General features: G+C 70.7%; 42 protein-coding genes (2 of these 42 running past the window's edge). 27 read left to right on the top strand and 15 right to left on the bottom strand.

What is annotated here, in order from left to right; translation table 11 throughout:
• Nucleotides 1-5: the final stretch of a GNAT family N-acetyltransferase gene (locus MCHUDSM44219_RS16315; protein WP_109777791.1), read on the top strand. 982 nt of this gene lie to the left of the window's left edge; the window shows 5 of its 987 coding nt (coding positions 983-987); the start codon falls outside the window, past its left edge; the stop codon is at nt 3-5.
• Nucleotides 5-1,240 (top strand): acyl-CoA dehydrogenase family protein, encoded by a 1,236-nt coding sequence (locus tag MCHUDSM44219_RS16310; RefSeq protein WP_048419278.1) that lies wholly within the window; start codon nt 5-7, stop codon nt 1,238-1,240. The genes MCHUDSM44219_RS16315 and MCHUDSM44219_RS16310 overlap by 1 nt, the downstream gene beginning before the upstream one ends.
• Here MCHUDSM44219_RS16310 and MCHUDSM44219_RS16305 read toward each other — a convergent pair.
• The 6 genes from MCHUDSM44219_RS16305 to MCHUDSM44219_RS16280 all read right to left on the bottom strand — a co-directional run bounded on the left by MCHUDSM44219_RS16305 (nt 1,228) and on the right by MCHUDSM44219_RS16280 (nt 7,822).
• On the bottom strand, nt 1,228-1,836 hold the full coding sequence (locus MCHUDSM44219_RS16305) for an HD domain-containing protein (RefSeq protein ID WP_048419277.1): 609 nt from the start codon (nt 1,834-1,836) through the stop codon (nt 1,228-1,230). The genes MCHUDSM44219_RS16310 and MCHUDSM44219_RS16305 overlap by 13 nt on opposite strands.
• A gap of 78 nt (nt 1,837-1,914) precedes the next feature.
• Complete coding sequence (locus MCHUDSM44219_RS16300; protein ID WP_048419276.1) at nt 1,915-3,372, bottom strand: APC family permease; 1,458 nt, start codon at nt 3,370-3,372, stop codon at nt 1,915-1,917.
• Between the two features lie 144 nt (nt 3,373-3,516).
• A complete protein-coding gene (locus MCHUDSM44219_RS16295) occupies nt 3,517-4,791 on the bottom strand; it encodes a cytochrome P450 (RefSeq protein ID WP_053081274.1) in 1,275 nt (424 codons plus the stop codon).
• Between the two features lie 34 nt (nt 4,792-4,825).
• Nucleotides 4,826-5,368, bottom strand: a complete 543-nt coding sequence (locus MCHUDSM44219_RS16290) for a TetR/AcrR family transcriptional regulator (RefSeq protein ID WP_048419275.1) — start codon at nt 5,366-5,368, stop codon at nt 4,826-4,828.
• 99 nt (nt 5,369-5,467) lie between these two features.
• On the bottom strand, nt 5,468-5,737 hold the full coding sequence (locus MCHUDSM44219_RS16285) for an ANTAR domain-containing protein (protein WP_048419274.1): 270 nt from the start codon (nt 5,735-5,737) through the stop codon (nt 5,468-5,470).
• A 75-nt stretch (nt 5,738-5,812) separates the two neighbouring features.
• The gene (locus MCHUDSM44219_RS16280; protein ID WP_048419273.1) at nt 5,813-7,822 is read right to left on the bottom strand and encodes a glycoside hydrolase family 15 protein; all 2,010 of its coding nucleotides are present in this window, start codon (nt 7,820-7,822) and stop codon (nt 5,813-5,815) included.
• A gap of 79 nt (nt 7,823-7,901) precedes the next feature.
• On the opposite strand from MCHUDSM44219_RS16280, the gene MCHUDSM44219_RS16275 reads away from it, so the two are divergent.
• From MCHUDSM44219_RS16275 to MCHUDSM44219_RS16255, 5 genes are all read left to right on the top strand, one after another.
• The gene (locus MCHUDSM44219_RS16275) at nt 7,902-8,129 is read left to right on the top strand and encodes a hypothetical protein (protein WP_109777802.1); all 228 of its coding nucleotides are present in this window, start codon (nt 7,902-7,904) and stop codon (nt 8,127-8,129) included.
• A 349-nt stretch (nt 8,130-8,478) separates the two neighbouring features.
• Nucleotides 8,479-9,513 carry a sulfate ABC transporter substrate-binding protein gene (locus MCHUDSM44219_RS16270; RefSeq protein WP_048419271.1) on the top strand — a complete coding sequence of 345 codons (1,035 nt, stop codon included), beginning with the start codon at nt 8,479-8,481 and terminating at the stop codon, nt 9,511-9,513.
• A complete protein-coding gene (cysT, locus tag MCHUDSM44219_RS16265) occupies nt 9,510-10,355 on the top strand; it encodes a sulfate ABC transporter permease subunit CysT (protein WP_048419270.1) in 846 nt (281 codons plus the stop codon). The genes MCHUDSM44219_RS16270 and cysT overlap by 4 nt, the downstream gene beginning before the upstream one ends.
• Nucleotides 10,352-11,164 (top strand): sulfate ABC transporter permease subunit CysW, encoded by an 813-nt coding sequence (gene cysW / locus MCHUDSM44219_RS16260; RefSeq protein WP_048419269.1) that lies wholly within the window; start codon nt 10,352-10,354, stop codon nt 11,162-11,164. The genes cysT and cysW overlap by 4 nt, the downstream gene beginning before the upstream one ends.
• 31 nt (nt 11,165-11,195) lie before the next feature.
• On the top strand, nt 11,196-12,251 hold the full coding sequence (locus MCHUDSM44219_RS16255) for a sulfate/molybdate ABC transporter ATP-binding protein (protein WP_048419268.1): 1,056 nt from the start codon (nt 11,196-11,198) through the stop codon (nt 12,249-12,251).
• A gap of 1 nt (nt 12,252) precedes the next feature.
• Here MCHUDSM44219_RS16255 and MCHUDSM44219_RS16250 read toward each other — a convergent pair whose 3' ends face one another.
• The 6 genes from MCHUDSM44219_RS16250 to MCHUDSM44219_RS16225 all read right to left on the bottom strand — a co-directional run bounded on the left by MCHUDSM44219_RS16250 (nt 12,253) and on the right by MCHUDSM44219_RS16225 (nt 18,303).
• Nucleotides 12,253-12,525 carry a metal-sensitive transcriptional regulator gene (locus MCHUDSM44219_RS16250; protein ID WP_048419267.1) on the bottom strand — a complete coding sequence of 91 codons (273 nt, stop codon included), beginning with the start codon at nt 12,523-12,525 and terminating at the stop codon, nt 12,253-12,255.
• 216 nt (nt 12,526-12,741) lie between these two features.
• Nucleotides 12,742-13,746 (bottom strand): CNNM domain-containing protein, encoded by a 1,005-nt coding sequence (locus MCHUDSM44219_RS16245; protein WP_048419266.1) that lies wholly within the window; start codon nt 13,744-13,746, stop codon nt 12,742-12,744.
• Nucleotides 13,739-15,106 (bottom strand): hemolysin family protein, encoded by a 1,368-nt coding sequence (locus MCHUDSM44219_RS16240; RefSeq protein WP_048419265.1) that lies wholly within the window; start codon nt 15,104-15,106, stop codon nt 13,739-13,741. The genes MCHUDSM44219_RS16245 and MCHUDSM44219_RS16240 overlap by 8 nt, the downstream gene beginning before the upstream one ends.
• A gap of 96 nt (nt 15,107-15,202) precedes the next feature.
• Nucleotides 15,203-15,937, bottom strand: a complete 735-nt coding sequence (locus MCHUDSM44219_RS16235; RefSeq protein WP_048419264.1) for a sirohydrochlorin chelatase — start codon at nt 15,935-15,937, stop codon at nt 15,203-15,205.
• Nucleotides 15,916-16,611 (bottom strand): phosphoadenylyl-sulfate reductase, encoded by a 696-nt coding sequence (locus MCHUDSM44219_RS16230; protein WP_413783616.1) that lies wholly within the window; start codon nt 16,609-16,611, stop codon nt 15,916-15,918. Before MCHUDSM44219_RS16230 ends, MCHUDSM44219_RS16235 begins: the two co-directional genes overlap by 22 nt.
• An 18-nt stretch (nt 16,612-16,629) precedes the next feature.
• A complete protein-coding gene (locus MCHUDSM44219_RS16225) occupies nt 16,630-18,303 on the bottom strand; it encodes a nitrite/sulfite reductase (protein WP_048419262.1) in 1,674 nt (557 codons plus the stop codon).
• 330 nt (nt 18,304-18,633) lie between these two features.
• On the opposite strand from MCHUDSM44219_RS16225, the gene hdhA reads away from it, so the two are divergent.
• A complete protein-coding gene (gene hdhA, locus MCHUDSM44219_RS16220) occupies nt 18,634-19,404 on the top strand; it encodes a 7-alpha-hydroxysteroid dehydrogenase (RefSeq protein WP_048419261.1) in 771 nt (256 codons plus the stop codon).
• A gap of 34 nt (nt 19,405-19,438) precedes the next feature.
• Entirely contained in the window at nt 19,439-20,626 is a 1,188-nt protein-coding gene (gene hemW / locus MCHUDSM44219_RS16215; RefSeq protein WP_048419260.1) for a radical SAM family heme chaperone HemW, read from the top strand.
• Here the strand turns inward: hemW and MCHUDSM44219_RS16210 are convergent, their stop codons facing one another.
• Nucleotides 20,627-21,487, bottom strand: a complete 861-nt coding sequence (locus tag MCHUDSM44219_RS16210; RefSeq protein ID WP_048419323.1) for an LLM class F420-dependent oxidoreductase — start codon at nt 21,485-21,487, stop codon at nt 20,627-20,629. It abuts the gene before it with no gap.
• A 47-nt stretch (nt 21,488-21,534) separates the two neighbouring features.
• On the opposite strand from MCHUDSM44219_RS16210, the gene MCHUDSM44219_RS16205 reads away from it, so the two are divergent.
• The 7 genes from MCHUDSM44219_RS16205 (at nt 21,535) to MCHUDSM44219_RS16175 (ending at nt 32,950) form a co-directional block, all read left to right on the top strand.
• Nucleotides 21,535-21,921 carry a nuclear transport factor 2 family protein gene (locus MCHUDSM44219_RS16205; protein WP_048419259.1) on the top strand — a complete coding sequence of 129 codons (387 nt, stop codon included), beginning with the start codon at nt 21,535-21,537 and terminating at the stop codon, nt 21,919-21,921.
• Between the two features lie 85 nt (nt 21,922-22,006).
• Nucleotides 22,007-27,097 carry a type I polyketide synthase gene (locus MCHUDSM44219_RS16200; RefSeq protein WP_048419258.1) on the top strand — a complete coding sequence of 1,697 codons (5,091 nt, stop codon included), beginning with the start codon at nt 22,007-22,009 and terminating at the stop codon, nt 27,095-27,097.
• Nucleotides 27,098-27,124: 27 nt separating this feature from the next.
• A complete protein-coding gene (locus MCHUDSM44219_RS16195) occupies nt 27,125-28,003 on the top strand; it encodes a 1-acyl-sn-glycerol-3-phosphate acyltransferase (RefSeq protein ID WP_236695484.1) in 879 nt (292 codons plus the stop codon).
• A 102-nt stretch (nt 28,004-28,105) separates the two neighbouring features.
• On the top strand, nt 28,106-29,248 hold the full coding sequence (locus tag MCHUDSM44219_RS16190) for a VOC family protein (RefSeq protein WP_048419321.1): 1,143 nt from the start codon (nt 28,106-28,108) through the stop codon (nt 29,246-29,248).
• Nucleotides 29,245-30,186 (top strand): fumarylacetoacetate hydrolase family protein, encoded by a 942-nt coding sequence (locus MCHUDSM44219_RS16185; RefSeq protein ID WP_048419257.1) that lies wholly within the window; start codon nt 29,245-29,247, stop codon nt 30,184-30,186. The genes MCHUDSM44219_RS16190 and MCHUDSM44219_RS16185 overlap by 4 nt, the downstream gene beginning before the upstream one ends.
• Nucleotides 30,183-31,742: a bifunctional 3-(3-hydroxy-phenyl)propionate/3-hydroxycinnamic acid hydroxylase MhpA gene (gene mhpA, locus MCHUDSM44219_RS16180; RefSeq protein ID WP_048419256.1), complete on the top strand. Its 1,560-nt coding sequence runs from the start codon at nt 30,183-30,185 to the stop codon at nt 31,740-31,742. Before MCHUDSM44219_RS16185 ends, mhpA begins: the two co-directional genes overlap by 4 nt.
• Nucleotides 31,739-32,950: a cytochrome P450 gene (locus MCHUDSM44219_RS16175; RefSeq protein WP_048419255.1), complete on the top strand. Its 1,212-nt coding sequence runs from the start codon at nt 31,739-31,741 to the stop codon at nt 32,948-32,950. The genes mhpA and MCHUDSM44219_RS16175 overlap by 4 nt, the downstream gene beginning before the upstream one ends.
• On the opposite strand, the gene MCHUDSM44219_RS16170 is transcribed toward MCHUDSM44219_RS16175, so the two are convergent.
• Nucleotides 32,951-34,597, bottom strand: coding sequence for a (2,3-dihydroxybenzoyl)adenylate synthase (locus MCHUDSM44219_RS16170; RefSeq protein WP_048419254.1), 1,647 nt, complete (start codon nt 34,595-34,597; stop codon nt 32,951-32,953).
• A gap of 97 nt (nt 34,598-34,694) precedes the next feature.
• Here MCHUDSM44219_RS16170 and MCHUDSM44219_RS16165 point away from each other — a divergent pair, with 97 nt between their 5' ends.
• Genes MCHUDSM44219_RS16165 through mbtG form a run of 7 tightly spaced genes read left to right on the top strand, consistent with a single transcriptional unit; the run spans nt 34,695 to nt 53,882 of the window.
• Complete coding sequence (locus MCHUDSM44219_RS16165; RefSeq protein WP_048419253.1) at nt 34,695-38,144, top strand: non-ribosomal peptide synthetase; 3,450 nt, start codon at nt 34,695-34,697, stop codon at nt 38,142-38,144.
• The gene (locus tag MCHUDSM44219_RS16160) at nt 38,141-38,884 is read left to right on the top strand and encodes a thioesterase II family protein (protein WP_048419252.1); all 744 of its coding nucleotides are present in this window, start codon (nt 38,141-38,143) and stop codon (nt 38,882-38,884) included. Before MCHUDSM44219_RS16165 ends, MCHUDSM44219_RS16160 begins: the two co-directional genes overlap by 4 nt.
• Nucleotides 38,881-40,182, top strand: coding sequence for a beta-ketoacyl [acyl carrier protein] synthase domain-containing protein (locus tag MCHUDSM44219_RS16155; protein ID WP_082162238.1), 1,302 nt, complete (start codon nt 38,881-38,883; stop codon nt 40,180-40,182). The genes MCHUDSM44219_RS16160 and MCHUDSM44219_RS16155 overlap by 4 nt, the downstream gene beginning before the upstream one ends.
• Nucleotides 40,182-43,079, top strand: coding sequence for a mycobactin polyketide synthase MbtD (gene mbtD / locus MCHUDSM44219_RS16150; RefSeq protein WP_048419251.1), 2,898 nt, complete (start codon nt 40,182-40,184; stop codon nt 43,077-43,079). The genes MCHUDSM44219_RS16155 and mbtD overlap by 1 nt, the downstream gene beginning before the upstream one ends.
• Nucleotides 43,076-48,133: a non-ribosomal peptide synthetase gene (locus MCHUDSM44219_RS16145; RefSeq protein ID WP_048419250.1), complete on the top strand. Its 5,058-nt coding sequence runs from the start codon at nt 43,076-43,078 to the stop codon at nt 48,131-48,133. Before mbtD ends, MCHUDSM44219_RS16145 begins: the two co-directional genes overlap by 4 nt.
• The gene (locus MCHUDSM44219_RS16140; protein ID WP_048419249.1) at nt 48,130-52,590 is read left to right on the top strand and encodes a non-ribosomal peptide synthetase; all 4,461 of its coding nucleotides are present in this window, start codon (nt 48,130-48,132) and stop codon (nt 52,588-52,590) included. Before MCHUDSM44219_RS16145 ends, MCHUDSM44219_RS16140 begins: the two co-directional genes overlap by 4 nt.
• A complete protein-coding gene (gene mbtG / locus MCHUDSM44219_RS16135) occupies nt 52,587-53,882 on the top strand; it encodes an NADPH-dependent L-lysine N(6)-monooxygenase MbtG (protein ID WP_082162237.1) in 1,296 nt (431 codons plus the stop codon). The genes MCHUDSM44219_RS16140 and mbtG overlap by 4 nt, the downstream gene beginning before the upstream one ends.
• Nucleotides 53,883-54,088: 206 nt before the next feature.
• Here mbtG and MCHUDSM44219_RS16130 read toward each other — a convergent pair whose 3' ends face one another.
• Nucleotides 54,089-54,403, bottom strand: a complete 315-nt coding sequence (locus MCHUDSM44219_RS16130) for a type II toxin-antitoxin system VapB family antitoxin (protein ID WP_048419248.1) — start codon at nt 54,401-54,403, stop codon at nt 54,089-54,091.
• Between the two features lie 152 nt (nt 54,404-54,555).
• Here MCHUDSM44219_RS16130 and hrcA point away from each other — a divergent pair, with 152 nt between their 5' ends.
• The 4 genes from hrcA to MCHUDSM44219_RS16110 all read left to right on the top strand — a co-directional run.
• Nucleotides 54,556-55,587 (top strand): heat-inducible transcriptional repressor HrcA, encoded by a 1,032-nt coding sequence (hrcA, locus tag MCHUDSM44219_RS16125; RefSeq protein ID WP_048419247.1) that lies wholly within the window; start codon nt 54,556-54,558, stop codon nt 55,585-55,587.
• 57 nt (nt 55,588-55,644) lie between these two features.
• A complete protein-coding gene (dnaJ, locus tag MCHUDSM44219_RS16120) occupies nt 55,645-56,790 on the top strand; it encodes a molecular chaperone DnaJ (RefSeq protein ID WP_048419246.1) in 1,146 nt (381 codons plus the stop codon).
• A gap of 10 nt (nt 56,791-56,800) precedes the next feature.
• Entirely contained in the window at nt 56,801-57,541 is a 741-nt protein-coding gene (locus MCHUDSM44219_RS16115; RefSeq protein WP_048419245.1) for a 16S rRNA (uracil(1498)-N(3))-methyltransferase, read from the top strand.
• Nucleotides 57,542-57,645: 104 nt separating this feature from the next.
• Nucleotides 57,646-57,671, top strand: partial view of an MmpS family transport accessory protein gene (locus tag MCHUDSM44219_RS16110; protein ID WP_082162236.1) — the 5' portion only. 394 nt of this gene lie beyond the right edge of the window; the window shows 26 of its 420 coding nt (coding positions 1-26); it begins with the start codon at nt 57,646-57,648; its stop codon lies beyond the right edge, outside the window.

The raw sequence follows: 57,671 nt of genomic DNA, 5'->3' as shown, positions 1-57,671 counted from the left end.
CCTGATGCCGGCCGGCCCGTCCTACCTGGAGCCCGGTACCGCGGCCATCGCGGATCTGCGCGGCCGCTTCCAGCCGATCTTCGACCGCATCGCTGAGGGCAATGTCGCACGTGAGCGCGACCGCGAGTTTCCGCGGCAGCAGGTGCGATGGCTCAACGACGCGGGTTTCGGCACGATACGAATCCCGCAGTCGCGCGGCGGATTCGGTGCGACGCTGGAGCAGACGTTCGAGCTGCTGTCCGACCTCGCCGTCGCCGACGCGAACGTGTCCCACATCTGGCGCAATCACCTCGCGTTCGTGGAGGACCGGCTCAACGCCGAGGTCTCCGACACCAACGACCGGTGGATCAAACGTTTCCTGCACGGCGACTTCGTGGGCGGCGGTTGGACGGAGGCCAACAACGTCACGCTGGCCAACATGGTGACCACCGTGACCGCACGCGACGATCACTGGGTGGTGACAGGCTCGAAATACTATGCCACGGGCAGCTTGTACGCCGACTGGCTCGACGTCATCGGCCGCGACGAACGCGGCGAACTCCTGACGGCACTGGTCCGGGCGGACGATCCGGGCGTGACGCTGGTCGACGATTGGCGGGGCTTCGGGCAGCGCACCACCGCCAGCGGATCGGCACGCTACGACGGGGTGCGCGCCGAGCGTGGTGACGTGTTCCCGGCGGCCGAGCGCTTCGGCTACCAGCCGCACTTCTACCAGATCGCGATGCTGTCGGTGCTGACCGGAATCACGCGGGCGGCGCTGCGGGACGGATCCGCGGCACTGATCGACCGTGCCCGCAACTACCCACAGGGTCTGGCTGAGCGTCCGGCCGATGATCCACAGCTGCTGCAGGTGATCGGTGAGGTGTCGGCCGAGGCGTTCGCCGCCGAATCGGCCCTGGCGCGCGCCGCGCAGAGCCTCGACGCGGTGGTCGCGATACGGATCGCCGGGCATGGATCGCAAGTCCGACAGCCGTTGATCGATGCCGAGATCGCCGTGTCACAAGCTCAATTGGTGATCATCGCCAGTGCGCTGCGCGCGACGACCGCGATCTTCGATGCCCTCGGCGCCTCCGGCGTCTCGGAAGGTCTTGCGTTGGACCGGCACTGGCGCAATGCGCGGACCCTGGCCTCGCACAACCCCCGCGTGTACAAGGCGCGGATCATCGGGGACTGGCTGATCAACGGCAAGGACCCGGTGCCCGACCTCGTTGCCCGCCACCGCGGCGGTCAGGGCGTCTGACCCCTGTCTGCGCCCTGGTGACCTGATCTGACCAATGCGTTACCGGGCCGCACAAAGCCGGGCTGCTGAAGTGTGCGGATGGTCCGCAGTGCGGCCTGCGGGATCACCCGCCTGAAGAAGGGGCCGGCGTCGAAGGTGGCGCGAACTTCTTTCACGTAGGAGCGGGGGAGGCCGAAGCGGATCAGTCCCTGGCTGACGTCGACCAGATCAGCGCGGCGAACTGCCTCGACCAGCGGCGAGTACGGACGCGACGAGTCGTACCCGGAGAACCGGTGGTGTTCGGCGATGACGACCGCCAGTTCGTCGGACCAACTCTCGCGGCCGGTCTGCTGCAGCCAGGCGTCCTGCGCCTCGATCGACGGGACGAGATAGTCCAGCGTTTCGAATGCGGCGAGGTCGTGGAACGCCACCGCGATCGCCAGCTTGTCGTCGCGGTCCGGCGCGTCGGGTGTCAGCGCACGGGCGTAATTCACCACCCGGTAGACGTGCGCTTTGTACGCGTCGTAACCGGCGTCGTCGCCGTGCGCGCGGGGGCGATGGGACTCGAGGATCTCCTCCACTAGTGGCACGTTGGGAAAGATCTCAGGCGACGTCACGGCGCCATCCTAGGTGGGCGCGGTGGCCCGCCTGGCGCCATCACGGGCGATGCGGTGCACATTCCGGGCGCCGTGAGATCATTCCAGCGTCACCTGCGGACGTCTTGCCGCGATCGCGGCGCCGGCAGCGAACACCGCGACGAGCAGCACCACCACGCCGATCGCGATCGGCGTCGAGCCGCCGACCAGAACCGGCAGGTTCTGGAACACCAGCAACAGCACCGCGACGAGACCGACCAGACCGATCCCCGGTGCGACGAAGGCCCGCCACACCGAGACGTCCAGATCGCCGGATCGTCGTCGTCGCGCGAAGAACGCCAGGACCGCGACGCTCGTCGCGATGAGCAAGATGATGATGCCGACGGTGGAGATCCCGGCCAGCCAGGTGTAGAACTGCGTGACCGGATCCAGACCGAGCGCGATCCCGGCCACGAGAAAGACCAGTACCACGATTCCGTCCAGGCCGGACGCCAGGTGCGGAGAGGCGTGATGTACGTGCGCCTCCCCGAGCGAGGCCGGGAAGACCTTGCGGTTGGACAGCGTGAACACATAGCGGGCAACGACGTTGTGGAACGACAGGATGCACGCGAACAGGCTGGTCACGAACAGCACCTGCACGATGTGCAGTCCCACGGTCCCCAGATACTCCTGGGTGGCACCCGGCAGCAGACCCGATGGATCGGCAACCGCCTGCTCGACCACGCGACTGTCGCCCCAGGCCGTGATCAGCGCCCACGTCGACACCGTGTAGAACGCGCCGATCAGCAGCAGGGCCAGGAACGTCGCGCGGGGAATGGTGCGCAGCGGATCTCGCGCCTCGTCACGGAAGACCGCGGTGGCCTCGAAACCGATGAAGCTCAGGAACGCGAACAGCAGCGCGATACCGGGTGCGCCCGAGACGATCTCGGACGGCGAGAGAAAGCCGGCGGACAAACCCTCGTGGCCGCCGGTCACCGCGACCACGGCGTCGAGCACCAGGACGATGGCCACCTCGGCGATCAGCAGCACACCGAGAACGTTGCGGGACAGGTCGATGTTGCGGTGGCCGAGCACGGTCACGATCACCAGGGTGGCCAACGCCCAGATGCCCCAATGGATATCAGGAAGGCCGTAGGAGGAGAACAGCGCCTGGGCGCCTTGACCTATGAGGCCGTACACACCGATTTCGAGGGCGAGATACGAGATGAGGGCGACGAACGCGAACCCGAACCCGGTGATCCGGCCGAGGCCCTTGCCGATGTAGGAGTAGAACGCACCCGCGTTCGGAACATGCGGTGTCAGTGCGGTGAACCCTACGGCGAACAGCAACACGATGACCGTGCTGATGATGAAGATCGCCGGGAATCCCACCCCGTTGCCGCTGGCGATGCCGAGAGGCACAGGCCCGCCGATGACCCCGAGCGGGGAGGCGGCCGCCACGACGACGAAGACGATGCCCCAGACGCCGAGTGTGCCGCGCAATCTGCGGTGGGCGTGGGGGTCCGCCGCGTCGTCGGCGACGTTGGCGCCGCCGGTTTCGTCAATCCGATTCGCCATGGTTCGTCCTCGAGGCCGGGCAACAGGTCGACGGACACTAACGTCGGAGGCGCCCCACACAGGAGAGTTCCGATCAGCGCGATTGCTGGTCGGTTGCACCACCGTGGGTGGTCGATCAGACGGTGCGGAAGGTCTCCGCCGGCCTCACGACGAACTGACTGGGAGGCTGGCGAAGCCGCGAAGGGTGACTCCGTGTCGGCGTCGACCGCCATCCACGGTCCGCAGCCGCGGAAGGCGTTGACTGAGCGTTCGCAGAGCGATGCTGCCCTCGAGGCGAGCCAGTCCCGCCCCGAGGCAGTAGTGGACACCGCTACTGAACGCGAGATGATCGGCCGCGTTCGCACGGCTCACCCGAAACGCCGACGGGTCGTCGAACACCGCGGGATCGCGGTTCGCCGCGGCCAGATCGACCACGATCGTGCTGTCGGTCGGAATCAGGCTGCCACACAGGGTGATCGGCTCATGGGTGACCCTGCTGGTGAGCTGAACGGGCGGTTCGAGTCTCAGCGACTCCTCGACGGCGTTGTCGGCCAGAGCGGAATCGGCCACGAGCTGTTCCCACGGCTCGCGCGCCGCCAGCATCGCCGACACAGCGTTACCGATCAGGTTGACGGTGGTCTCGAAGCCGGCGATCAGGAGGAGCGCGCAGGTGGCGTGCAGATCGTCGGCGGTCATGTCTCCGGCATCTGTCGCGCCGACCAGCATGCTGATCACGTCATCGCCCGGGCGGACTCGCCGTTCGGCGGACAGCACGTCGAACAACCCGATCAGTTCCCGGTGGGCTTCTGCGAGCTCCCGCGCCTGGCGGTACGACGTCACGCCGTCGAGAGATTGCGCCACGACGTTGCCGATCTCGGCGAAACGCGTCCGGTTGACGTCGGGGATGCCGAAGAGGTCGCTGATGACCTCGATCGGCAGTGGCCCGGCGAAGTCGCCGATGAGGTCGAAGTGACCGGCGTCCTCGACGCGATCCAGCAGCCGATTCGCGACGGCTTCGATCCGCGCCGCGTAGGTCCGGATGACGGCTGGGCGGAATCCCGGTGCCGCCAGCCGCCGCAGGCGCGCATGGTCCGGGTCGTCCAGCGACAGGAAGGAGTCGAGGAGCAGGTTGTCAGCGTCGTAGCGACTCTCGTCGGGAAGCGATTCGCGTCCATCGCTGTGACGCACCCCGACCCGCGGGTCGCGCAAGATCTGTTGGCACAACTCATGGGAGCTGGCGACGTACATTCCGGTCCGGCTCCGGGTCAGTGGCCCCAGGCGGCGGATCCGATCGTGCACCGCACCGGCATCCGAGGTGTGGGCGGTCGATTCGATGAGGCCGACAGGATCGCCGATGGCCGCGAGGAACTTCAGTGACGCAGCATCGCGAACCGCGGTCAGGACGTCGAATGCCTTCTCCAACAGAGTGGTTGCCGCCATGGCGGGGTTCTCCTCGGGTCGGGGTGCCGGTGGGTCAGGGCCGTATGCCGTTCAACAGAATCGCGAGAATGAGCCGTGGGGCGTCTCGGACGGCGAGACGGCCGTCGGCGACGGCCTCCCATGCCGTGTGCACCGTTCCCAGCAATGCCCACGCAATCCACCACGCCGGAATCTCGCGGCCGAGTTCTCCCCGCGACTGAGCTCTTTCGAGATAGCCGATCAGAGGTGCGTCGAGTCGGTCGTAGCGCTCGGTCACCGACGTTTGGGTATCCAGTGACCGCTCTCGGAGGAGGAACTCGACGCGCGGGCCGAGTGGGAGGATTCCGTCGACCACCCGCCCCAGCACCGATTCGACGGGGGCATCGCTGTCGAGGCCGCTGCCGGCGTAGACGGTTTCGATGACGTCCATCGCGTCATGCGCCATCGCGGCCAAGAGCGCCTCGCGTGTGGGAAAGCGGGCGTGCAGGGTCGTCCTGCTGATGCCGGCCGCCTCGGCGATCTCACCCAGCGAGGCGCTCGGTTGGGCGAGAAGCGTCCGGGTGGCCACCTCGAGCAGCGTCGCCTCCTGAACAACCATGTTCAGAACTGTACATGGTTGTTCGGAATTTGACAGATACGTTCACCCTCGGGCGGGCGCACGCGCTGTGGTGCGCCCGCGCGAGAGGAGCGCGCGAGATCAGGCCGTGGCGGACAGCGCCGCCCGGCGCCGCGGGCCGAGAAGGTCACCCCACGCGGCGAACGCCTCGGCATGATCCGCCGACGACGAACCGGTGGCCACGGCGACCAGTCCCGCGGCGAGGCTGCCCAACCCGACACCGGTCTGGTGCACGACGCGCACGAGTTCGTCGAACGCCTCGCGGCGCGAGCAGCCCCGCAGGCCGATCAGGATGCCCACGGCGATGTCGATGACCTGACGAGACGTGTCGTCTGCGGCACGAAAACTCATGCGTTCGATGGTCGGCCGACAACCTGTGTGCTGCCAGCATTGCGCGCAGGCAGACGCAAAAACGGAACGTTCCTGTTACACAGGCGCGTTCGCCGGCTGGAAGCCGCCCGAGCTGTCGGCTTCCTCCTCGGCGCGGATCACGTGCACGACCGCATTGATCAGCGCCAGGTGGGTGAACGCCTGCGGGAAGTTGCCCAGGTGCCGGCCCGTGCGGGGCTCGATTTCCTCGGCGTACAGATGCAGCGGGCTGGCGAAGGACAGCAGGCGTTCGCACAGGTGCCGCGCCCGGTGGATCTCACCGATCTCCACCAGTGCCGACACCAGCCAGAACGAGCAGATCGTGAACGTGCCCTCCTCGCCGGACAATCCGTCGTCGGTCTCCTCGGTGCGGTAGCGCAGCACCAGGCCGTTCTCGGTCAACTCCTCGGCGATCGCCAGCACCGTCGCGCGGATCCGCGGATCGTCGGACGGCAGGAACCGGGTCAGCACCGCCAGCAGCAGCGACGCGTCGAGCGCGTCGTCGCCGTAGCGCTGGGTGAGCACGCCGCGGGAGTCGACGCCGTGGGCCAGGATGTCGTCCTTGATCTCCTCGGCGATGGCGCGCCACTGCTGGGCGTAGGACTTCTCACCCTCCAGGTCGGCCAGTTTGGCCCCGCGGTCCAGCGCCACCCAGCACATGATCTTGCTGGAGGTGAAGTGCTGCGGTTCGCCGCGCACCTCCCAGATGCCGCGGTCGGGTTCGCGCCAGTGCTTGATGGCCTCCTCGACCTGTTCCTTGAGCACCGGCCAGAGCGTCTCGGGGATCTGCTCGCGGGACTTGGTGTGCAGATACACCGAATCGAGCATCGTGCCCCAGATGTCGTGCTGCATCTGGTTGTAGGCGCCGTTGCCGATGCGCACCGGCCGGGCGTTGTCGTACCCCGACAGGTGGTGCAGTTCCTCCTCGACCAGGCTGCGTTCCCCGCCCACGCCGTACATCACCTGCAGCGGGTGGCGCTGGCCGTTGTTGGCGCCGGACACGTCGGCGATGAACGCGAAGAAGTCGTCGGCCTCGCGGTCCAGGCCCAGGGTGTAGAGGCCCCACAGTGCGAACGTCGAATCGCGCACCCACGCATAGCGGTAGTCCCAATTGCGTTCGCCCTGAGGCGTTTCGGGCAGCGATGTGGTGGGCGCGGCGAGCAGCGCGCCCGTGGGGGAGTAGGTCAGGCCCTTGAGGGTCAGCGCGCTGCGCTGCAGATACGACCGCCACGGATGGTCGGGGAAATCACCGACGTTGATCCACTGCCGCCAGCACTCGCTGGTCTTCCACATCTTGTCGGCGGCCTCGTCGAAGGTCTGCGGCGCCGGGTGCTTCGACCAGCTCAGCGCGACGAACACGTTGTCGCCCTCGGACAGCCGGGTCCGGGCGCGGGCTTCGCGGCCTTCCAGGCCGATGCGCAGGTTCGTGGTCAGCCGCAGCGTCGGATGGGAGTCCGGGTTCTTCGTCGCCCGGGCGATCGCCTCCCCGTAGGCCTGCGCGGAGTACTCCCAGCTGGCGCTGGTGCGGTGGTAGTCGAACGACGGCTCGCAGCTCATCACGAGTTCGACGGTGCCGGACACGCAGCGCACGGTGCGCAGCAGGATGTGTTCGGCGTCCCAGTCCATCGGGGTGCGCCGGTGGGTGCGTGACCGGGTCTCGAGGTCATGCCACGGACCCATCACCAGCGCGTCGCGCACGATCACCCAGCCGGTGTGGGTCTGCCACGTGGTCTCGAGGATCAGGCTGCCCGGCAGATACCGCCGGGCGGCCGGCACCGACACCCCGTACGGGCCGAGCCGGAAGTGGCCGGCGCCGCGGTCGAGGATCGCGCCGAAGACGCTCGGTGAGTCCGGCCGCGGCACGCACAGCCACTCCACCGACCCGGCCGAGGAGATCAGGCAGGTGTTCTCGCAGTCGGACAGGAACGCGTAGTCCGCGATCGGCGGGAACGGGTTGCGCAGCGGACCGGTGTTCGCATACGACGGAGTCGTTGCCAGCGCGAATGCCGACGATTCGCCGTTGGCGCTCACCGCGCTGGAGGCGGCCTGGGTGGGCTGCAGAACCATTTGCTCATCATCGACTGCCGGGTACCTCGGCGTCTACCCGAACACGCCTGCGCCTCGCAAGCCGGGGCGTGCGCCTAGTCTGGGCCGGGTGGGCGGATTCCTGAGCTGGTGGGACGGAGTGGAGCTCTGGCTCTCGGGGCTGCCGTTCGTCGCGCAGTCGGTGGTGGTGATCCCCGTGGTGCTTGCTCTGGCCTACGCCGTGGCGGTCGTGCTGGACGCGGTGCTCGACCGCGGCATCCAGCTGCAGCAGCGCCTGCGCCGTTCGCCCGACGAGGCGGCGGGCGACACCGAGGGGAGTGACCGATGAGTGGGATGCCTCGCTCCCGGGTGACGCTGGCGCTGATCGCGCTGGTCGTGCTGGTGATCCTGATGTGGCTTCTCACCCGCTGACCGAGTCACCCACCGACCGGGACTGGTGTTATTCTTCGCGCCATGCAAACGGCGTGCGGCAACAAGGGCGGCCACATCGTGGCGCTCATTGCTGTCGGTCTCTCGGCCGTTGCTGACGTGTGTTGTTGTTGCTGACTCCTCACCCCCGATCGGCGGTCAGGTGTTCGGCAGAGATGTTCCCGTGCCGACTTGCACGGCGACGACGCCACCACCTTCCGCGTGACCGGACTCCCCGACAGGTTCGTTCCCCCACGGAAAGGTCACCCATGAATCTCACCAAGCCCGGTGCGCGGTGGCGCGCGGTAGCAGCGCTGGCCCTCACCACGTCGCTGGTCGCCGCGTGCGGCGGCGGATCCAGCGACGTCGCCGGTGAGGGTGGCGGGTCGAACGCCGAGACCACGCTGACGCTGGTCGCCTACGCGGTGCCCGAGCCCGGGTGGAGCAAGATCATCCCGGCGTTCGCGGCCACGCCCGAAGGTAAGGGTGTCGCGGTGACGACCTCCTACGGCGCCTCGGGCGACCAGTCGCGCGCCGTCGTCGACGGCAAGCCGGCCGACATCGTCAACTTCTCGGTCGAGCCCGACATCACCCGCCTGGTCAAGGCCGACAAGGTGGCCGCGGACTGGAACGCCGGCGCCACCAAGGGCATCCCGTTCGGGTCCGTGGTGTCGCTCGTCGTGCGCCAGGGCAATCCCAAGAACATCCGGGACTGGGACGACCTGCTGCAGCCCGGCCTCGAGGTCGTCACGCCGAGCCCGCTGAGTTCGGGATCGGCGAAGTGGAACCTGCTCGCGCCGTACGCGGCCAAGAGCGACGGCGGCAAGAACCCCCAGGCCGGCCTGGACTTCGTCAACAAGCTGGTGACCGAGCACGTCAAGACCCGCCCGGGATCGGGCCGGGAGGCCACCGACGTGTTCCTGCAGGGCAGCGGTGACGTGCTGATCTCCTACGAGAACGAGGCGATCAACGTCGAACGCCAGGGCAAGCCCGTCGAGCACGTCAACCCGCCGCAGACCTTCAAGATCGAGAACCCGGTCGCCGTGGTGTCGTCGTCGCAGCATCAGGACCAGGCCAACGCGCTGAAGAACTTCCTCTACACCCCCGAGGGGCAGAAGCTGTGGGCCGAGGCGGGCTTCCGGCCGGTCGATCCGGCAGTCGCCGCCGACTTCGCCAAGGACTTCCCGGCGCCGCAGAAGCTGTGGACGATCGCCGACCTCGGCGGCTGGGGTGACGTCGACCCGGCGCTGTTCGACAAGGAGAACGGCTCGATCACCAAGATCTACAAGCAGGCCACGGGATGACCTCGACCGTCGCGGAGGTCGAGCCGGCGACGCGCCTCCGGGGGCGCAACCGCCACGGCAGCACCTCGCTGCGGGTCGGCGCCGCGACGCTGTGGCTGTCGGTGATCGTGCTGCTCCCGCTCGCCGCAATCGTGTGGCAGTCCGCGACCGGCGGATGGGACGCATTCTGGCGGGCGGTCACGTCCAACGCCGCACTGGAGTCGTTCCGGGTCACGCTGACGGTGTCCATCGGCGTGACGCTGATCAACGCGGTCTTCGGGGTGATCGTCGCGTGGGTGCTGACCCGCGACGATTTCCCCGGCAAGCGGCTGGTGGATTCGGTGATCGACCTGCCGTTCGCGCTGCCGACGATCGTGGCGAGCCTGGTGATGTTGGCGCTCTACGGCCCCAACAGTCCCGTCGGGCTGCACCTGCAGCAGACGAAGTGGGGTATCGGCGTCGCGCTGCTGTTCGTCACGCTGCCGTTCGTGGTCCGCTCGGTGCAGCCCGTGCTGCTCGAGCTCGACCGCGAGGTGGAGGAGGCGGCCGCGTCATTGGGCGCCAACAACTACCTGATCTTCACCAAGGTGATCCTGCCCGCGCTGCTGCCGTCGCTGCTCTCCGGTGCCGGCCTGGCGTTCTCGCGGGCGATCGGCGAGTTCGGCTCCGTCGTGCTGATCGGCGGCGCGATACCCGGCGAGACCGAAGTGTCTTCGCAATGGATCCGCACGCTGATCGAGAACGATGACAGAGTGGGGGCCGCGGCGATCTCCATCGTGCTGCTGGTGATCTCCTTCGTCGTGCTGTTCATCCTGCGCGCGGTCGGCGCGCGCGCGGCCAAGCGGGAGGAGTTGGCGGCGTGATCCTCTCCCCGGCCGTCCGGCTCCTGCTGCGGTGGGTGGCGATCGGCTACATCACGATCTTGGTCCTGGTCCCCGTCGGCCTGATCCTGTGGCGCACGTTCTCCCCGGGTGTCGGCGCCTTCTTCGCCTCCGTCGGTACCCCAGCGGCCGTCTCGGCGCTGCAGCTCTCGCTGCTGGTGGTCGCGATCGTCGTCCCGCTGAACGTGCTGTTCGGCGTGCCGACGGCACTCGTGCTGGCGCGCAACCGCTTTCGTGGCAAGAGTGTCCTGCAGGCGATCATCGACCTGCCGTTCGCGGTGTCCCCGGTGGTGGTCGGTGTCGCGCTGATCCTGCTGTGGGGCTCGGCGGGGCTGTTCGGGTTCGTGGAGAACGACTTCGGGCTGAAGATCATCTTCAGCTTTCCCGGCATCGTGCTGGCCAGCGTGTTCGTCACGGTGCCGTTCGTGATCCGCGAGGTGGAACCGGTGCTGCACGAGATCGGCACCGACCAGGAGGAGGCGTCGGCCACCCTGGGCGCGCAGTGGTGGCAGACGTTCTGGCGCATCACGCTGCCCTCCATCCGGTGGGGGCTGACGTACGGCATCGTGCTCACCGTCGCGCGCACACTGGGCGAGTTCGGCGCGGTCATCATGGTGTCGTCCAACCTGCCCGGCCAGTCGCAGACCCTGACGCTGCTGGTCGCCGACCGGTACAACCGTGGCGCCGAGTACGGCGCCTATGCGATCGCCACCCTGCTGATGAGTGTGGCGGTCCTCGTCCTCGTCGCCCAGGTGATCCTCGACGCCCGCCGGGCCAAGGCCGCAAAATGAAGACCGACTACGACTCGGGAGTCCGACGATCATGACCCACGCGATCACCGTGAGCGGCGCCAACAAGCGCTACGGCGACTTCGCCGCGCTCGACAACGTCGACTTCGTCGTGCCCGCCGGATCGTTGACCGCGCTCCTGGGCCCCAGCGGGTCGGGCAAGTCGACGCTGTTGCGGGCCATCGCCGGGCTCGACGAGCCGGACTCGGGCACGATCACGATCAACGGCCGGGACGTCACCGACGTGCCGCCGCAGAAGCGCGGCATCGGGTTCGTGTTCCAGCACTACGCCGCCTTCAAGCACCTCACGGTGCGTGAGAACGTCGCGTTCGGGCTCAAGATCCGGAAACGGCCGAAGGCCGAGATCACCGCCAAGGTCGACAACCTCCTCGAGGTGGTCGGGCTGGCGGGGTTCCAGACCCGGTACCCCAACCAGCTCTCCGGCGGGCAGCGCCAACGCATGGCGCTGGCCCGCGCGCTCGCCGTCGACCCGCAGGTGCTGCTGCTCGACGAGCCGTTCGGCGCGCTGGACGCCAAGGTGCGCGAGGACCTGAGGGCGTGGCTGCGCCGTCTGCACGACGAGGTGCATGTCACCACGGTCCTGGTGACCCACGACCAGCAGGAGGCACTCGACGTCGCCGACCGGATCGCGGTGCTCAACAAGGGCCGCATCGAGCAGGTCGGCTCGCCCACCGAGGTCTACGACAGCCCGGCCAACGCGTTCGTGATGTCGTTCCTGGGTGCGGTGTCGCCACTCAACGGCGCGCTGGTGCGCCCGCACGACATCCGCGTCGGCCGCAATCCCGACATGGCGATCGCCAACGGCGACAACTCGATTCAGACCACCGGCGTGACCAAGGCGGTGATCGACCGGATCGTGATGCTCGGCTTCGAGGTGCGCGTCGAGCTGACCAATGCGGCGACGCACACGCCGTTCACCGCGCAGATCACCCGCGGCGACGCCGAAGCGCTCGGCCTCAAGCAGGGCGACACCGTCTACGTGCGGGCCACCCGGGTGCCGAGTCTGCCCGATGAGGCGCCGGCGGACCCGGCTGCGGTCACCGACGGCGAACCCGCCCGGTTGTCGTAGGTCAGGCCAGCGCGAGGAACAGCTTCTCGAGTTCGTCGACGCTCATCTCGCGCTTGCCGTCCGTCGCGCTCCCGTCCGCGACGCACTCCCGCAGCCCGGTCGCGACGATCTTGAAGCCGGCGCGGTCCAGCGCACGGGACACCGCGGCCAGCTGGGTCACGACGTCCTTGCAGTCGCGGCCCTGCTCGATCATCGAGATCACGCCGGCCAACTGCCCCTGAGCCCGGCGGAGCCGGTTCAGGACCGCGCCGATGGCCTCTTCGTCACCAACCACGACGGCTCCCTTCCACCACTCTTCGGACGACGATCTGTATTTTACCCACGGGGGTATAACGCACGAAGCGGGCAGAAGTATCCCGCCCGACAGACAGTCGAGGTCGTACTGGACGAACTTCGCTGTTCCCACTCCTTCTGATACCCATGGGGGTATTGATCCGCTACGCACGTCGGTATACCCCAATGGGTATGGGTCAAGGAAGGGAAGTGCGAATCAGGTCGCGTCGAGCGCCAGCAGTCGATCCAGCAGGTCGGTCATCGTCAGCACGCGAGTCCCGGTGTCAGCGGGGACGACGGCCAGGTGGCTGCGGGCCTCCCGCATCATCTGGAGGGCCTCGTACACCGGTGTGTCGGCCGGCAGCGTCAGCGCCGGACGCATCAACTGGCGTGCTGACGCGGGTGACGTCAGGCTGTCGCGTACGTGGACCACGCCGAGAACGGTGTCGGACCCGTCCTCGCACACGAGGAGCCGAAGGTGCCCGGCGGCGCGCGCGGCGTCCCGGATCCGGGCGGCGCTGGCGTCCGGGTTCACCCGGCCCATGTGCGAGCCGACGCGCGTGACCTGGTCGACGCGCAGCGATTCCAGCTCCAACGCGCTGGCGAGATTGGCGTGGTAGCTCTCGGCGAGGGTGCCCACCGCAGCCGAGTGATCCACCAACTGGCGCAGAGCCTGGGGGTCCTGGCTGTCGGCGAGTTCATCGACGGGTATCACCCCCACGCGGCGAAGGCACCAGTTCGCCGCCTGGTTCAAGGCGCGGAGCAGCGGGCGGGTCAGGAACATGAAGCCGCGCATCGGCACGGCGAGCAACAGCGCGGAACGCTCCGGATGGGCGATGGCCCACGACTTGGGCGCCATCTCGCCGATCACCAGGTGGAGGAAGGTGACGATCACCAGCGCCAGCGCGAAGCCGCCGGCGTCGGCCAGCCACGCGGGTGCGCCCGCATCGCGCAGCCACGGCGAGATCGCATAGTGCACAGCAGGTTTGGTGATGGCGCCGAGAAGCAAGGTGCAGACGGTGATACCCAATTGGGCGCCGGCCAGCAGAACCGACAGTTCGGAGGCGCTGCGCAGCGCCGCCCGGGCGCGGCGACTGTGAGCAGCCGAATCCGCCAGCCGGCTGCGTCGCGCGGCGATCAGCGAGAATTCCACCGCGACGAAGAACGCGCTCAGCGCGATCAGCCCGGCGGTGATCAGTGCGATGACCCACGGGTCAGACATCGAGAACCTTCGCGTCGACGACGATCCGCACGAGAGCCCGTGCGGGAACTCGCTTCTGCACCGAGCGCACGTCGGCGACGAGCGCACGGACGGGAGTCGCTCCCGGATGCAGCAGGTCGGACGGATCGGGCGGCAGCGCGATCGTCACCGTGTCACCGACGGCAGGCAGTCCGCCGGCGTGAGCGATGAGCATGCCGGCGACCGTCTCGTAGTCGCCTGAGGGCAGGGTCACGCCGAGTAGCCGTTCGGCCTCGTCCACCGGCAGGTCCGCGGCCAGCAGCCAGCCGTCCTCGACGGCGACGGCGACCTCGTCGACCTCGGTGTCGTGTTCGTCGTCGATCTCACCGACGAGTTCCTCGGCCAGGTCCTCGATCGTGACGATCCCGGCGAAGCCTCCGTACTCGTCGATGACGACGGCCATCTCCTCCTTCGAATCACGCAGTGCGCGAAGAACATCGGGAAGCGGCAGTGTCTCGGGAACGACAACCGCGGGGCGGCAGTGCTGGGCGGCGGTGCGTGACGGCGGTGCCTCCGCCAACAGGTCGCGCAGATGGATCACGCCGACGACGTCGTCACGCTCCGAGGTGACGACCGGGTAGCGGGTGTGCCCGGACGCCATGCGAGCGAGCACGGCCTCCACCGTCTCGGCGGCGGGCACGACGTCGACGCGGGCGCGCGGGACCATCGCGTGCTGGGCCGTCGACGTCGGGAAGTCGAGGATCCGGTGCAGCAACCCCGAGAGCTCCGGCGCGATCTCACCGGCGTCGCGTGACGTGGCGACGATGTGCTCCAGGTCGCGGGGAGTGGCCGAGTGCTCGACATCGTGCACCGGTTCGATGCGCAGTGCCCGAAGCAGGAGATTCGACGACTGATCGAACAGCCAGATCAGCCACCCGAACACCATCAGGTACGCAGTGGTCGACCACGCCAGCCGGCGGGCGAGCAGTTCCGGCCGGGCCAGAGCGAGGTTCTTCGGGAAGAGCTCCCCGAAGAGCATCTGGATCACCGTCGACACCAGGATCGCGGCCACGCCACCGATTCCCACCGACACCGCGATCGGTACACCGGCACCGCTGAGCAGTGTGTCGAGACCTCGCCCGATCAGTGGTTCGGCCGCGTAGCCCACCAGCAGCCCGGTGACGGTGATGCCCAGCTGTGCCCCGGAGAGCATGAACGATGTCCGCCGTGTGACGGCGAGCGCGCGAGCCGCCGTCGAGTCGCCGGCGTCGGCGCGGGCCTTCAGGCGCGAGCGGTCCACGGCCATGTACGCGAACTCCTGCGCGACGAAATATCCGGTCAGCGCGGTGATCGCCGAAACGACGAGAAGGCCCAGCAAAAGTGCGAGAACGGCGGTCAGCATGTGACCGCCTCGGGTCTATGAGGGTGCATCGAGTCCTTGCTCGGTGGGCCGTGGTCGGGTGACGCCCACTGTACCGAGACTGCGCAAGAACGCTGGTCAGGCGGCTATCGATGCAGACAAAGCTGCGTCGTAGCGGTCGAGCACCGTCTCGGCCACCTGGCGATGCGCGCCCAGCGGCGCGGACATCGAAAGACCCTGTGCGCGCGCGAATTCTGCGACGCGATCGGTGATACGCCCAGGCGCCAGGAACCAGGGGGCGATGACGAGCCGGGAGGCGCCGCGCTCCCGGAGGACGGCGGCCGCGTCCGCCAACGAGGGCGCCGGGCCGGTGGCGAACGCGGTGGTCGCAGTCCACCGTGTGGTCAGTGTCAGTTCCCGGGCCACCGTGGCGGTGCGGACATTGGCCCGCGCGTGCGACGACCCGACCGCGGTGACCAGCACGCCGACATCCGGGTCGAGCCGTGACACCCCGGCGTGTTCGAGCCGTTGCCGCAACACGTGGATGAGCCGGTCGTCCTCACCGAGAACGGCCGCCCGGCGCGCGTCGGACCCGGACTCCGCGATCATCGCGGGGATGTCGACACGGGCGTGGTAGGCGTCGGCGAGCAGCAGCGGCACCACCACCGCGCCCCGCCCGACGGTGGTCAGCACGTCGGCCAGGTTCGGCTCGTTCTGCTCACAGAACGCGACGCGGGCGTCCAGCGTGGGCCGCAGGCGCCCGATGCACGCGACGATCGCCCGCGCGGTGGCCGCCGAGCGGGGATCGGCGCTGCCGTGCGCCGTCAGCACCAGCGTGTCCGTCCCCGCGTTCACGATGCGTGCAGCCCGCACTCCGTCTTGGACTGCCCGGCCCAGCGTCCGCTGCGCGGATCGGCGCCGACGATCGGCTTGGCGGTGCAGGGCGCGCACCCGATCGACGGATACCCCTCGTCGACAAGGGGATTGACCAGCACACCGTGGGTGTCGATGTAGTCCTGCATGTCGTCGTCGGACCAGGCCGCCAGCGGGTTGATCTTCACCAACCCGAACGCCTTGTCCCAGCTGATCAACGGAGCGTTGGCGCGGGTGGGGGCCTCGACCCGGCGGATTCCGGTCACCCACGCCGAATAGCCGCGCAGCGCCTTCGACAGCGGTTCCACCTTGCGCATCCGGCAGCACTCGTTGGCACTGCGCTCGAACAGGTTCTTGCCGAACAGCGCGTCCTGCTCGGGGACCGACTTCTCCGGCCGCACGTTCACCACGTTGACGTCGTAGACCGCTTCCACGGCGTCGCGGGTGCCGATGGTCTCGACGAAGTGGTAGCCGGTGTCGAGGAACAGCACGTCCACCCCGGGGCGAACCTTCGCGGCGAGGTCGACCAGGACCGCGTCCTGCATGTTCGACGCGACGATGTAGTCGCCGCCGAAGTTCTCGTCGGTCCAGCGCAGCAGGTCCTCGGCCGAGGCGTTCGGCCCGAGTTCCGCCGCACCGCGCTCGGCCAGCTGCTGCAGATCCGTCTCCGTCATCACGTCGGTCACGTCACATCACCTCAAGTCCGCGTCGTCTGCTCGTAGAGCCCACGTAGCGAAACGCTCTCCGTGCTCTCGTTGTTTCACGAAGTTGCGAACAACCCGCTCGATGTAGTCACCGAGCTCCGTGGCGACCACCTTGTGCTGGCGCAGCTTGCGGCCGAAACCGCTGTCCAGACCCAGACTTCCCCCGAGGTGGACCTGGAAACCCTCCTCGGGACCGTCTCCGTCGTCCACCATCTGGCCCTTGAATCCGATATCGGCGATCTGGATGCGGGCGCACGAGTTCGGGCAGCCGTTGATGTTGATCGTGATCGGCACGTCGAGTTGGCTGTCGATGTCCTCGAGCCGCTTCTCCAGCTCGGGCACCAGCACCTGCGAGCGGCTGCGGGTCTCGGCGAAGCTGAGCTTGCAGAACTCGATGCCGGTGCAGGCCATCAGGTTGCGCCGCCAGTGCGAGGGCGTCGACGGCAGACCCAGGGCATCCAGGCCGGAACGCAGCTCGTCGAGCTTCTCGTCCGGCACGTCGAGGATGATCAGCTTCTGGTACGGCGTGAACCGGATCCGGTCACTGCCCGCCGCTTCGGCGAGGTCGGCGACCTTGGTCAGGATCGTTCCCGACACGCGGCCGGCGATCGGGGCGACCCCGACGGCGTTGAGGCCGTTCTTGAGCTTCTGCACGCCGACGTGGTCGATCGGGCGGGTCACCGGCTCGGGGGCGGGGCCGTCGATCAGCGGGCGCTTCAGGTATTCGGTCTCGAGAACTTCCCGGAACTTTTGGACGCCCCAGTCCTTGATCAGGAACTTCAGGCGCGCCTTCGAGCGCAGGCGCCGGTAGCCGTAGTCACGGAAAACGCTGACCACGCCCTCCCACACGTCGGGCACCTCGTCGAGCGGAACCCAGGCGCCGACGCGCTGCCCCAGCATGGGGTTGGTCGACAGGCCGCCGCCGACCCACAGGTCGAAGCCGGGTCCGTGCTCGGGATGCTCGACGCCGATGAACGCGACGTCGTTGACCTCGTGGACGACGTCCTGCAGGCCCGAGATCGCGGTCTTGAACTTGCGCGGCAGGTTCGAGTACTCCGGCTTGCCGATGTAGCGCTTGACGATCTCGTCGACCGCAGGCGTGCCGTCGATGACCTCGTCGAGCGACTCACCGGCCAGCGGCGAACCGAGCACGACGCGAGGGCAGTCACCGCACGCCTCGGTGGTCTGCAGTCCGACCTCGTCGAGCCGGCGCCAGATCTCCGGCATGTCTTCGACGCGGATCCAGTGGTACTGGACGTTCTGCCGGTCGGAGATGTCGGCGGTGTCGCGCGCGAACTCGGTGGAGATACCACCGAGTGCCCGCAGCGCCGCCGCGGTCAACGCACCGCCGTCGCTGCGCACCCGCAGCATGAAGTACTCGTCCTCGAGCATGTCGGTGTTCTCGTCACCGGTCCACGTGCCGTCGTAACCGGGCTTGCGCTGGGTGTAGAGGCCCCACCACCGGAAACGGCCGCGCAGGTCGCCCTTGTCGATGGACTCGAAGCCACCCTTGGCGTAGATGTTCTCGATGCGCGCCCGCACGTTGAGCGGGTTGTCGTCCTTCTTGGCCTGCTCGTTGGCGTTGAGGGGCTCGCGATAGCCGAGCGCCCACTGTCCTTCGCCGCGGGGTCGCTTGGCGGGTTTGGGTGTCGCTGTCGTCATGGTGGGCTCCTGGATCGAAGCCAGCGTTCGTCACCGCGTTCTCACCGGGGGCTGTCCGGCGGCGCAGATCCGGCGGCCAGCTGAAAGTGCAGGTGGGCAGGGTCTACGGGGTCACAAAGGACAACAACAGCAGCTACACACGCGCTTGAAGTCGACGTGACGACGGATCACCAGCGATACGCGGGTGGGCACGATGCCGGCGTCGATCACGTGGGCCATTGTGCCACGGATAGGGGCACCACCTCCAACCGGCCCATATTTGTGCTCACGTTGAGCAAAAGGGGACAACGGCCCTAACACGGCGCAGCCTCAGTCCGTGACGCTGAGGCCATGACCTTCGATGTGAGCGCTTTCCGGGTGGACGGCCGGGTCGCCGTCGTCACCGGGGCCGCGGCCGGGACCGGCAACGCGATCGCCGCACTGCTGGCCGACGCCGGCGCCGAGGTCGTCCTCGGCGACCTCGGCGGGGACGGGGCCGTCGCTGCTGCCGCCGCCATCACCGCGGCCGGCGGCCGGGCGACCGGGGTGCGCTGCGACGTCACCAGCGACACGGACATCGAAGGCCTGATCGGAGTGGCCGTGTCGACCTACGGCGGGGTCGACATCCTGGTCAACAACGCCGGCGGCGGCGGTCCGAAGCCGTTCGACATGCCGATGGCCGACTTCGAACGGGCGTTCCGCCTGAACGTCTTCTCGGTGTTCCGGCTGACCCAGCTCGCCGCCCCGCACATGCGTGCCCGGGGCGGCGGCGCGGTGGTCACCATCAGCTCGATGGCGGGGGAGAACACCAACCGCGATATGGCCTCCTACTCCTCGTCGAAGGCCGCGGTGAACCACCTGACCCGCAACATCGCGTTCGACCTGGGGCCGTCCGGGATCCGGGTCAACGCGATCGCTCCGGGCGCCATCCGCACGCAGGCGCTGGCGAGCGTGCTCACACCGGAGATCGAGCAGGCGATGCTGGCCGGGACTCCGATCGGGCGGCTGGGCACCCCCCAGGACATCGCCTATGCCTGCCTGTTCCTGTGCGCGCCCTGCTCGTCGTGGGTGAGCGGCCAGGTGCTGACCGTCAGCGGCGGCGGGGTGCAGGAGCTCGACTGACGGCCGCGATGGATTCTGCTGGGACAATGGCGGGATGTCCGGTTCCGCGTCCGTCCGTCCGGCACCCGTGCCGCTGCCCGACCTGGCGGTCACGCCCGGGGCGCCGTTCGGCCTCTACATCCACGTCCCGTTCTGCGCCACCCGCTGCGGGTACTGCGATTTCAACACCTACACCCCGGCCGAGCTGGGCGGCGCGACCCCGGCCGGGTGGCTGACGGCGCTGCGGACCGAACTCGCCCTGGCCGCCGCCCGCCTCGACGTCGTCCCGGACGTGTCGACCGTCTTCGTCGGAGGTGGGACACCGTCGCTGCTCGGCGCTGACGGCCTGGCCGAGGTGCTCGACGCGGTGCGGGACCACTTCACGCTGGCGCCGGGGGCCGAGGTGACGACGGAATCCAACCCGGAGTCCACGTCGCCGGCGTTCTTCGCCGGGTTGCGGTCGGCGGGCTACACCCGGGTCTCGCTCGGCATGCAGTCCACGGCCGCTCATGTGCTGGTGGCCTTGGACCGGGTGCACTCGCCCGGCCGGGCGATCGACGCTGCCCGGGAGGCCAGGGCCGCCGGCTTCGACCACGTCAACATCGACCTGATCTACGGCACCCCGGGGGAGAGCGACGACGACCTGCTGCGGTCGGCCGACGCGGCGATCGGTGCGGGGGTCGACCACGTGTCCGCGTACGCGCTGATCGTCGAGGACGGCACCGCGCTGGCCCGCAAGGTGCGCCGCGGCGAGATGCCCGCCCCCGACGACGACGTGCTGGCACGGCGGTACGAACTGCTCGACCGGCGGCTCGCCGACGCGGGGCTGGACTGGTACGAGGTGTCGAACTGGAGCCGGCCCGGCGCCGAGTGCCGGCACAACATCGGCTACTGGGCCGGCGGTCAGTGGTGGGGCGCGGGCCCCGGCGCGCACGGCTTCGTCGGCGCCATCCGGTGGTGGAATGTCAAGCACCCCAACGCCTATGCCCTCGCGCTCGATGACCGGCGCCTTCCCGTCGCCGATTTCGAGAGCCTCGACGAGAACACCTCGCACGTCGAGGACGTCATGCTGCGGGTGCGGTTGCGCTCGGGGCTGCCGACCGCGCTGCTGACCGGCGCCGAGCGGGACGCGGCGGCGCAGGTGGTCGCCGACGGCCTGCTGCGCGCCGAGGCGGACCGGCTGGTGCTGACCGACCGCGGTCGACTGCTCGCCGACGCGGTGGTCCGCACGCTGCTGGCGTGACTACCCGAGCGCTGCCGCCAGCCGGCGCCACTGCTCGCGGGGGAACTCCCGCGGGTCGGCGGTGAGGACCTGCACGCACACGTGGTCGGCGCCCGCGTCGCGGTGTTCGGTGACGCGGCGCAGCACGGTCTCTTCGTCGCCCCAGGCGATCAGCGCGTCGAACAATCGGTCGCTGACCGTGCTGATGTCCTCCTCGGTGAAGCCCGTGCGCAGGATGTTGTTGGCGTAGTTCGGCAGCGACAGATAGGACTTCAGCCAGTCCGTGCCGATCTCGCGGGCCTGCTCCCTGCTGTCGGTGAGCAGCACGCTCTGTTCGGGCAGCAGCAGCGGACCCTCGCCGAGCACCTCACGCGCCTGATGGGTGTGCTCGGGCGAGGTCAGGTAGGGGTGCGCTCCGGCGGCACGGGTCGCCGACAGTTCGAGCATCTTCGGTCCGAGCGCGGCCAGCACCCGGTTGCCGGTCGGCACCGGTTGCGGCGAGGCGTCGACACCGTCGAGGAACGCCTTGGTGGCCGCGAGCGGCTTGCGGTAGCGACCCGGCTCCTGCGAGTCGATCAGCGGGGCGTGGCTGACGCCGATGCCGAGAAGGAAACGTTCCCCGTGGGTCTCGGTTAGGGTGGCGTAGCGGGTGGCCACCTCGGCCGGGTCGTGCATCCAGAGGTTCAGGATGCCCGTCGCGATCACCGTCTTGCTGGTGGCCGACAACAGGTTGTCGACCGCGTCGAGGACCGGTCCGCCGACGTCGGGAATCCACAGGGCGGGGAAACCGAGCTCGTCGAGTTCCGCGGCGGCATCGGCCGCCTCACCCGGATTCCCGTAGCGCAACTGCGAACTCCACAACCCGACACCTGTCAATTTCATGTGTCCACTCATACCGTGCCTGCGGGCGCGGGCGCTACCGTCGACACATGACATTCGATCCCGGCGCGGTCGGCCTCGCGTTCTCCGAGCACCGCTTCGACGACGCGCTGGACCACCTCGCCACAGACGTGAGGTGGACCATCGTCGGAGGCATGGTCCTCGAGGGCGCCGACGCGGTGCGCCGCACGTGCCGGGACACCCTCGAGAGCCTCGAGGGCACCCGACGGGAGTTCGACCGCTGCGTCACCGCCGTCGGCGCCGACGTGGTCGCCGTCGACACCGTGGTGCGCTACCTCCGCCCCGACGGGGTGACCGCGGTGGCCAGCTGCGCCATCTACGAGTTCGCCGACGAGAAGATCCGGACGATCACCTCGTACGCGGTCGAGATCGATCCGGGCGACCCGGGCGCGCAGCCGCCGCCGCAGCACAGGTAGCCCCCTGCGCCCGGGCCTGCTGTGCCAGGATGCACCGCATGCCGGATATCGCATTAGGGCAGGCTAACCATATTCACGGCCGCCCGTGGCGGTGACCCGCGCGCCGATCGCGATCGTCGGCGTCGGCTGCCGGCTCGCGGGCGACATCACCACGCCGGAGGACTTCTGGTCCTTCCTGCTGGCCGGCGGCAGCGCGGTGCGGGAGGTGCCCGCCGAACGCTGGGCGCCCTACCTGCACCGCGACCCCCGGCACGCGGCGGTGCTGCGGGAGACGACCCGCTTCGGCACCTTCCTCGACGACCTGCCCGGTTTCGACGCCGAGTTCTTCGGCGTCTCCCCCCGCGAAGCCGAACTGATGGATCCGCAGCAGCGGCTGGCGGTCGAGGTGTCCTGGGAAGCGTTGGAGCACGCCGGAATTCCACCGCGCGCACTGGCCGGTAGCGACACCGCGGTGCTGATGGGGGTCAACTCCGACGATTACGGCAAGCTGTTGATGGAGGACCTGGCCGGCATCGAGGCGTGGACCGGGATCGGCACGTCGCTGTGCGGGGTGGCCAACCGGGTGTCGCACCTGCTGGACCTGCGCGGTCCCAGCGTCGCGCTCGACGCGGCCTGCGCGGCATCGCTGGTCGCGGTGCACCAGGCCTGTCAGCTGCTCGCCGACGGTGAGACCTCGCTGGCGCTGGCCGGCGGTGTCAGCGCACTGATCGGTCCGGGGCTCACCCGGGTGCTCGACGTGGCGGGTGCGACGGCTCCGGACGGCCGGTGCAAGACGTTCGATGCGGCCGCGGACGGCTACGGCCGTGGCGAGGGCGCCGGGGTGGTGGTGCTCAAACGGCTCGCCGACGCCCGCCGCGACGGCGATCGGATCCTCGCGGTCGTGCGGGGCGGCGCGGTGGCGCAGGACGGCCGGACCGTCGGCATCATGTCGCCGAACGGCGACGCCCAGCGCGAGCTGTTCGAGACCGCGTGCCGGGCAGCGGATCTGCGACCTGCCGACGTCGGTTATATCGAGGCGCACGGAACCGGCACTCCGACAGGCGATCCCGTCGAGATCGCGGCGCTGTCTGCGGTGTACGGCGGCGGCCGCGGTGACGCCCCGTGCGCCGTCGGTTCGGTCAAGCCGAATGTCGGCCACCTCGAAGGCGGCGCCGGCGTCATCGGGCTGATCAAGGCGGCACTGGCGCTGCACCACGAGACACTGCCGCCCACCGCGGGCATCGAGACCCTGACCCCCGCCGTGGACTGGGCGGCCAGCGGGCTGCGGGTGCCGACAGTGGCCGAACCGTGGCCCCGCGGCGCCGTGCCGCGCCGCGCCGCGGTCTGCAGCTACGGGTACGGCGGCACCCTGGCGCACGTCCTGCTCGACGAGGCGCCGATCACGAATGTCTCTGAAAGAGATTCTCGGACAACATCGTTCGCCCCGTTCTCCGCGCGATCGGCCGACCGGCTGACCCGGCAGGCCGCGGCAATGGCCGAGCACCTCCGCCGCGTCGACGTCCGCACCGACGAGCTGGCGGCCACGCTGTGGACCCGGCGCTCCCACGAGCCGGTCCGCGCCGCCGTCGTCACCGACGCACTGCGTGACCCCGCCGGCGTCGTGGACGCTCTGTCCGCCGCCGCGCAGGGCGCACGGCACCCCCGCCTGGTGACAGGCGCCGTGGTCGACGGGGCCGAGGCCGGCGCCGTGTGGGTGTTCTCCGGACACGGTTCCCACTGGGCCGGGATGGGCCGGGAGCTCCTGGCCACCGAGCCACGCTTCGCCGCGACCATCGATGAGATCGATGACGTCTTCATCAGAGAGATGGGGTTTTCCGCGCGCGCCGCGCTGACAGCCGAGGAGCTGGGCGGCACCGACCGCGTCCAGGCCCTGACTTTCGCGATGCAGGTGGGTCTCGCTGCGGTGCTGCGCGCGCGGGGGGTGGCGCCGGCCGCGATCATCGGGCACTCGGTCGGCGAGGTGGCGGCGTGCGTCGAGGCGGGAGTGTTCGGCCTGACGCACGGCGCCGCGATCGCGTGCTACCGCGCCCGGGGTTTCCGGTCGGTGGCGGGCCGGGGTGCGATGGCCTTGGCCGGGTTGCCGTTCGACGATGCGGCGCACCGGTTGCGGGGACGCAGCGATGTGGTCGCGGCGATCAGCGCGTCCCCGGCCTCGACCGTCGTGTCGGGGACGACCGCGGCCGTCGAGGCGCTCGCCGCGGCGTGGGCCGCCGAGGGCATCACCGTGCGGCGGGTCAACACCGACGTGGCCTTCCACAGCCCCGCGATGGACGCGCTGACCGACGAGTTGGCCCGCGCGGTGGCGGCCCTGCCGGCACCCGCAGCACCGCGAATCCCGTTGTACAGCACGGCACTCGGCGACCCCCGATCCCGCGCCCCGCGCGACCGGGACTACTGGGTGGCCAATCTGCGCGGCCGCGTCCGGTTCGCCGAGGCGGTGCAGGCCGCCGCGCAGGACGGCTACCGGGTGTACGTCGAGGTGTCCGCGCACCCCGTCGTCGCGCATTCGATCGCGGAGACCCTGCTGCACGAGTCCGGGAACCGCGTCGGCGACCATGCCGTGGTCCCGGTGCTGCGCCGGGACCAACCGGAGCGCCGGTCGATCGGCGCGGCCGCCGCAGCGCTGTACTGCCACGGCGTGCCGATCGAGCACGGGCTGCGACCCACCGACCGGTGGGCGGCCGACCTGCCCGCCACGCAGTGGCGACACCGCCGATTCTGGCGCACCCCGACGCCGCCCCCGAGCATGCAGGCGCTGCACGACCCCGCCGCCCACACCCTGCTCGGCGGCGCGATGGAGGTGACGGGCCCGGTGCCCGCGCGCGTCTGGCAGACCCGGCTGGACATGGACACCCGGCCGTATCCGGGCGACCATCCGGTGCGCGACACCGAGATCGTCCCCGCCGCGGTGCTGGTGAACACGCTGATGGGTGCTGCGGGAGGCGGATTGACCGACGTGCGGCTCCGCACACCGGTACCGCCGGGTCGGGCCCGCGACATCCAGGTGGTGCACCAGGACCGGGCGTTGCGGCTGTCGTCGCGGCCGGTGGGAACCGACACCGAGGGCTGGGTGACGCACTGCGGCGCCACAGCGGCCGATTACGACGACGCAGACTTCGGCACCCTCGATGCGGACGTCCGGAGCCGGTGCCGACGGTCGCTGCCGGCGAGTCACGTCGTCGACGCGTTGGCCGAGGTTGGAGTCGCAGGGATGGGCTTCGGCTGGCGCATCCTCGAGATGCATTGCACGGAAGGGGAAGTGCTGGCCCGGGTGGCCGCGGAGGCCGACGGGTCGGCGCCGACGAGCTGGGCCGGTCTGCTCGACGCCGCGACGTCGACGGCGTCGACGGTGCTGCCCGGCCCGATGCGTCTGCGGATGCCCGCGCACATCGAGGCGGTGCACGTCCGGGGCGCGCCGCCCGCGGTGGCGCTTCTGCATGTGCGGCACCGCGGCGAGACCGTCACCGACGTGGCGATCGCCGACGACTCGGGGGCGGTCCGCGCCACGCTGAGAGGAATGCGGTTCGCCGATCTCGAGCCCGCCGGCGGTGACGTGTCACCGATGCTGCACCGGATGGCATGGCACCCGACCCCGTATCCGCAGGATGCTGCCCCGCGCGAGGTGGTGCTCGTCGGTGGTGACGACGCCGTCGCGGCCGTCGGGCCCGCCCTGACGGCGGCCGGCATCCCGCACCGCCGTTGCTCCGATCCGGCGCTGCTGCCGCGCGATCTGCAGCGTGGATCCGTGGTGCTGGCGGTGCCGCAGCCCGGCGATGCGCCCGAAGCCGTCACCGAAGCCGTGCTCCGTGCCCTGACGACGTTGCGCGACAACGGTTCCCAGGCTCGACTCTGGGTGCTGACCCGCCGGGTGCACGAGGGTGAACGTCTCGAGCAGGCCCCGCTGTGGGGGCTGGCCAGGATCGCCGCCGCCGAGCATCCGCAGCTGTGGGGCGGTGTCCTCGACGTCGCGGACGGAGAGCTTCCAGTGGCGGTGCCGGCGTCGCTGCACGGTCACGGTGTGGTCGTCGTGCGCGACGGCGTCGCCCTCACCGCGCGGCTGGCGCCGGCCCGCCCCGGGACGCACACCCCGATGACCTGTACGCCCGGCGGTGTCTACGTGATCACCGGCGGCACCGGCGCCTTGGGACTGCTGATGGCCCGGCGGCTTGCCGATCTCGGCGCCCGCCGACTGGTGCTGCTGTCGAGGACCGGTGTGCCGCCACGGGACCGGTGGACCGCCGGCGGCGAGGTCGTGCGCGTCATCACGGAGCTGGAGGAACGGGGCGTGTTCGTCCGCGTCGCGGCGCTCGACATCGGCGCAGACGGCGCCGGTGAACGGCTGCGCGCCGTGCTCGCCGACCTGCCGCCGGTGCGCGGGGTGGTGCACGCCGCCGGTGTGGAAGCCGGCGCGCTGCTGACCGAGACGACGCCGGCCGACCTGCGGGCCGTGATGCGGCCCAAAGTCACGGGCACGCTGACCCTGCACGACGTGTTCCCGCCCGGGGCGCTGGACTGGATGGTGCTGTTCTCCTCGTGCGGGTACCTGGCCGGCTTTCCCGGTCAGGGGGCCTACGCGTGCGCCAACGCGTTCCTCGACGCCGTGGCGCGGCACCGCAGTGCCCGGGGCGACCGCACGGTCAGTGTCGCGTGGACGGCCTGGCGGGGCCTCGGCATGGGGTCGTCGTCGGAGTTCGTGGCGGCCCAGCTCGACGCGCTGGGAATGGGCACCGTCGCCGCCGACGACGCGTTGCGCGCGCTGGACGCGGTGATGCGCGGCGACGACCCCAATCCGGTGGTGCTGCCGGTGCTTGCGCAGGCGACGGCGGTACCCGTGCTCGCCGACGTCGCGCCCCGCGGGACGGGTGACCCCGACCTCGCCGCCGCGACCGGGCCGGGAGATGAGGATGTCGCCCTGTGGGCGGCGCAGCAGGTCGTCGAGGCGGTGGCCGGCGAACTCGGACTGCCCGCCGGGGAGGTCGATCCGGCCGCGCCGCTGATCGAATCGGGCGTCGACTCGATCATGACGGTGGCGCTGCGCCGCTCGCTGGAGAAGCGAACCGGCCTGGCGCTGCCCCCGACGCTGCTGTGGGAGCACCCCACCGCCGCGGAGGTCACCGCGCGGATCGTCGAACTGCTGCAGGCGCCGCCGCAGCGTCGGAGCGCCGAGGTGTCCTGACGCCCGGGAGTTTGCCACACTGACGGCATGGGTGACGGTTCCGATGGCGGCGTACGGCAGGGGCTCGAGAAACTCACCGAGACGGCGCTGGCCGCGCTCGAGGACATCGCGGAGAACCTCGGCGCCGACGGGATCGTCGACGATGCGATCGCCCGCGCCATGTCGGGGATCGCCGCGGCCGGCGGGGAATTCGTGCGTCGGTATCACCGGCTCGAGATCGACGCCGACACGACCGCGCCGCAGGAGCCCGTGCTCTTCGTCGCCAACCACGGTTTCGGCGGCGTCATCGACCTGAACGTGTTCGCCGTGCGCGCGGCACTGGACGCGCTGGAGCTGGACCGTCCGGTCACGGTGTTGACCCACCAGCTGGCCTGGACGCTCGGAGTGGGGCGGCTGCTCGAGCCGTTGGGCGCGCGGCCGGCGGGCCGCGACAGCGCCGTCGAGGCGTTCGAGGCCGGGCATCACGTGTTGGTGTTCCCCGGCGGCGACAAGGACGCGGGGAAGACCTTCGCGGACCGCAACCGCGTGATCTTCGACGGCCGTTCGGGTTTCGCCGATCTGGCGATCGAGCAGAACGTGCCGATCGTCCCGGTGGTGACCGCCGGGGCGGGGGAGTCGCTGCTGGTGCTGTCGAGCGGGGAGGGGCTCGCCCGTGCTATGCGACTCGACAAGATCGCGCGCCTCAAGACGTTGCCGGTGAGCGTGTCACTGCCGTGGGGCTTCAACGTCGGTGCTGTGGGGCTGCTGCCGTATCTTCCGATGCCCACCAAGCTCGTCACGCGGGTGCTCCCGGCGATGACGCCGGAGCAGGACGAGACGGCGCAGCAGTTCGCGGCCCGGGTCGAGCGCGCGATGCAGGACTCCTTGACCGAACTCACCAGCGGACGTCGGCCCCTGCTGGGCTGACGCGGAGCACGAGCTGGCGATTCTGAGGCTTTCGTCAGAATGCCTTGACTGAGGTCAGCATCGCATGTGACGATTTCATCAGTAATGGTGAAAGGTGGCAAGATGGCGGACCCCTCCGCGTCCGTGCGCGACGGGCACAAAGATCTGCACAGCGAGCAGGGTGGCGTGCGCGGCGAGCATCCCGGCCGCGCGGCGAACCCGCTCATCCGCGTGGCCGACATCGCCTGGCTCGAGTTCGACAAGCCCGACCTGGGCAAGGCCGAGGCTTTCGCCCGCGCCTTCGGCTTCGGCGTCGCACAGCGCACTCCGCAGCAGCTGCACCTGCGCGGCACCGACACCGGGGGGCCGTGCGTGATCCTGCGCAGCGGCGCCCGCAGCCGGTTCGGCGGCGTCGCGTTCCGTGCCGCCGACGAGGTGGACGTGCTGCGGCTGGCCGACAAGACCGGCGCCGCGGTGCATGCCCTGCCCGAGGTGATCGGGGGAGTGGCGGTGCAGTTGACCGACCCGAGCGGCACGCCGGTGAAGGTCGTCGGCGGGCTGCAGCAGCTGCCCGCCCAGCCGGTGCAGGTGCCGCAGGTGGCGAACACCGCGCGCGCCGGTGCGCGGATCAACGCCACGGTGCGTCCGCCGCGCGTGCCGGCCCGCGTGCAACGGCTCGGCCACGTCGTCCTGCAGTCGACCACCTACCTGAAGACGCTCGACTGGTACCTGGACACCCTCGGCATGATCGTCAGCGACTTCCTCTACTTCCCCGGGCAGCGCGACCGCGGGCCGGCGATGAGTTTCATCCGCTGCGACCGCGGCGCCACCCCCGCCGACCACCACACCCTGGCGCTGGCGCTGGGTCCGGCCAACCGGTACGTGCACTCGGCCTATCAGGTCAGCGATCTCGACGCGCTCGCCGCCGGCGGTGAATATCTGCTCGAGCGCGGCTACGTCCGCTCCTGGGGAATCGGCCGCCACATCCAGGGCAGCCAACTGTTCGACTACTGGCGCGATCCCGACGGCTTCCTCGTCGAGCACTTCGCCGACGGCGACCTGTTCGACAACACGCTCGAACCGGGCTGGGCGCCGTTCACCGCCACCGGACTGGCGCAGTGGGGCCCGCCGGTGACGAGGGACTTCCTCGATGCCGGCCCGAGAGCGGCGGGCCGGCAGGCCGTGTCGATGTTCCACGCGCTGCGCGACGACAACGAGTTCGACCTCCACCGCCTCCGGGGCCTGCTGAAAGTTGCCACCTCATGAGCATCTCCGTCCTCCGCACCTCCGACGCCTGGTGGGTGCAGACCCCGACCGGCGCGGCCGAGATCGCGACGAAAGCGGTCAGCACCGGCGACCTGCTGGCCGATCGGGCGGCGGTGGCCGCCGCGGCGGCCGCTGGCGGCTCCGTCCCGGTCGACGAGCTGGAGCTGGTGTCGCCGGTGACCGCGCCGTGCCGGGTGGTCGCCCAGATGACGAACTTCGAGTCCCACGTCAGGGACGCGGGTATGGACCCGACGACGGTACCGCTCACCTTCTTCCGCAAGTCGTCGGCCTCGATCACCGGGCCCCACGGCGAGATCGTGCGGCCCGCCCATGTCCGGCTGCTCGACTACGAGGTCGAGATCGGTCTGGTCATCGGGCGAGACATCCCGGTCGGGACGACGATCACCGATGCGAATCTCGCCGATCACATTGCGGCACTGACGATCACCAACGACGTCTCGGCGCGCGACATCCAGCTCCCGCAGACGCAGTTCTACGAGGCGAAGTCCTATCCGACCTTCACCCCGGTGGGGCCGGCACTGGTCCTCCTCGAGGAGGACGAGCTGTCCCGCTTCGGGGACCTGCGTCTGCGACTGAGTGTCGGCGGGCAGGAGCGGCAGAACGCACTCGTCGACGGCGACATGCTCTACCGCCCGCTGCAGGCGCTGCAGGCACTGACGCGATTCCAGGACCTGGCCGCGGGTGATCTCATCCTCACCGGCACACCCGTCGGCACCGCGCTCAGCGCGCCGCCCAAGCCGATCGAGATCATCGGCAATCTGCTGCCCCCGGCCGTCAAATGGAAGGCGTTCTTCGCTCGGCAGGCCAAGAACCCGAAGTACCTGCAGCACGGTGACGTCGTCGAGGCGTCCGTCGCCACCGACGACGGTGCCCTCGACCTCGGCACCCAACGTCTCACGGTGCGCTACGCGCGATGAGCGAGACGGATCCGGCCGTTCGGCACGTCACGGTCGCCGTCGTCGGCGGTGGGCCCACCGGCGTCACCGCCGCCACCCTGCTCGCGCAGTACGGCGTCGACACCGTGGTGCTGGATCGTTGGCCGCAGGTCTATCCGCAGCCCCGGGCCGTGCACCTCGACGACGAGATCTGCCGCATCGTGGCCCGGCTCGGGATCGCCGAGGAATTCGCCGCGATCTCGCGCCCGGCCTGCGGTCTGCGCCTGCTCGACCGGCACCTGACGGTGCTCGGTGAGTTCCGCCGCGATACCGCGCTGACCCGCAACGGTTTTCCCGCCGCGAACATGTTCGATCAGCCCGAGCTGGAAGAGCTGCTGCGCCGCAACCTGACCCGCCACCGGCACGCCGAGTTCCGCGGCGACACCGAGGTACTCGACGTCAGCGAGGAATCCGGCGGCCGGCTCCGGCTCCGCGCGGCCGACCGGGTGAGTGGTCGCGAATTCACCCTCACCGCCGACTACGTCCTTGGCTGCGACGGCGCCAACAGCATGGTGCGCGGCGCCATGGGCGCGACCATGCGGAACCTGAACTTCGAGCAACGCTGGCTGGTGGTCGACATCGCCACCGCTGCCGATCTGGGTCAGTGGGAGGGTGTGCACCAGGTCTGCGATCCGTACCGGGCCGCCACCTACATGCGGATCGGAGACACCCGGTACCGATGGGAATTCGCTCTGCGCCAGCACGAGTCGGCCGCCGACTTCCAGACGCTGGACGCGCTGCGGCCGTTGATCGCACCATGGACGCGGACCGCCGCTGAGGCCGAGTTGGAGCTGATCCGGGTGGCCGAGTACACCTTCCGTGCTCAGATCGCCGATCGCTGGCGACGGGGGAACATCTTCCTGCTCGGCGATGCGGCGCACCTGACACCCCCGTTCGTCGGTCAGGGCATGGGCGCGGGGCTGCGGGACGCGATGAACCTGACGTGGAAGATCGCCGCCGTCCACTCGGGCGCTGCGCCGCCCAGCGCGCTGGACAGCTACGAACAGGAACGCCGACCCCATGCCCGGCACATGATCGCGCTGGCGCTCAACATCGGGCGCGCGATGACCGCCGGCGGCGAACTCGGCGCTGCGATACGGCGATTCGTCCTGCCGCGTCTCCATCTGGTGCCCGGCCTGCGCGCCAAGGTGGTCGACTCCGAGACCCCGCCGCTGTCGGCGTCGCCGTTGATTCGGCGCAACCTCCGCACCCGCCGCATCGCGGGGCGACTGTGCCCGAACCCGCTACTGGACGACGGACGCCGCCTCGACGACGAGCTGGGTCTCGGTTTCGGCCTGCTCACCGCGGTGGCGCTGACCGAGATGCAACAGACCGTCGTGGCGGATCGCGGTGCGCGGGCGATCCACGCGGCACCGGACTCCGAGCTGGCCCGCTGGCTGGAGAGCCGCCGTATGTCCGCCGCCGTCGTCCGGCCCGACCGCACCGTGATGGCGGCCGGCCGCGACATCACCGCGATTTGCCGCACGCTGCCCTCGTTCCCCGCGCACGCCGGCTTCACGCCCGAGGTCGGTCGATGACGGCAGGAAAGGTGCAGGTGTTCCGTCGCTCCCGGCACGTCCCGGTCTACCGGCCCAGCATCTACAGCAGGTCGGCGATCCTGGACCCCTATCCCCACTATCGCGCGATGCGGGCGCTCGGCCCCGTCGTGTGGTTGGCCCGGCATCGGCTCTACGCACTTCCGCGCTACGCCGAATGCAAAGCGGCCCTGCGCGACGACGGCACGTACCTGTCCGGGGACGGGGTGGCGGCCAACGCGCTGACCAACCGTCTCGGGCGCGGCACGACGCTCAACAGCGACGGCGCCGAGCACGAGCGGCGCCGCAGACTCGTCGCCCACCGGCTGATGCCGCGCGCCCTGCGCGGCCTCGGCGATGCCGTCGACGAGCGGGCTCACCGCATCGTCGACGCCGCGGTGCGCCGGGGCACCGTCGACGCGGTGACCGACGTGGCGACCGCGCTTCCGCTCGCGGTGGTGCCCGATCTCGTCGGATGGCCGCACGATCAGCGCGACCACCTCCTCGGATGGGGCGCGGCGACGTTCGACATGCTGGGGACGGCCAACAGGCAGGCCCTCACGGCCGTGCCCGCCACCGTGCAGATGCTGCGCTTCGCCCGCCGCGTCGTCCGGGACCGCACCGTGCTGCCGGACAGCATGGCGCACGAACTGCTCGCCGCCGCCGACGACGGCGTCATCGACCTCGACGAGGTGCCGCCCCTGCTGATCGACTACATCGCACCGTCGTTGGACACCACGATCAGCGCCATCTCCAGCGCGATCCACCTCTTCGCCGCCCATCCGGAGCAGTGGGAGCTGCTCCGGGCGGACCCCACCTTGTTGCCCAACGCGATCAACGAGGTGGTGCGCTTCGAGTCGCCGCTGCGGGCGTTCACCAGGAAGGTCGGCAGGAACAGCACCGTCGCCGGGGTCAGTATCCCGGCCGGTGCGCGGGTGCTCGCGGTGTACGCCTCGGCCAACCGTGACGAGCGCGAGTGGAAAGACCCGTGGCTCTTCGACATTCGTCGCGACGCCGGGCGGCACGTCGGATTCGGGAACGGCGCTCACGCGTGCGCGGGGCAGGGGCTGGCGCGGTTGGAGACCGCCGCCGTGCTCCGAGCGCTGCTCGACCGTGTGGAGCGCATCGAGATGGTCGGAGAGCCGATCTGGGCGGTGAACAACATCATTCGCCGTCTCGAGCACGCGCCGGTCCGCCTGATCGCCGGGTGATCAGCCCGTCACCGACCTCACCACCCGCTGCTTGTCGACCTTGCCGACCGCTGTCATCGGCAACGACGGCAGTGCCACCAGCACATCGGGCCGCAGGTGCACGGAGACCCCGCGGCTGTCCAGGAACGCGTTCAGCTCGCTCAGTGTGATCGGCCGTCCTGCGAATACCACGGCGGCGCAGATCTTCTCGCCGAGAAAGGCGTCGGGCAGCGGCACCGCAGCCGCGGCGCGGATCCCAGGATGGGTGTGCAGGTGGTCTTCCAGGTCGGTGGCCGAGACGGTTTCGCCGCCGCGGTGGATGACGTCCTTGATCCGGCCCGTCACCTCCAGGTAGCCGGCCCGGGGACCGTCGGTGAAGACGCGCACCCGATCTCCGGTGCGGTAGAAGCCGTCGGAGGTGAACGACCGCGCGTTGGCGTCCTCGGCGCGGTAGTAGCCGTTGAGGGTGTAGGGCCCGCGGACAAGGAGTTCACCCTCCTCGCCGGGAGCCACCTCTGCGCCGTTCTCGTCGACCACCCGCATCTCGTCGTGCGGCGACATCGGCCGTCCCTGGGTGTGCATCACCACGTCCAGCGGATCGCCGGGTCGCGTGAAATTGAGCATGCCCTCGGCCATTCCGAAGATCTGCGAGATGCCGGGTGACAACCGCTCCAGCAGGAACCGGGCGTCGTCCGGACTCATCCGGGATCCCCCCACCTGCACGACGCGCAGCGAGGTGGGCGGCACCGGCTCCCAGGCGCAGGCCTGCGCCCACATCTTGGCCAGCGCGTTGACCAGTCCGGTCACGGTGACGCGGTGGCGGTCGATCAGCGCGAAAGCGTTCTCCGGACTGGGGTCTGCGGTGAATACGGTCGCGGCGCCGACCGTCATCGATCCGAGCAGCCCGGGGCACGCCAGCGGAAAGTTGTGGCCCGCGGGCAGCGCCACCAGGTAGGTGTCCTGCGCCGTCATCCCGTACGCGGCGGCACTGGCCGTGGCGGTGTAGAGGTAGTCGTCGTGCGTGCGGGCGATAAGTTTCGGCAGCCCGGTGGTGCCGCCGGACACCAGCAGGACCGCGGGACGCGACGGATCGATCGGTGGGCGAGGCGCGATCGCCGCCCCGGCGTCGGTCAGTGTCGACCACGGCAGGAAGGGTCCGCAGTCGCCGTCGACGACGACGTGGCGCAGGTGCGGATGGTCGGCCACGAGGTCACGCGCCATCGCGACGTGGTCGAAGCCGGCGATCCGGTCGGCGATGATCAGCGCGACCGCGCCGCTCACCCGGGCGAAATGTCCGAGTTCGGCGGCCCGGTGGCCGGGCAGACACAGCACGGGCACCGCGCCTGCGCGCAGCAGCCCGAACAAGGTGACGGCGAACCGGCACGAATTGGGCAGTTGCACCAGCACGCGATCGCCGTCGGCGATGCCGAGTGCCGCCACCCCGGCGGCGACCCGATCCGCTGCCTGTTCGAGTTCGGCGAACGAACAGCGCTGTGTCGCATCGATGATCGCGGTGCATCCGGGCCACGTGGCGGCCGCCCGGGTGAGGACGGAGTCCAGTGGACGGCCGGTCCAGTATCCGGCATCGCGGTATTGCCGTGCGCGCTCAGGAGGGAACGGGACGAAGCCGTTCAGCAGGTCCGGATGGTCGGTTGCGGGGGAGGTCATCTGTGGGTGTCACCGCTCTGGGTAGGAGTTCTCGGTGACCCGAATATAGGGTAGCCTCCACAAAGTTAGGGCAGCCTGTACTAATGCTGGAGGCTTGGTGGGAGCAGCGACGACGAGTGTCCTGTCGATTCGTGACGAGGTGGCCGAGCTGCTCGGGATCGCTCCCGACGATCTCGATCCGCACACCGATCTGATCGCCTCGGGTCTGGACTCGATTCGGATGATGACCCTGTCCGGGCGCTGGCGGCGACAGGGCATCGATGTGAGCTTCGCGGCGCTGGCCGGCCGACCCACGGTGCAGGCGTGGGCGGAGCTGCTGGCCGGGCGCGAGATGTCCGCGCTCGGGGAGCCCGCGCAGTCCACCATTGCCGCGGAGGACGACGGACCGTTCCCGCTGGCCCCGATCCAGCATGCGCTGTGGGTCGGCCGCAACGAAGACCAGCAGCTCGGTGGGGTCGCCGCACACCTCTACGTGGAGTTCGACGGCGCCGGCGTCGACCCCGACCGGCTGCGCGCCGCGACGGCCCGGCTGGCCGAGCGGCATCCGATGCTGCGCGTCGACATCCTGCCGGACGGCACCCAGCGCATCGGTGATCGCGGCCTTCCCGTCACGGTGTACGACCTGCGCGACGCGGACCTCCCCGACGCCGACAGGCACCTCGCGCAGATCAGAGACGAGAAATCCCATCAGCTGCTGCGCGGCCAGGTCGTCGAGTTCTCGCTGTCCCTGCTGCCCGCCGGGCGTACCCGCCTGCACGTCGACCTCGACATGCAGGCCGCCGACGCCGTCAGCTACCGCACCTTCATGTCCGACCTCGCCGAGTTCTACGCCGGCGGCACGCTTCCCGCGCTGGGCTACACCTACCGGCAGTACCGGGCGGCGCTCACCGCGGCGTCCCCTGTCAGCGACGAGGACCGGCGCTGGTGGGCCGACCGACTCCCGGACCTGCCGGAAGGCCCTGCGCTGCCGCTCGTTCCGCGCGCCGAGCAGGCGAACCCGCGCCGCGGCACCCGGCGCTGGCACACCTTCGACGTCGCCACGCGTGACGCGCTGTTCGCCGCGGCGCACCGGCGCGGCATCACCCCGGCGATGGCGATCGCCGCCTCCTACGCCGGCACGCTGGCCCGCTGGGCGACCCATCGCCGATTCCTGTTGAACCTGCCGATGTTCGGGCGCGAACAGTTCCATCCCGACGTCGACAAGCTGGTGGGCGACTTCACCTCGTCGCTGATGCTCGACGTGGACCTCGGCGAGGCCCGTACACCGACCGCGCGCGCCCGGGTGCTGCAGGACTCCCTGCACGCCAGCGCACACCACGCGAGCTACTCGGGCCTGTCGGTGTTGCGTGACCTGACCCGTCTGCACGGCACGCCCGTGCTCGCGCCTTTCGTGTACACCAGTGCACTGGGTCTCGGAGATCTGTTCGCCGGCATCGTGACCGAGCAGTTCGGCACGCCGGTGTGGACGATCTCCCAGGGTCCGCAGGTGCTGCTCGACGCGCAGGCCACACCGATGGCCGACGGCTTGATGATCAACTGGGACGTCCGCGAGGACGCCTTCCGGCCCGGCGTCGCCGACGCGATGTTCGCCCATCACCTGGCCGAACTGGAGCGCCTCGCCGCCGACGACGGCGCCTGGGACGCCGTCGATGTCAGCGCCGTGCCGCCCGATCAGCAGGCCCGCCGCGACGCCGTGACCACCGCGTCCGCCGCGCCGCGCGAGGCCCTGCACGACGGCTTTCTCCGGCAGGCCGAGGCGCAGCCGGAGGCGACCGCGGTGCTCGACGGCGACGGTGCGCTGACCTATGCGCAGTTGCGCGAGCAGGTGCTCGCCGTCGCGGCCGCGCTGCACGTCGCCGGCGTCCGGCCGGGGGACACCGTGGCGGTGACCGGGCCCAAGAACGCCGAGCAGATCGTTGCGCTGCTGGCGATCTCGACAGCCGGAGCGGTCTACGTCCCGGTGGGCGTCGACCATCCTGCCGAGCGGGGGGACCGCATGCTCGACAACGCCGGCGTGCGGATGGTGCTGGCGTGCGGTGACCAGCCGCCCACCCGATGCGGTCTGACCGTCACCGAGGCCCTGCGGGTGGGCCGCCGGGAAACCGGCTTCAGCCCGCCCGCCGTCGCCGGCAGCGAGCCGGCCTACATCCTGTTCACCTCGGGGTCGACGGGAGAACCCAAGGGCGTCGAGATCACCCACGACGCGGCGATGAACACCGTCGGATTCATCAACGCCCACTTCGGCATCGGACCGGCCGACCGCTGTCTCGCGCTGTCGACGCTCGAATGCGATCTGTCGGTGCTCGACGTGTTCGGCATGCTCGGCGCCGGCGGCACCGTCGTGGCGGTCGACGAAGCGCACCGCCGCGACCCGGACACCTGGGCGCGGCTGATCGAACGGCACGGCGTGACCGTGCTGCACTTCATGCCCGGCTGGCTGGAGATGCTGACCGGAGTCGACGGGGACCTGTCCACGGTGCGGGTGGTCCCGACCGGTGGCGACTGGGTGCGTCCCGAACTGGTTCGTGCGCTGCGCCGCCGGGCGCCGCGGATGCGCTTCGCCGGGCTGGGCGGCGCCACCGAGACGGCCACCCACAACACGATCTGCGACGTCGACCGGCTTCCCGAGGACTGGACATCGGTACCGCTGGGGGTTCCGTTGCCCGGCAACATGTGTCGCGTCGTCGGATCCGACGGGCTGGACTGCCCGGACTGGGTGCCCGGCGAACTGTGGGTCGGTGGCCGCGGCATCGCCCGCGGCTACTGCGCGCGCCCGGAGTTGACGGCGGAGCGCTTCGTCATCCATGAGGGCCGACGGTGGTACCGCACCGGCGATCTGGTCCGTTACCGGCCGGGCGGGCTCATCGAGTTCGTCGGCCGTGCCGACCACCGGGTGAAGATCAGTGGCTATCGGGTCGAACTCGGGGACGTCGAAGCCGCCCTGCGCCGGGTACCCGGCGTCGACGCGGCCGTGGCCGCGATCGTGCCGACCGACGGTCGCCGCGACGTGCTCGGCGCTGCGGTGTGCACGGACCGCGACCCGCAGAGCGTCACCGCCGCGCTGTCGGAGATCGTCGCGCCGCACATGATCCCCCAGATCGTCGTCGTCACCGACCACGTGCCGTTCACCGTCGGCGGCAAGGTGGACCGTGTCGCCGTCGCGCGGATGCTCGGCGCGGGAGCCGAGGTGCGCGCCGGCCGCGGCTACCGCGCGCCGACCACCCCCCTCGAGGCGGCGCTGGCCGCGATCACCGGTGACGTCCTCGGCCGGAGTCAGGTGGGCGTCGACGACGACTTCTTCGCCAGCGGAGGGGATTCCGTGCTCGCCACCGCGGTGGTCGGCCGGGTCCGCACGTGGCTGGACACCCCGTCGGTGGCGGTCGCAGACATCTTCGCCGCCCGCACGGTCGCGGACCTGGCGACGCGACTACTGGCGCGCGAACCCGACAGTCACCGGCTCACGGAGGTGGCGCAGCTGTTCCTGGAGGTGGCCGCCATGGACGGCGCCGAGGTCCGTGCGGCGCTGGAAAGTCCGTCGGCGGGATGACTCTCGACCTCGACCGCATCGAACTGACACCGTGGATCAAACGGTTCCCGGGCCGGCCGGGCACCGCGACCCTCGTGTTCCCGCACGCCGGCGGCGCCGCCGCGGCCTACCGCCGTTTCGGCATGGCGCTCGCGGCACGCGGCGTCGACACCTTCCTCCTGCAGTATCCGCAGCGCGGTGAACGGCTCGCGCATCCGGCTGCCCCCACCGTCGGCGACCTCGCCACCGACACGCTCGACGCCGCGGACTGGGCCGCGCTCGGACCGCTGCGACTCTTCGGGCACTGCATGGGTGCCCTGGTCGGATTCGAGTTCGCCCGGCAGGCCGTCCGACGCAGGATCACGGTGCGCGAGCTGTGGGCATCGGCCAGCCAGGCGCCGTCGACGGTCGCGGGCTCGCGGCCGGTGCCCACCACCGACGCCGGGTTGCTCACCGACATCGCCGATCTCGGCGGCACCGACGCCGCTTTGCTCGACGACGACGACTTCCTGGCCCTGCTGCTGCCGGCTGTGCGCGCCGACTACCGGGCCTTCAACGCCTACACCTGCGGGCGCGACGTGCGCATCACGGCCGACGTTCACGCCCTCGGTGGCCGCGACGACCACCGTGTCGATCAGGAACTGCTGCGACAGTGGGCGATCCACACCGACGGTGCCTTCACCTTCACCGATTTCGCCGGCGGCCACTTCTATCTGGACGACCACCTGAACACCGTCGCAGACTTGGTCAGCTGCACGTGACCGACGACCCGATCGCGATCGTCGGGATGGCGGTGGAGGCGCCGGGCGGGGTGGCCACCCCCGACCACTTCTGGGCGCTGCTCACCGAGCGACGCGAAGCGCTGGCCCCGTTCCCCGTCGACCGGGGTTGGCCGGTGCACGAACTCATCGACGCCTCGCGCCGGGGCGGCGCGACACCGATCCACGACCTCGGCGGATTCCTCGCCACCGCAGGCACATTCGACCCCGAGTTCTTCGGCATCTCCCGCCGCGAGGCTCTCGCGATGGATCCGCAGCAGCGCGTCGGGCTGCGGGTGGCCTGGCGTGCACTCGAGGACGCCGCGATCAATCCGGACGACCTCGCCGGTCATGATGTCGGCTGCTACGTCGGCGCGTCGGACATGCGGTACGGGCCTGCCATGGACGAGTTCGGCGAACACACCGGACATCTGATCACCGGAACCTCGCTCGGCGTCATCTCCGGCAGGATCGCCTACACCCTGGGGCTGGCAGGGCCGGCGATGACCGTCGACACATCCTGCTCCTCGGCGCTCTCGGCAGTGCACCTGGCCGTGCAGGCGCTGCGCGCCGGTGACTGCGACCTCGCACTCGCCGGAGGTGTCTGCGTGATGGGATCACCCGGCTATTTCGTCGAATTCGCCCGGCAGCACGCGCTCTCCGACGACGGCCACTGCCGCCCCTACAGCGCTTACGCCAGCGGCACCGTCTGGGGTGAGGGCGCCGGGATGTTCGTGCTGCAGCGCCGATCCGCCGCGCGCCGCGACCGTCGTCCCGTGCTCGGCGAGGTGCAGGCGAGTTGCGTCAACAGCGACGGCCGGTCGGTGGGGCTGACAGCGCCGAACCAGGACGCCCAGACGCGTCTGTTCCGGCGTGCGCTCGACACGGCGGCCGCCGACATCGGGATGATCGGCATGATCGAGGGCCACGGCACCGGCACCCGTCTCGGCGATCGCACCGAACTGCACTCCCTGGCCGCCACCTACGGTGCCGGCGCGCCGGGCGGCGGTCCGCTGCTGGGCTCGGTGAAATCGAACGTCGGCCACACTCAGGCCGCCGCCGGAGCGCTCGGCCTGGCCAAGGTGCTGCTGGCCGCCGAACACGGCGTGGTTCCTGCGACCTTGCACGCCGAGCAGCCCAGCGATGAGATCGACTGGGCCGCAACCGGTCTACGGCTGGCAACCGAGGCGACGCCGTGGCCGGCCACCGGCGCCGCGCGGTGGGGCGCGGTGTCCGCCTTCGGCATGAGTGGGACCAACACGCACATCGTGGTGTCCGTGCCCGACGGTGAGGCCGCCTGATGCCGTTCTCCGGACTGCCGGACGGGCGCCTCCCCGTCCTGCTCACCGCACACGATGCGGACCTGCTGCCCGACGCCGCGCGGGACGTGCTGGACTACCTCGGGCGCGAGGCGGGCCAGGTCGCACAGATCGCCGCCCACCTGCTCGGCACCCGGCGGGTACGCCGGCACCGGACCGTGCTGCGCGCGCGCGACACCGCCGAGCTGGCCGACGGTCTGCGTGCCGTCGTGGACGGCCGCGACCACCCGCTGGTCGCCCGCTCGGCACGCAGCACCACCAGCCGCAGAGCGTTCGTGTTCCCCGGCCAGGGCACGCAGTGGCCGGGAATGGGCGCCGAGGCGTACCGCGGGCTGCGGGTGTATCGCGACACGGCCGACCGGATCGACGCGGCATTCCGCAGTGCCGGGCTGACCTCGCCGCTGCGCTTCCTCACCGCCCCGGCGGCGAGCGAGTCGGTGTCGCACCTGGAACTGCAGGGCGCCCAGTTCATCCACGCCGTCGCACTCGCCGCAGTGTGGCGGTCCTGCGGCATTCTGCCCGACCTGACGATCGGCCACAGCCTCGGCGAGGTCGCGGCCGCCCATGTGGCCGAATGCCTGTCGCTCGACGATGCGATCACCGTGCTCGCCGCGCGCGCCGGCGCGATCGAGGCCATCCCCGGCGACCACGGGGTGGCCGTGCTCGGTATGGACGCGGTCGAGGCGGCTGAACTGATCGCACGTGCTCCCGGCTGGCTGGAACTCTCGGCGATCAACGCCAGCGCGTCGGTCGCCGTTTCGGGGGAGCGCCGTGCGGTCACCGCACTGGTCGAAGCGGTCGCGGGGACAGGGCGTTTCGCCCGGCCGCTGGCGATGAGCTTCCCCGCGCACACCAGCGCGATGGACGCGTGCGGACGCGGCGTGACCGACGCCCTGCCGGTCGGAGAGTTCACCGACTCGGCCGTGCAGTTCATCGGCTCCGCGACCGGTGACATCGTCGCGGCCGGCACCGGTCTACGCTCCTACTGGCTTGCCAACCTGCGCAACACCATTCGCTTCGACCGCGCCGTCGACACCGGCATCGCGCACCACGCCGACGCCTTCCTCGAGATGTCCGGGCACCCCTCGCTGCTGTTCGCCGTGGAGGACGGCCTCGACCGCAGCGTGCCGCCGCGGCAGGCGCTGGTCCTGGGGTCGGGTCACCGCGACCAGCCGATCGCCGACAGCCTGGCCGCGAACATCGCCGCCGCGGCCGTCGCCGATCCGGGGTTCCGCTGGGCCGATCTGCTCGCTGCCCGGCCCCACCGACTCCGACGGTTTCCCGGCGCCCCGATGCGGGCCGAGCACCTCTGGGCGGCGTCAACGTCACCTCCGGCGCAGCCCACGCTCACGGTCACCGGCGAGCGCTGGGAACCGTTCGCGTTGCACGACAGAGGTTCTGCCACCCCCCGCTCCGTGGCCGTGCTCGGCGCGGGGCCGGATCACCACCCAGACCCGGCGTGGGCAGAGGCGATCCGCCGGCACCGTGCGGCGGTGCCGACCGCGGCGTCGGAGGCCGAGGTGCTCGTGGTGCTCGCTCCGTCGTTTCCCGACGTGGACGCCGCCGCGTCGGTCGGCGCGCTGAGCGCCGCCCTCGATCGCGGCCTGCTCGACTATGCCGACGCGATCGGACCACGCTGCCGCGACGTCTGGCTGGTGACCGACGGCGCCGAACAGATCAACCCCGACGACGCTGCCCCGCACCTGGCTTCGGCCGCGCTCGCCGCGATGCACCGCAGCGTCGCCCACGAACATCCCGACCAGAGCTTCCACCACCTCGATCTCGCGTCGAGCCGCCGCGCCGCCGCGGCGGCGGAAATTCTCGATGTCCTGCTCGGCGCGACCGGTGAGATCGCCATGCGCGACGGGGTCTGCTACCGGAGGACACTCGACCGCGAGGCGTCGCCTGCGCACCGATTCGACGCCGAAGTGCTCGATGACGTCGTGATCACCGGTGGTCACGGGACGATCGGCTCGGCCTATGCACGGGCGCTCACCGCCCTCGGCGCCCGGCGCATCACCCTGCTCAGCCGCCGCGGGGAAGTCGACGACATCGCCGGCGGACACGGCACCGAGATCGTGTCGCGAGCCTGCGACATCACCGACCCCGCCGCCGTGGCCGCGGCCGCGCGGACCGCCGGCAAGGCCACGCTCGTCGTGCACGCCGCCGGAACGGCCGCCTTCGCCGAGCGCACGGCGATCACCGGCACCGCGCTGACCGAGATGACGGCCGCACGGCTCGCCGGACTCGACCACCTCACCGCCACCTGGCCGATGACCGCCGACACCCGGATCCTGTTGTGCTCGTCGGTGACTGCGGTGTGGGGAGGCAGGGGAGTGGCGGCCTACGCGGCCGCCAACCGCATGCTCGACGCGGCGGCCGCGCGCCTGCGAATCGCGGGACGCCGTGCCGTCGCCATCCGGTGGGGACTGTGGGAGGGCAGCACCATCGTCGACACCACCGAGACCGCGCGTGTCCAGCGCACCGGCCTGCGCCCGCTTACCCCGGCGGACGCAGTGGCGGCGAGCCTGGCCGACCATCCGATCGATCCGTTGATCTTCGCCGCCGACCCGCGCCGCCTACAGAGCTTCCTCGCCGCGGCCGAAAAGGAGCCACCCCCGCCGGTCGCCGACGGACCGGTCACTGCGTCGGAGGCGGTGCGCAGCCAGCTCGCCCTCGTGCTCGATGTGGACGCGGCGACGCTGGATCTCGGGGCGTCTCTGTTCGACCTCGGCGTCGATTCGCTGCTCGCACTCGACCTGCGCCGACGACTGACCCGCACCACCGGACACACCGTTGCACTGGCCAGCCTGCTCGGTGGCATCACCGGCACCGACCTCATCGCCGCCCTGCGGCGAGAAAGTGAATCCCCCGCGTGACCGACATCGACACCGGACTCGACGACCGCCGCCTGGAACTGTTGCGGCGCAGACTGTCTCAACGAGGTCTGACAGCAGACGCCGGATCGCCTCCCGCTCCCGCGGCGGCGCCCGCGATGACCGATGGGCAGCTGCGCATGTGGTTCGTGCACGCGGCCGACCCCCGCGCCGCGCTGCTCAATATCTGTCTGTCCTACCGGATCACCGGGGACGTCGACATCGCGCGGCTGCGCGCCGCGGTCGACGCGGTGGCGGTCCGCCACCGCATACTGCGCACCACGTACCGTGCCGGCGACGACGGGCTGCCGGTGGCCACGACCGAACCGGAGCTGCGTCCGGGGTGGGCCGAGCACGACCTGTCCGACCTCTCCGACCGGGCCCGAACGCTGCGGCTCGAGGTGCTGGCGCAACGGGAGTTCGCCGCAGCGTTCGACCTCGCGGTGGACTCGCCGCTGCGCATCACGGTCGCCCGCACGCGTCCCGACGAGCTCGTCATGCTGCTGGTGGCCCACCACATCGCCTGGGACGACGCGTCGTGGGAGGTGTTTTTCGCCGACCTCACCCGGGCCTACACCGGACACCCGCTGGAGCCGCTGCCGCCCGCCGCCCCGGCCATCACAGATACCGAGGCCGACGACATCGCCTACTGGCGCACCGTGCTGGCCGATCCGCCCGAACCCCTGGAACTGCCGGGCCCCCACGGATCGGCCGTCCCCACCAGCTGGCGCTGCCAACGCGCCGCGGTGCGCCTCGGCCCCGACACGGCCGCCCGGGTGACCGCGCTGGCCGACGAGGCCGCCGCCACCCCGTACACGGTGCTGCTCGCCGTGGTCGGTGCGCTGGTGCACCGGTACAGCCACGTCGACGACTTCCTGGTCGCCACACCGGTGCTCAACCGCACCGGGGACACCGACGGCCGCATCGGCTACCACGGCAACACGGTCGCGATGCGGTTGCGGCCACGGCCGACGATGACGTTCCGTGAGCTACTCGCCGAGACCCGGGAGACCGCGATCGGCGCCTTCGCCCACCAGCGAGTCGCGCTGGACCGCATGGTCCGCGACCTCAACCCCGACCGGCGTCACGGCACCGAGCGCATGACCCGGGTCAGCTTCGGCCTGCGCGGACCCGACCGCCACGGCTTCACACCCCCGGGCGTCACCTGCGAGCGCGCCGAGTTGCGCTCGCACCTGACCAACCTGCCGCTGGGCATCATGGCCGAATTCGACACCACCGGTGCGCTCGTCGAACTCGAGCACCTCGTCGAGATCATCGACCCCCGCCTCGCGCAACAGCTCCTCGACCACTTCACGGTGCTGCTCGACGGTGCGCTGAGCGCCCCGGACACCCCGCTGAGTCGGCTTCCGCTGCTGACCGACGCCGACCGCACCCGGCTGACCGCGATGTCGCACGGACCCACGTTCGACACCGCGCCCGCGACGATCGTGGATTTGATCGAGACGCAGGTCCGGACCACCCCGGACACCACCGCCGTGGTCTACGAGGGCCGTCACCACAGCTACCGGGAGATCAACGAGGCCGCCAACCGGGTCGCGCACCGGCTGATCGCCGACGGCGTCGGCGCGCAGGACCGGGTCGCGGTGCTGCTCGACAAGTCACCCGAGCTCGTCGTCACCGCGCTGGGTGTGCTCAAGGCCGGTGCGGTGTACGTGCCGATCGACCCCACCTACCCGACCGACCGGCTGGACTTCATCCTCGGTGACTGCGATCCGAAAGTCGTTCTCCGGGAGCCGCTTACCGCACTCGACGACGTGCCCGCCCACGATCCCACCGACGCCGACCGGGTGCGGCCGCTGCGGCCCGCCAACACCGCCTACCTGATCTACACGTCGGGCTCGACCGGCCTGCCCAAGGGCGTGCCGGTGCCGCACCGGCCCGTGGCCGAGTACTTCGTCTGGTTCAAAGGCGACTACCGGGTCGACGCCGACGACCGGCTCCTGCAGGTGGCCTCACCCAGTTTCGACGTGTCGATCGCCGAGGTGTTCGGCACGCTGGCCTGCGGTGCGCGCCTGGTGATCCACCGCCCGGACGGACTGCGCGACATCGGCTATCTGACCGATCTGCTGCACACCGAGGGCATCACCGCCATGCATTTCGTGCCGTCGCTGCTCGCACTGTTCCTGTCACTGCCCGGGGTCAGCCAGTGGCGCACCCTGCAACGCGTGCCGATCGGCGGCGAGGCACTGCCCGGAGAGGTCGCCGACAAGTTCCACGCCACGTTCGACGCGCTGCTGCACAACTTCTACGGGCCCACCGAGACGGTCATCAACGCCAGCCGCTACCGGGTCGAAGGGCGCCAGGGCACCCGGATCGTCCCGATCGGCACCCCCAAGATCAACACGCAGATGCACCTGCTCGACGATGCCCTGCAACCGGTGCCGATCGGATCGATCGGCGAGATCTACATCGGGGGAGGCCATGTCGCCGACGGCTATCACCGCCGACCCGCGCTGACCGCCGAACGGTTCGTCGCCGACCCGAACACCTGCGGGGCGCGGATGTACCGGACCGGCGACCTGGCCCGCCGCAACGCCGACGGCGACCTCGAGTTCGTCGGCCGGGCGGACGAACAGGTCAAGATCCGCGGCTTCCGTATCGAACTCGGCGACGTCGCCGCCGCGATCACCGTCGACCCGAGCGTCGGTCAGGCCGTCGTGGTCGTCAGCGACCTGCCCACGCTGGGCAAAAGCCTGGTGGCCTATCTGACGCCGGCCGACGGCGACGATGTCGCCCTCGAGCGCGTCACGGCGCGGGTGGCGGCGGCGCTGCCCGAGTACATGATCCCGGCGGCCTATGTGGTGGTCGGCGAGATCCCCATCACCAGCCACGGCAAGATCGACCGGGCGGCGCTGCCGGCCCCGGAGGTCGGGCCGCGCAACACCTTCCGTGCGCCCGGCCCCGGCACCGAACGGCTGCTCGCCGACCTCTACGCCGACCTGCTCGATCAGGACCGTGTCGGTGCCGACGACTCGTTCTTCGACCTCGGCGGACACTCACTGCTGGCCACCAAGCTCGTCGCGGAGGTGCGCGCCCGGTTCGGGGTCGAGGTCGCGGTGCGGGACGTCTTCGAACGGGGCACCGTCGCGGCGCTGGCCGCGCACCTCGACAGCCTGGCCGGCGGCTCCCACCCCAGCGCACGCCCGCCGCTGGTCCCGAGGGGACAGGACGGGCCGGCCCCGCTGTCCTCGTCGCAGCTGCGGTCGTGGTTCGGCTACCGCATCGAGGGGCCCAGCCCGGTCAGCAACATCCCGTTCGCGGCGCGGCTGACCGGTCCCTGCGACGTCGACGCGTTCGTCGCCGCGATCCGCGACGTCGTGGACCGCCACGCGGTGCTGCGCACCACCTACCGCGAGATCGACGGCGTCCCCCACCAGATCGTCGGCGACGTCGACGACCTCCCGGTGCGCCGGGCACGCGGTACGGGCGAGGATTGGCTGCAGACCGAACTCGACCGCGAACGCCGGTACGCCTTCGACCTGGAGCGCGAATGGCCGCTGCGGGCCGCGGTGTTCGGGGTGGACGGCGACCACGTGCTGTCGCTGGTGATCCACCACATCGCCGGCGACCACTGGTCGGGCGGCATCCTGTTCACCGACCTCGTCACCGCCTACCGGGCCCGGTGCGCCGGACAGCGGCCCGCCTGGGTGCCGCTGACGGTGCAGTACACCGACTACGCGGCGTGGCAGGCCGAACTCCTGCGGGAGGAGACCGGCGTCGTCGGACCCCAGCGGGACCACTGGGTCGAGAAGCTGCGGGGCGCGCCTGCCGAAGCGGGTCTGCCGCTGGACTTTCCGCGGCCGCGGATCCCCAGGGGCGACGGCGACGCCGTCGAGTTCACTATCGACGGCCCGACCCGTCATGCGATGGCGACGCTGTGCCGCGACCTCGGGATCACCGAGTTCATGTTCCTGCAGGCCGCCGTCGCGGTCGTCCTGCACAAGGCCGGCGGCGGACGCGACATCCCGCTGGGCACACCGGTTGCCGGCCGCAGCGACGCCGCACTCGAGCACCTGGTCGGGTTCTTCGTGAACTTCGTGGTGCTGCGCAACGACCTTCGCGGCGACCCGACCGTGCGCGAGCTCCTGCTGCGCGCCCGGGAAACGGCGCTGTCGGCCTACTCGCACGCCGACGCGCCGTTCGAGCAGATCGTCGAGGCCGTCAACCCGCCGCGCACGCTCGCCCGCAACCCGCTGTTCCAGGTGGTGGTGCACGTCCGCGACCAGATGCCGCAGCGCCAGCGCATCGACGCCGACACCGAGTTCACCGCGCTGGAGCCGACATTCGACATCGCCGCGGCCGACCTGTCGGTGAACTTCCTGGCCACCGACGGCAACGGCTACCGCGGCTACCTGATCTACCGGCCCGAGCTGTACAGCCGCCGCACCATCGAACGGCTCGCCGGATGGCTGACACGGATCGTCGGCGCACTGGCCGACGACCCCGACCGCAGGCTGGGTGACCTCGCGATCGGCGCCCCGCAGCAGCTCGATCCCGGAGCGGGCGGACGTGTCGAGGTGCAGGTGCTCGACGACGACCGGCGACCTGTCGCCGTCGGCGCAGTGGGCGAATTGTGGTTACGCGGAGCCGCATTGAGCCGGCCGCACCGCACCGGTCACCGGGCGCGCTGGAACGAGGACGGTACGCTCGACATCCTGGCCGACAGCGCAGGCGTCTCGACACCGGTGGCCGAAGTCGCCTGGGAGGCACCGCAACCGGGCACCGAACAGACGCTGGCCGGCCTGCTCACCGCGTTGCTCGGCGCCGAGAACGTCGGCCGTCACGACGACTTCTTCGGCCTGGGGGGCGACAGCGTGCTCGCCGTCCAACTCGCCGCCCGGGCCCGCGACGCCGGACTCCCACTGACCGCCCGCATGGTCTTCGAACACCCCGACCTGGCCGGACTGGCCGGGGCGATCGACACTGGTGACGCCGAGCACGAGGTGCAGGATGTGCGGCACGCGCCGATGACGGCGTCCGGACTGCCGGCCGACGAACTGGCGGCACTGACCGCGTCCTGGGGGACGCCCGGATGACGAGGACCGCCCCCCGCGCCGCCGCCGTGGAGGACGTGCTGGCGCTCAGTCCCCTTCAGCAGGGCCTGTTCTCGATGGCCGCGCTGAGCCCCGACGGTGACGACCCCTACGTCATCGCGATGGCCGCCGACGCCACCGGCGCCCTGGACGCCGATCTGTTGCGCCGCTGCGCGGCCCACCTGCTCGACCGGCACGCCAACCTGCGCGCGAGCTTCGTCCAGGGTGATCTCAGCCGGGCCGTGCAGATCGTCCCCGCCCACGTCGAGACGCCTTGGCGGCACGTCACGGTGGCCTCGCCGGCCGAGGTGGAGTCGGTCGAGAAGGCCGAGCGCGCAGCACGATTCGACCTCGCCCGCGGACCGGTGCTCCGGTTCCTGCTGATCGAGGCACCGCACGGGTGGCGGTTCGTCGTCACCGCGCACCACATCGTCATCGACGGCTGGTCGCTGCCGTTGTTCATGGGCGAGTTGCTCACGCTGTACCGGGCGGGCGGGGATCCGGCCGCGCTACCGCCGCCCCGGCCGTACCGGGACTACATCGGCTGGCTCGGCCGGCGCGACCCCGACACCAGCCGGGCGCGGTGGCGGCGCCACCTCGACCGCCTCGACGCCCCGACACTGGTCACCCCGTCGCTGACCACTGCCGTCGTGCCGCCGGGCCGCCCCCGCCAGACCGAGGTGAGGCTCGACGCGTCGGCCACCCGGGCACTGACCGATGCGGCCCGCCGCCGCGGCGTCACGCTCAACACCCTCGTCCAGATGGCCTGGGCGACAATCCTGTCGGTGATCACCGACCGCGACGACGTCGTCTTCGGCGTCACCGTCTCCGGGCGGCCCGCCGAGCTGGCCGGCGTGGAGCGCATGATCGGGCTGTTCATCAACACCGTTCCGCTCCGGGTCCGGCTCGACCCCGCCGCATTCACCGGCGCGCAGTGCCTGACGCTGCAACGCGAGGCGGCGGCTCTGCGCGATCACGGCTACCTCAGCCACGCCGAGCTCCGCGCGCTCGGCGGCGTCGGGGAGCTGTTCGACAGCCTGGTCGTCTACGAGAACTTCCCGCCCGGCGGCATCGTCGGCCAGACCGAATTCGCCGCCGGTGCAACGACCTTCGCCCCCCAGGCGCTGGAGAGCCTGTCGCACTTCCCGGTGACCATCGCCGCGCACCTCGCCGGTGACGAGCTCACCGTGCTCGTCGAAGTGATCGACGGCGCACTCGGGCCGCTCGATCCCGGGCGGCTCGGTCGGCGAGTGCTGCACACCGTGGCGCGCCTGATCGACTGCTGGGAGCGCCCACTCCGGCAGGCCGGGGTGCTGCTCCCCGACGAGGAGCACCACGCTGCGGCCCCGGCGGTGGCCGCGACGCACGGTGGGATTCACGAGCGCTTTACCGCGGTCGCCACCCGGGCGCCCGATGCGGAGGCGCTGACGTGGGACGGCGGAGCGCTGACCTACCGGGAGCTCGAGACCGCCGCCGACCGCCTCGCCGGGGTGCTGCTCGAGGAAGGGGTAGCCGCCGAAGACCCAGTGGCCGTGCTGCTTCCGCGCGGCGCGGACTACGTGACCGCGATGCTGGCCGTGCTCAAGGCCGGGGGCGTCATCGTTCCGCTGGACCCCTCGATGCCGGCCGACCGCATCGACGACATCCTCGGCCAGTGCCGACCCCGCGTGGTGCTCGATGCGGCGTTCCTGGCCGCGGCATCGACACCACCACCCGCCGGCTACCTGCCCGCGCCCATGCACCCCGCCCGGGCGGCCTACGTGGTGTTCACCTCCGGCACCACCGGCCGGCCCAAGGGCGTCGTCGGTACGCACGGCGCGGTGCTGGCCTACGCCGAGGACCACGCCGCACACCTGCTGCGTCCCGCCCGCGACCGTCTCGGCCGGCCGCTGCGCGTCGCCCATGCATGGTCGTTCACCTTCGACGCGGCCTGGCAGCCGCTCTCCGCGCTGCTCGACGGGCACACGGTGCACCTGTTGGACGACCAGACCCGGGGCGACGCGGAGGCGCTCGTGCAGACGATCGACCGGTACGGAATCGACATGCTCGACACGACACCGTCGATGTTCGCGCAGCTGTCCGCGGCCGGGCTGCTGCACACCGTGCCGCTGGCGGTGCTGGCCCTGGGCGGGGAGGCGGTGAGCACGTCGATGTGGCGGCTGTTGCGCGACGCGTGCGCCCGCACGTCGATGACCGCCGTGAACTGCTACGGGCCCACCGAGACCACGGTCGAAGCGGTGGTCGCCCGCATCGACGAACACCCACACCCGGCCATCGGCCATCCGACGGCGTCCACCACCGCCCACGTTCTCGACGCCTGGCTGCGCCCCGTGCCCGACGGCGTCGCGGGGGAGCTGTACCTGTCCGGGGCGCAGGTGACACGCGGTTATCTCGGGCGCGCCGCCGAGACCGCCGGCCGGTTCGTCGCCGACCCGTTCGCCGCCGGGCAACGGATGTACCGCACCTCCGACGTCGTGCGGCGCGGACCCGCCGGCGAACTGCAGTTCCTCGGCCGCGCCGACGACCAGGTGAAGATCCGCGGTTTCCGGGTGGAACCAGGTGAGATCGCCGGCGTGCTCAGCGCCCACCCGGACGTGCGGGCCGCCCACGTGACCGTCACCCGGCATCCGCGCGGACCCCGACTGACCGCCTACGTCGCCGTCGGTGCATCGCCGCCCGCCGTCGCCGACCTGCGGGCACTGATGGCGAAACGGTTGCCGCGCTACATGATTCCGCAGCACCTCGTCTGCGTCGACGACCTGCCGCTGACCGCGCACGACAAGATCGACGAGGCGGCGCTGGCCGCGATTCCCGTCGCGGACGAGGCGCCGAGCGCCGCCGCGACCCCCACCGAGGAGGCGCTGGTCGATCTGCTCGCCGACGTGCTCGACGGACAGCGGGTCGGGGTCACCACCGACTTCACCGAGATCGGCCTCGACAGCATCGTCGCCCTCAGCGTTGTGCAGGCGGCGCGGCGGCGCGGCATCGACATGCGCGCCCGGCTGATGGTGGAGTGCGCCACGGTGCGCGAACTCGCCGCCGCGATCGACGCGGCGGGCGACGCTGCCGAACCCGCGACCGTCACCCGGGAGCGCTTCGGCGAGGTCGCCCCCGCCCCGATCATGGCCTGGCTGTTCGAGTACGGAAACTTCCGTCGCTTCACCCAGAACGTGCTCGTCGCGTTGCCCGCCGACATGCAGGGGCACCACCTCGACGCGATCCTGCAAGCCCTGCTCGACCGGCACGACATGCTGCGCTCGGTGCTCGACGGCCGCAACCGGCTGACCACCCGCCCCCCGGGCGCCGTGTCCGCGCGCGACGTGCTCACCACGGTCTCGGGGGCCGCGCCGGACACGATGTCCGTGGAAGCAGTTGCCGCGCTGGACCGTATCGACCCGCGGACGGGTTCGATGATGCAGGCGGTGTGGTTCACCGCGCCACCGTCGGTGCTGCTGCTCTGCGTGCACCACCTCGCGACCGACGTGGTGACCTGGTACGTCATGCTGTCCGAGCTGCGCAGGCTGGCCGACGAACTCGCCGCGGGACGCACTCCCACCCACGAGGTGGAGTACACCCCGTACCGGGAGTGGACCCGGCTGCTGGAGCAGCGCAGCCACACCGACGACGTGTCCGGTCAACGGGCCTACTGGGCGGCCCAGCTCGCCGGCCCGGATCCGGTACTGGGTAGCAGGCTGCCCGACCCGACCCGCGACACCTGGGCGTCGCAGCGACTCACCGACGTCGTCACCGACACCGCCACCACCCGCACGATCCTGCTCGGGCTCGACACCGCGCGCATCGACGTCCGCGACTTCCTGCTCGCCGCACTCACGGTGACGATCGCGTCGTGGCGTCTGGCGCGCGGTGAACCGGCGCACCACGGCGCGCTGATCGCGCTGGAGGGGCACGGTCGCGAGGACGGACTCGTGGGCGAGGCTCCCGTCGACACCTCCGCCACGGTCGGGTGGTTCACCTCGGTCTACCCGGTGCGCCTCGGGGCGGGGCGGGCCGCGATCGACGTCGACACCGCCGCGGGCGATCCCGCCGCCGCCCGGACGCTGCTGGGCGCGGTCACCGAAACCCTTGCCGCCGTGCCCAACCGGGGCCTGGACTACGGGCTGTTGCGCTGGCTGCGCAAGGACCCCGCGCTCGCGTCGCACCCGGGCCCGCAGGTGGAGTTCAACTACGTCGGCCGCTACGACCTGCAACCCGACCGGGCCGCCGCCGACTGGACGCTCGTCACCGACGAGACGCTCAACGCGCAGCTGCCCGTCGCCGCCGAACCGGATCTGCCGCTGCGCTACACGTTCGACGTCATCGCGGTCGTCCTGCCGGGCCCCGACGGACCGCAGCTGCGGACAAGCTGGCGCTGGAGCGACAGGCTGTCCACCGCCGACGAGCTCGAGCAGCTCACCGCGCTCTGGTCGCGGGCCGTCACCGCATTGGGTGGCGCACTGTGAGCGCCCCGACGCTGGCCGTCATCGGCGCCGGCCCCAAGGCGGTCGCGGTCGCGGCCAAAGCCGCCGAGCTGCGGGCGATGGGGGTGACGGCGCCGGAGGTGGTGGTGATCGAACGCGCGAGCGTCGGCGCCAACTGGCAGCCGATCGGCGGGTGGACCGACGGCGCCCAGCGGCTGGGCACGAGTCCCGAGAAGGACGTCGGCTTCCCGTACCGGTCCTCGCTCGTCGCGCGCCGCAACGCCGAACTGGACGAGCGGATGACGCGGCACAGCTGGCAGGCGCACCTGATCGCCGGCGGGCAGTTCGCCGAATGGGTGGACCGGGGCCGTCCGGCCCCCACCCACACCGGGTGGAGCCGCTATCTGCGCTGGGTCGCCGACACCGTCGGGATGACCGTGCTCACCGCCGAGGCCGAGCAGATCTCGGTCGACGAACACCGGTGGGCGGTGCGGACGTCCGCGGGGACCGTGTCCGCCGACGGGGTGATGATCACGGGCCCGGGGCAGGCCAGACGCTCGATCCTGCCGCAGGATCCGCGGGTGCTGTCGATCGCGCAGTTCTGGGAGCGTGCCGCCCGCCACCAGCTGATCGTGGCGGAACGCGTCGCCGTGATCGGCGGGGGAGAGACCGCGGCGTCGATGCTCAACGAGCTGTTCCGGCACCGGGTCTCTACGATCACCGTGATCTCACCCCAGGTCACGCTGTTCACCCGCGGCGAGAGCTTCTTCGAGAACGCCCTGTTCTCCGACCCGACCGACTGGGCCGGGCTGACCATCGCCGAACGGCGCGACGCGCTGGCCCGCACCGACCGCGGCGTGTTCTCCGCCCGGGTGCAGGACGCGCTGCTGGCCGACGACCGCATCCGTCACCTGCGGGGCAGGGTCGCCCACGCGGTCGCCCGTGATGAACGAATCCGGTTGACGCTCAACACGAATCGCGGAGGTGCGGCGCTGGAGACGGTGCACGGCTTCGACCTGGTGATCGACGGTTCCGGTGCGGACCCGATGTGGTTCGCCTCGCTGCTGTGCCAGGACGCGCGCGACCTGATCGAGCTCGCCCTCGGCGCGCCGATGACCGGGGAGGTGCTGCAGGAGGCCGTCGGTCACGACCTGGCCGTCACCGGTCTGGCCCCGAAACTGTTCCTGCCCAACCTCTCCGGTCTGATGCAGGGCCCCGGATTCCCGAACCTGAGCTGTCTGGGACTGCTATCGGACCGCGTGCTCGCCGCCCGCTACGCGCCCCGATCCTCGACGAGGAGAACCGTCGAGCACCTGCGCGATGCGATGTCCTGACCCTTCCCTTCCAGCGCGAGCGTGCGTGTCTGCGGCGTACACGCCGGGAAAAGCGGCGAGTTCGCGCACGCTCGCGGGTCCCGCTCTCCGAGGTCCCGGCGCTCACGGTTGCCGGTGCCTTCACTGCGAGCGTGCGTGAACTCCCGGAAAAGCCCGGTGTGTCGCCCGCAGACACGCACGCTCGCGGGAAACGTGCGGGACGGCTCTCAGCCTGAGTGCGTCAGCGGCTCGTCCATGTCGAACACCCGCGCGTGCAGCACCGTGCGGTTGCGCAGCGCGGCCCGCACCGCGCGGTGCAGCCCGTCCTCGAGGTAGACGTTGCCGCGCCACTTCACCGCGTGCGGGAACAGGTCGCCGTAGAACGTCGAGTCCTCCGACAACAGCCGGTCCAGCGCGAGCACCGTCGTCGTCATCACCAGTTCGTCGAGGCGGATCTGGCGCGGCGGGATCTGCGCCCACTGGCGGTGCGACAAGCCGTGGTCAGGATAGGGTCTGCCATCGCGGACACCCTTGAAGATCATCGACGCGCCTTTGCTTGCCCCGTACCCCCGCACACCCCCAGCCCTGCAAGGTTAACCCGGCCTCCCACCGAGGGCCGCTCGGTCGAGAACACCGCTGCTGAGCACCGTAAACTGGACCCGACGGTCACGATCTCGATGAGGTGGGGTGAACAATGGGCAGCGCCGACGAGCGTCGATTCGAAGTTCTCCGCGCGATTGTCGCCGATTTCGTCGCGACCAAGGAGCCCATCGGGTCCAAGACCCTGGTGGAGCGGCACAACCTCGGGGTATCGAGCGCGACGGTCCGCAACGACATGGCGGTGCTGGAGGCCGAGGGCTACATCACCCAGCCCCACACCAGCTCCGGCCGGGTGCCCACCGAGAAGGGCTACCGGGAGTTCGTCGACCGCCTCGACGACGTCAAGCCGATGTCGAGCGCGGAGCGGCGCGCGATCCTGACGTTCCTCGAATCCGGTGTCGACCTCGACGACGTGCTGCGCCGGGCGGTCCGGCTGCTCGCCCAACTGACCCGCCAGGTCGCGGTCGTGCAGTACCCGACGCTGTCCACCTCGTCGGTGCGGCGGCTCGAGGTCGTCGCGCTGACCCCCGCGCGGCTGCTGCTCGTCGTGATCACCGACTCGGGCCGGGTCGACCAGCGCATCGTCGAACTCGGCGACGGCATCGACGACGGTCAGCTCGCGCAGCTGCGCGAGCTGCTCGGGCAGGCACTCGAGGGCAAGCCGTTGGCCGCGGCCTCGATCGCGGTGTCCGACCTGGCCTCGCACCTCAACGGGCAGGGCGGCCTGGCCAACGCGGTCGGCAGGGCGGCGACCGTGCTGGTCGAAACCCTGGTCGAGCACACCGAGGAACGACTGCTGCTCGGTGGGACGGCGAACCTGACCCGCAACACCGCCGATTTCGGCGGCTCGCTGCGCTCGGTGCTCGAGGCCCTCGAGGAGCAGGTGGTGGTGCTGCGACTGCTGGCCAAACAGCAGGAGGCAGGCAAGGTGACGGTGCGCATCGGGCACGAGACCGAGGCCGAACAGATGGCCGGCACCTCGGTGGTGAGCACCGCCTACGGTAGTTCTGGCAAGGTCTTCGGCGGCATGGGTGTGTTGGGTCCCACACGGATGGACTATCCGGGAACCATCGCCAACGTCGCCGCAGTTGCTCTTTATATTGGCGAAGTCCTAGGTAACCGCTGATCCGTGCGGCCCCGATCGGGGTATACCGCGCGGAGCGACGGGTGGGAGAGGTTGAGCGTGGCACGCGACTATTACGGCTTGCTCGGAGTGAGCAAGGGCGCCAGTGAGACGGAGATCAAGCGCGCCTATCGCAAGCTCGCCCGCGAGCTGCACCCCGACGTCAACCCCGACGAAGAGGCGCAGGCGCGCTTCAAGGAGGTCAGCGCCGCCTACGAGGTGCTCAGCGACCCGGAGAAGCGCCGGATCGTGGACCTCGGCGGCGACCCGCTGGAATCCGCCGGCGCCGCCGGCGGTGGCTTCGGCGGGTTCGGTGGGCTCGGTGACGTCTTCGAGGCGTTCTTCGGCGGCGGCGCGACGTCGCGCGGTCCGATCGGCCGGGTCCGGCCGGGCTCGGACTCGCTGTTGCGGATGCGCCTCGACCTCGAGGAGTGCGCGACCGGAGTGACCAAGCAGGTCACCGTCGACACCGCGGTGCTGTGCGACCTGTGCCACGGCAAGGGCACCCACGGCAACTCGACGCCGGTCACCTGCGACACCTGCCACGGGCGCGGTGAGGTGCAGACCGTGCAGCGGTCGCTGCTGGGCCAGGTCATGACGTCACGGCCCTGCCCGGTGTGCGGCGGCGTCGGCGAGGTGATCCCCGACCCGTGCAACCGGTGCGCCGGCGACGGCCGCGTCCGGGCCCGTCGCGAGATCAGCGTGAAGATCCCGGCCGGTGTCGGCGAGGGCATGCGGGTGCGGTTGGCCGCCCAGGGCGAGGTCGGACCCGGCGGCGGGCCGGCCGGCGACCTCTACGTGGAGGTGCACGAGAAGCCGCACGACGTCTTCGTCCGCGACGGGGACGACCTGCACTGCACGATCTCGGTGCCGATGGTCGACGCCGCGCTGGGCACGTCGGTGACCGTCGAGGCGATCCTGGACGGGCCGACCGAGATCACCATCGGAGCGGGTACGCAGCCCGGGTCGGTGACCACGCTGCGCGGCCACGGCATGCCCCACCTGCGCTCGGGGGTGCGGGGCGACCTGCACGCCCACATCGACGTGGTGGTGCCGTCCCGCCTGGACCACGACGATGTGGAACTTCTGCGCGCCTACAAGGAACGCCACCGCGACACCGCCCAGGTGCGCAGTTCAGCGACCGCGTCGTCGAACAACGGCGGCGGGCTGTTCTCCCGGCTGCGCGAGACGTTCACCGGCCGCTAGGTCCCCTCGGGTGCGGACCCTCTTCTACATCGACACCGTTCCCGGCGCCGGTGACGTTGCCGTTGTCGAGGGCGACGAGGGATTCCACGCCGCCACCGTGCGCCGCATCCGTCCCGGCGAGGAACTCGACCTCGGCGACGGGGCGGGCACCGTCGCGCACTGCGTCGTCGAGGACGTCGCCAAAGGCCGGCTGACAGCCCGTGTGCAGGAGCGCACGCACATCGACCGCCCCACACCGACGGTGACCGTGGTGCAGGCGCTGCCCAAGTCCGAGCGCGCCGAACTGGCCGTCGAGCTGGCGACCGAAGTGGGTGCCGACGCCTTCGTCGCGTGGCAGGCCGCCCGCTGTGTGGCGCGCTGGGACGGCGCCGCGAAGATCGACAAGGGTCTGCGCCGGTGGAGCGCGGTGGCGCGCTCGGCCGCGCGGCAGTCGCGGCGTCCCCACATCCCCACCGTCGACGGCGTGGTGTCGACCGCCGAACTGGCCGACCGGGTGCGGGCGGCACGTCCGGGCACGGTGCTGGTGCTGCACGAATCGGCCACCCGCCCGCTGAGGGATGTGCCGCTGTCGGGCACCGACGCGGTGACGCTGATCGTGGGACCGGAGGGCGGTGTCACCGACGCCGAACTGGCCACACTGACCGACGCGGGTGCCGTGGTGGTTCGGCTGGGCCCGACGGTGCTGCGCACGTCGACGGCGGCAGCGGTCGCGCTCGGGGCACTCGGGGTGCTGACGTCGCGCTGGGCGTGATCCCCAGTGACGAGGTAGGCCCCACACGGCCACCGAGGTAGGTTAGCCTGCCCTACGACCGACTGCCCGCGGCGCCGATCGAAGGACTCCCGATTCTCACCCGTCTGACCCGAGCGTGGATACCGCTCGT

It is taken from the genome of Mycolicibacterium chubuense, assembly GCF_001044255.1.
In the GTDB taxonomy this organism is placed as follows: domain Bacteria; phylum Actinomycetota; class Actinomycetes; order Mycobacteriales; family Mycobacteriaceae; genus Mycobacterium; species Mycobacterium chubuense.
The sequence above is the reverse complement of the archived record's forward strand: the minus strand, read 5'-3'. Positions and strand labels throughout refer to the sequence as shown.

Coding starts and splice junctions, on each gene's coding strand:
- MCHUDSM44219_RS16310 (WP_048419278.1), top strand. CDS start 5: ATGCCGGCCGGCCCGTCCTACCTGGAGCCCGGTACCGCGGCCATCGCG.
- MCHUDSM44219_RS16300 (WP_048419276.1), bottom strand. CDS start 3,372: ATGGCGAATCGGATTGACGAAACCGGCGGCGCCAACGTCGCCGACGAC.
- MCHUDSM44219_RS16295 (WP_053081274.1), bottom strand. CDS start 4,791: ATGGCGGCAACCACTCTGTTGGAGAAGGCATTCGACGTCCTGACCGCG.
- MCHUDSM44219_RS16290 (WP_048419275.1), bottom strand. CDS start 5,368: ATGGTTGTTCAGGAGGCGACGCTGCTCGAGGTGGCCACCCGGACGCTT.
- MCHUDSM44219_RS16285 (WP_048419274.1), bottom strand. CDS start 5,737: ATGAGTTTTCGTGCCGCAGACGACACGTCTCGTCAGGTCATCGACATC.
- MCHUDSM44219_RS16280 (WP_048419273.1), bottom strand. CDS start 7,822: ATGGTTCTGCAGCCCACCCAGGCCGCCTCCAGCGCGGTGAGCGCCAAC.
- MCHUDSM44219_RS16270 (WP_048419271.1), top strand. CDS start 8,479: ATGAATCTCACCAAGCCCGGTGCGCGGTGGCGCGCGGTAGCAGCGCTG.
- cysT (WP_048419270.1), top strand. CDS start 9,510: ATGACCTCGACCGTCGCGGAGGTCGAGCCGGCGACGCGCCTCCGGGGG.
- MCHUDSM44219_RS16255 (WP_048419268.1), top strand. CDS start 11,196: ATGACCCACGCGATCACCGTGAGCGGCGCCAACAAGCGCTACGGCGAC.
- MCHUDSM44219_RS16245 (WP_048419266.1), bottom strand. CDS start 13,746: ATGTCTGACCCGTGGGTCATCGCACTGATCACCGCCGGGCTGATCGCG.
- MCHUDSM44219_RS16240 (WP_048419265.1), bottom strand. CDS start 15,106: ATGCTGACCGCCGTTCTCGCACTTTTGCTGGGCCTTCTCGTCGTTTCG.
- MCHUDSM44219_RS16230 (WP_413783616.1), bottom strand. CDS start 16,611: ATGACGGAGACGGATCTGCAGCAGCTGGCCGAGCGCGGTGCGGCGGAA.
- MCHUDSM44219_RS16225 (WP_048419262.1), bottom strand. CDS start 18,303: ATGACGACAGCGACACCCAAACCCGCCAAGCGACCCCGCGGCGAAGGA.
- hdhA (WP_048419261.1), top strand. CDS start 18,634: ATGACCTTCGATGTGAGCGCTTTCCGGGTGGACGGCCGGGTCGCCGTC.
- hemW (WP_048419260.1), top strand. CDS start 19,439: ATGTCCGGTTCCGCGTCCGTCCGTCCGGCACCCGTGCCGCTGCCCGAC.
- MCHUDSM44219_RS16210 (WP_048419323.1), bottom strand. CDS start 21,487: ATGAAATTGACAGGTGTCGGGTTGTGGAGTTCGCAGTTGCGCTACGGG.
- MCHUDSM44219_RS16205 (WP_048419259.1), top strand. CDS start 21,535: ATGACATTCGATCCCGGCGCGGTCGGCCTCGCGTTCTCCGAGCACCGC.
- MCHUDSM44219_RS16195 (WP_236695484.1), top strand. CDS start 27,125: ATGGGTGACGGTTCCGATGGCGGCGTACGGCAGGGGCTCGAGAAACTC.
- MCHUDSM44219_RS16190 (WP_048419321.1), top strand. CDS start 28,106: ATGGCGGACCCCTCCGCGTCCGTGCGCGACGGGCACAAAGATCTGCAC.
- MCHUDSM44219_RS16185 (WP_048419257.1), top strand. CDS start 29,245: ATGAGCATCTCCGTCCTCCGCACCTCCGACGCCTGGTGGGTGCAGACC.
- mhpA (WP_048419256.1), top strand. CDS start 30,183: ATGAGCGAGACGGATCCGGCCGTTCGGCACGTCACGGTCGCCGTCGTC.
- MCHUDSM44219_RS16175 (WP_048419255.1), top strand. CDS start 31,739: ATGACGGCAGGAAAGGTGCAGGTGTTCCGTCGCTCCCGGCACGTCCCG.
- MCHUDSM44219_RS16170 (WP_048419254.1), bottom strand. CDS start 34,597: ATGACCTCCCCCGCAACCGACCATCCGGACCTGCTGAACGGCTTCGTC.
- MCHUDSM44219_RS16160 (WP_048419252.1), top strand. CDS start 38,141: ATGACTCTCGACCTCGACCGCATCGAACTGACACCGTGGATCAAACGG.
- mbtD (WP_048419251.1), top strand. CDS start 40,182: ATGCCGTTCTCCGGACTGCCGGACGGGCGCCTCCCCGTCCTGCTCACC.
- MCHUDSM44219_RS16140 (WP_048419249.1), top strand. CDS start 48,130: ATGACGAGGACCGCCCCCCGCGCCGCCGCCGTGGAGGACGTGCTGGCG.
- MCHUDSM44219_RS16130 (WP_048419248.1), bottom strand. CDS start 54,403: ATGATCTTCAAGGGTGTCCGCGATGGCAGACCCTATCCTGACCACGGC.
- hrcA (WP_048419247.1), top strand. CDS start 54,556: ATGGGCAGCGCCGACGAGCGTCGATTCGAAGTTCTCCGCGCGATTGTC.